This window comes from Sediminibacterium sp. (assembly GCF_051861365.1).
In the GTDB taxonomy this organism is placed as follows: domain Bacteria; phylum Bacteroidota; class Bacteroidia; order Chitinophagales; family Chitinophagaceae; genus Sediminibacterium.
In genome coordinates this window covers 57,672-115,342 of sequence record NZ_JBHYCW010000007.1, presented here as the reverse complement: position 1 = coordinate 115,342, position 57,671 = coordinate 57,672, and the positions used below count along the sequence as shown (strand labels likewise).

Sequence of the window (57,671 nt, the reverse complement as noted above, 5' to 3'; positions counted from 1 at the left end):
AAGAAGAAGTGGAATACATGGACGTAGCACCGAATCAGATCGTAGGTCTGAGTGCTTCTTTGATTCCATTCCTGGAACATGATGATGCCAACCGTGCGTTGATGGGATCCAACATGCAACGTCAGGCAGTACCATTGATCCGTCCGGAAGTACCTGTTGTAGGTACCGGTTTGGAAGGTAAGGCTGCACGTGATGCACGTATTCAGATACACGCAGATGGTAATGGTGTGGTTGAATTCGTAGATGCGAATGAGATCCATGTTCGTTACGACAGAAATGATATTGACAGATTGATCAGCTTTAATGATGATCTGCAAGTATATAAACTCACTAAGTTCATCAAAACCAACCAAGCCACTTGTATCAACCTGCGTCCGGCTGTGAAGAAAGGACAGAAAGTGAAGAAGGGCGACTTCTTAACTGAAGGTTATGCAACCAAAGATGGTGAATTGGCATTGGGTCGTAACCTGCAAGTGGCATTCATGCCATGGAAGGGTTACAACTTCGAGGATGCGATCGTAATTAGTGAGAAAGTAGTTCGCGAAGACCTGTTCACTTCTATTCACATTGATGAATATGAACTGGAAGTTCGTGACACCAAATTGGGTGAAGAAGAATTGACTCCGGATATCCCGAACGTATCAGAAGATGCAACAAAGGATCTGGATGAGAATGGTATTATCCGTATCGGCGCCACCATCAAAGAAGGTGATATCCTGATCGGTAAGATCACTCCAAAAGGTGAATCTGATCCTACTCCTGAAGAGAAACTATTGCGTGCCATCTTCGGTGATAAAGCCGGTGATGCAAAAGATGCTTCTCTGAAAGCTCCGAACGGAACTGAAGGTGTGGTGATCGATAAAAAACTATTCCAGCGTGCGAAGAAAGATAAGAATGGTAAGATCCGTGAAAAAGCATTGTTGGAGAAAGTAGAAAAAGTACACCAGCAAAATACAGAGTCGATCAAAGAATTGTTGTTGGATAAGTTGCAGACCTTGTTGAAAGACAAAGCTTCTGCAGGTGTTAGCAACAACTTTGGTGAAATGCTGATCGGTAAAGGCGCTAAGTTCAATCAAAAGAATCTAAGCACCATCGATTATCAGAATGTGAATCCGCTGGGTTGGACCGGTGATGCAAAAACAGATGACTTGATCAATACATTGTTGCACAACTACAGCATCCGTTATAATGAAGAACTGGGACGTTACAAGCGTGAGAAGTTCAACATTTCAATCGGTGATGAGTTACCGGCAGGTGTATTGAAACTGGCTAAAGTATATCTCGCTGTAAAACGTAAGTTGAAAGTGGGAGATAAGATGGCGGGTCGTCACGGTAACAAAGGGATCGTTGCGAAAATTGTTCGTGCTGAAGACATGCCATTCATGGAAGATGGTACTCCGGTTGATATCGTACTGAATCCATTGGGGGTACCTTCAAGGATGAACCTGGGTCAGATCTATGAAACCATTCTGGGCTGGACCGGTAAGCGTCTGGGTGTGAAATTTGCTACTCCGATCTTTGATGGTGCAAGCACTGATGAGATCGAGCAATATTGTAAGGATGCGGGTATTCCTAGAAACGGACATACTTATCTGTATGATGGTGAAACGGGAGAACGTTTCCACCAGAAGGCTACTGTGGGTGTGATCTACATGATCAAACTACACCACATGGTTGATGATAAGATGCACGCACGTTCAATCGGACCTTACAGCTTGATCACACAGCAGCCGTTGGGTGGTAAGGCACAGTTTGGTGGACAGCGTTTCGGTGAGATGGAAGTATGGGCACTAGAAGCATATGGTGCAGCTAACATTCTCCAGGAATTGTTGACCCTGAAGTCTGATGATATCATCGGAAGAGCCAAGACTTATGAAGCCATCGTGAAGGGAGATAATATCCCACGTGCCGGCGTACCTGAATCGTTCAATGTATTGGTACATGAACTGAGAGGGTTAGGTTTGGATCTGAAGTTTGAATAATAAGCTGCAAGCCGCAGGCTCCAAGCTACAAGCATGAAGTGTGCGGCTTGCTTGATTTTCTTTGATATAACTAATTTAAAAATAAAGATTGCATCCGCCGCGGCGGACTGCAGCTTGAAGCTTAAAAATATGGCCATAAAAAGAGACAATCGCCCAAGATCAACATTCTCCGAGATCACCATCAGTCTGGCATCTCCGGACAGTATCCTCGAAAGAAGTTTTGGCGAAGTACTGAAGCCTGAAACCATTAACTACCGTACCTACAAGCCAGAACGTGATGGATTGTTCTGTGAAAGAATTTTCGGTCCGGTAAAAGATTATGAATGCGCCTGCGGTAAGTATAAGCGTATCCGTTATAAGGGTATCGTTTGTGACCGTTGTGGTGTTGAAGTAACTGAAAAGAAAGTTCGTCGCGAACGCATGGGACACATCAAATTGGTGGTTCCTGTTGTACATATCTGGTATTTCAAAAGCTTACCTAATAAAATTGGTTACTTGTTGGGTATGAGCTCTAAGAAATTAGAGACCATCATCTACTACGAGCGTTTTGTAGTGATTCAAGGTGGTGTGAAAGAGAACCTCAACATGGGTGACCTGTTGACGGAAGAGGAGTACTTAGATATTCTCGACAACTTGCCAAAAGATAACCAGTACCTGCCTGATGATGATCCACAAAAGTTCATCGCTAAAATGGGTGCTGAAGCTGTTCATGCTTTATTGGAAAGAATCGATCTGGATGGATTGAGTTTCTCTCTGCGTAATGCAGCAGCCACTGAAACATCTCAGCAGCGTAAGGCAGATGCTTTAAAGCGTCTGAGCGTTGTAGAATCGTTCCGTGATGCAAGTACAAGAATCACTAACCGTCCTGAGTGGATGGTGATGCAATACATTCCTGTAATTCCACCGGAATTACGTCCATTAGTGCCTTTGGATGGTGGACGTTTTGCGAGTTCAGATTTGAATGATCTGTATCGTCGTGTGATCATCCGTAACAACCGTTTGAAGCGTTTGTTAGAGATCAAAGCTCCTGAAGTGATCCTGCGTAATGAAAAACGTATGTTGCAGGAAGCAATCGATTCGCTGTTTGATAATAGCCGTAAATCCAATGCGGTGAAAGCAGAAGGTGGTCGCGCACTGAAATCATTATCTGATGTTCTGAAAGGTAAACAAGGTCGTTTCCGTCAGAACCTATTGGGTAAGCGTGTTGACTACTCAGGTCGTTCGGTGATCGTGGTTGGACCGGAACTCAAAATGCATGAGTGTGGTTTACCAAAAGACATGGCGGCTGAATTGTTCAAACCATTTGTGATTCGTAAGTTGATTGAAAGAGGTATTGTGAAAACAGTGAAGTCTGCTAAGAAATTGGTAGATCGTAAAGAAGCTGTGATTTGGGATATCCTTGAAAATATTCTGAAAGGACACCCTGTTTTGTTAAACCGTGCCCCAACATTGCACCGTTTGTCTATTCAGGCCTTCCAGCCAAAATTAGTAGAAGGTAAAGCGATCCAACTGCACCCACTCGTAACATCAGCGTTCAACGCGGATTTCGATGGTGACCAGATGGCGGTACACGTTCCATTGAGCAATGCTGCTGTTTTGGAAGCTCAATTACTGATGCTTTCTTCACACAATATCTTGAACCCTCAAAATGGTACGCCTATTACCCTTCCTTCTCAGGACATGGTACTTGGTCTGTACTACATCACAAAGGGTAAAAGAACCACTGAAACTGAAGTGGTGAAAGGTGAGGGTAAAGCCTTCTATAGCATGGATGAAGTGATCATTGCTTACAATGAGCAGCGTGTAGATCTTCATGCCAACATTAAGGTGAAAGTAAACGTACGTGAAGCTGGTAAATTGGTGAAGAAACTCATCGATACTACTGTAGGTCGTGTTTTATTTAACCAGCATGTTCCTGTTGAAGTTGGATACATCAATGCACTGTTGACCAAGAAGAGCTTGAGAGAGATCATTGGTGATATCATCAAGATCACAGACGTTCCTAAGACAGCTAAGTTCCTCGATGATATCAAGACACTCGGTTTCCGTATGGCCTTCCGTGGTGGTCTGTCATTCAACGTGAATGATCTGATCGTTCCTGATATGAGAAATGAACTGTTGGAGAATGCTAAAGCAGAAGTAGAAGAAGTGTGGGAGAACTATAACATGGGTCTCATCACCAACAATGAAAGATATAACCAGGTAATTGATATCTGGAGCCGTGTGGATACACGTATCACCGAAACACTGATCCGCGAAATGCAAAATGATAAGCAGGGCTTCAACTCTGTTTACATGATGCTGGATTCCGGAGCCCGTGGTAGTAAAACACAGGTTAAGCAGCTGGTAGGTATTCGTGGTCTGATGGCGAAACCACGTAAGAGTGGTAGTACCGGTAGCGAGGTAATTGAAAATCCGATCCTTTCCAACTTTAAGAGTGGTCTGAACGTATTGGATTACTTCATCTCTACACACGGTGCGCGTAAAGGTCTTGCGGATACGGCCCTGAAAACAGCGGATGCCGGTTACTTGACTCGTCGTCTGGTTGACGTATCACAAGATGTGGTGATCAGTGAAGAAGATTGTGGTACACTTCGTGGTATTGCAACAACCGCACTGAAAGATAATGAAGATGTAATCGAGCCACTGGCAGATAGAATTGAAGGTCGTACCTCATTACACAATGTATACCATCCTGTAACAGATGAGTTGATCATCACTGCAGGTGAAGAGATTTCTTCTGATGATGCGAAAGCAATCGAAGAAGCGGGTATCGAAACGGTAGAAATTCGTTCTGTATTGACTTGTGAAAGCAAGCGTGGTGTATGTGTGAAATGTTATGGTAAGAACCTGGCAACAGGATACCTCGCACAAAGAGGTGATGCTGTAGGTATCATCGCTGCACAGTCAATCGGTGAACCGGGTACTCAGTTAACACTTCGTACTTTCCACGTGGGTGGTGTTGCGGGCTCTGCTTCTGTAGAATCAACCTTGCAAGCGAAATTTGATGGAACCATTCAGTTCGATGGTCTGCGTACCGTAGAAACATTGAACAATGAAGGCAATAAAGTGAAGATTGTTATCGGTCGTACAGGTGAAGTGAGAATCATGGATGTGAAGAATGATCGTTTAATGATCACGAATAACGTTCCTTATGGTTCTACCTTGAATGTGAAAGACGGACAGCAAGTGAAGAAAGGTGATGTGATCTGTACATGGGATCCATTCAATAACGTAATCGTTGCAGAACAGAATGGTAAGATCCGTTTTGAAAATGTAATCGATGGTATCACTTATCGTGATGAAGCGGATGAACAAACCGGTCACCGCGAGAAAGTGGTTATTGAAACCAAGGATAAGACCAAGATCCCAACCATTATTGTTGACGGTAAAGAAATCAAGCAATACAACTTGCCTGTTGGCTCACACATTTCTGTAGAAGAAGGAGATGAAGTGAAAGCCGGACAAGTAATGGTGAAAATTCCACGTGTACTTGGTAAGTTGAGAGATATCACCGGAGGTCTTCCTCGTGTAACTGAATTGTTTGAAGCTCGTAATCCGGGTAACCCTGCGATCGTTTGTGAGATCGATGGTGTGGTAGCGTTCGGTAATGTGAAGCGTGGTAACCGTGAGATCATCGTTGAGTCTAAAGACGGAATGGTGAAGAAATACTTGGTGCCATTGACTCGTCAGATCCTGGTTCAGGATGGTGACTTCGTGAAAGCAGGTACACCAATGTCTGACGGACAAATTGCTCCAGCAGATATCCTGGCAATTAAAGGTCCATTCGCAGTACAAGAGTACGTGGTTAATGAGATCCAGGAAGTATATCGTTTACAAGGTGTAAAAATCAACGATAAGCACATTGAAGTAATCGTTCGTCAGATGATGAAGAAAGTGGAGATTGTTGATGCGGGTGATACTAAATTCTTGGAGGAGGATCTGGAAGATCGCTTCGACTTTATCGAAGAGAACGACAGAATCTATGATAAGAAAGTAGTAACTGATGCAGGTGAAAGTGCTAAGCTGAAAGCCGGACAAATCATCACACTACGTGAGTTGAGAGAAGAAAACTCGATTCTCCGTAGAGCTGATAAGAAACTGGTAGAAGTACGTGATGCGAAACCAGCTACTGCAACACCGGTGTTGTTGGGTATCACTAAGGCGTCTCTGGGTGTACAAAGCTGGATCTCAGCTGCGTCATTCCAGGAAACGACTAAAGTACTGAGTCAGGCGGCCATTCAAGGTAAGACCGACGCTATGTTAGGTCTGAAAGAGAATGTGATCACCGGACACCTGATTCCTGCCGGTTCCGGACAAAAAGAGTTCGAGAACCTGATCGTAGGAAGTAAGGAAGAGTACGAGGTACTGGCTACCACCCGCGAAGCGATGAGCTTTGATGATGAGGAATAAGATCATATGATCTTTTGAATACATGTTAAAGTAGGAAGTGAAAACTTCCTACTTTTTTTCAGGTATACATCATGTTCTTTATACACTGTTTTTGTAATCTGATATTTATTGTTAATCTTGTTGCCCCGAAAACATAAAGGGAACAAAAGCCTTTAATTTTATTATCTAAACATTAGTACATGAAAAATTTTACCATCGGGTTGAATGTAGTGTTGGTGATAGCGGTAGCTGTTTTATTTTACCTACAATTTTCTTCTGGATCAAAAGATGGGAAAGTAAGTGCTTCAGGAAGCAAAGCTGTTTCTGAAGGAGATTTCAAGATCGCTTACTTTGAGATTGATTCTATTGAAGCACATTTCGATTATTATAAAGAAGTAAGTAATTCAATTCAGTCAAAAGCGCAAGAAAATAGCAAGCAGTTGAATCAACTGAAACAAACTTTTGCAGATAAATACCAGGAGCTTCAGCGTACCGCTCAAACCATGACACAGGCCGAGCTGAATAGCAAGCAGCAGGAGCTGATGCAAATGGAAAAGACATACAACAGCAAAGAGCAAATGATGAACAATGAAATGCAGGATGAGAGCATGAAAAAAATGCTGGATGTAAGACAAAAAATCAGTGACTACCTAAAAGAATACAATGTATCCAAAGGATATGCATTCATCGTAGGAAATAATGATGCCTCTATTGCTTTTTATTACAAAGATGCAGCTTATGATATTACTGCTGATGTGATTAAGGGATTGAATGAGAGATATAAGAAGAAGAACTAGTCTTTTAAAGCGGCAAGCGGCAAGCTTCAAGTGAGCAATACTTTCAGAAAGGCAGGTGAATTTTATGTTCGCCTGCTTTTTTTATTAACAGGGATACCTGTAACGATCTTGTAGCCTGTATCTTGTAACTTGAAGCTTGCCGCTTGCGGCTTGTGGCTTTTTTCCCTATCTTCCCTCACGAACAAAACGCTATATGAATAATAACAACCCTTCTTTCAAACCCACCCTTGGATTGTTGGATGCTACGATGATTGTAGCCGGTAGTATGATCGGTTCCGGAATTTTTATTGTGAGTGCTGATATTACCCGTAATGTAGGCAGTGCCGGTTGGCTCATTGCTGTTTGGTTGATTACGGGATTTATGACCTTGACAGCAGCATTGAGTTATGGGGAACTGAGTGCTATGTTTCCCAAAGCAGGTGGACAATATGTATATCTCAAAGAATCCTATAATAAGCTGACAGGATTTCTGTATGGCTGGAGTTTTTTCTCTGTTATTCAAACCGGAACTATTGCCGCGGTAGGAGTGGCTTTCAGTAAATTCGCCGGATATTTCTTTCCCTCATTAGAAATGACGGATGAGAATATGCTTGCGCAGATTGGCTTTGTAAAATTATATCCCGCACAATTTGTATCTATCGCGATCATTATTTTTCTGACCTATATCAATACCAAAGGGGTACAGGGTGGTAAATTGATTCAGACCACATTTACAGTAACAAAGTTGTTATCACTATTTGGATTGATCGTGTTTGGGTTTTTATTGGCAGCCAAATCAGAAGTATGGAATGCAAACTGGACGGATGCATGGTCTATGAAAAATATTTCAGGTGACAATAGTATCACCGCCGTATTGGGTGTTGCTGCATTTGGAGCGATCGCTGCATCAATGGTAGGTTCTATTTTTAGTAGTGATGCCTGGAACAATGTTACATTCATCGCAGGAGAAATTAAAAATCCGCAGCGTAATATTGGTTTGAGTCTTTTTCTGGGAACATTGATCGTTACCGTGATCTATGTTGCAGCTAACTTAATGTATTTAAGTGTGCTTCCGCTCAATGATATCGCACATGCACCACAAGATCGTGTGGCAGTATCGGCATCCAACCTCATTTTTGGAAATATCGGTACTTATGTGATCGCCGTTATGATCATGATCTCCACTTTCGGATGTAACAATGGATTGATACTTGCGGGTGCAAGGGTATATTATACCATGGCACAGGATGGATTGTTCTTCAAAAAAGCAGGTGAACTGAATAAAAATGCAGTACCGGAATGGGCACTATGGGCACAGTGTGTAGTAGCTTCTTTATTATGTTTGAGCGGTAAGTATGGAGATCTGTTGGACATGGTTTCTTTTATCGTGGTGATCTTCTATGTACTGACTATTGCTGGTATTTTCATTCTTCGTAAAAAGAGACCTGAGATCGATCGTCCATATAAAGCATTTGGCTATCCTATTTTGCCAGCTATCTATATGTTGATGGGAATTACTTTCTGCGTTTTGCTGATCGTTTATAAACCTAATTTTACATGGCCGGGGCTCATCATTACACTGATTGGAATTCCTTTGTATTATCTTGCAGTACGAAATAAGAAACAAGAAGCCTGATGAATTTTGAACAACTATTTACGGGATTCCAATCGATCCGTGTAGCCATTCTTGGGGATGTAATGTTGGATACTTACTGGTGGGGTTCAGTTGATCGTATCTCTCCCGAAGCTCCGGTTCCTGTGGTGGCTTTGAAGAATAAAGAGCTCAGGGTTGGCGGAGCAGCGAATGTGGCATTGAATACAGCTTCATTAGGAGCAAAAACAACCATGATCTCTATTGTGGGTGCTGATACTGATGGGGAACAGTTGTTACAGTTATTGAAGGATAAGCATATTGATACTTCATATATCCGTTCAGTGAGTAATAGGGTAACCACTAACAAGACCCGTATCATGAGTCGTAACCAGCAAATGATGCGATTGGATGCAGAGATTACCATAGATATTGATGAGGCAACAGAGAACATGTTGATTGAACAGGTTAAACATTGTCTGGAAGAGCAACAGCCTCAGGTGCTCATATTTGAGGATTATAACAAGGGCGTTATTACAGAACGAATCATTCAAACAGTAACTGCTTTGTGTAAAGAAAGAAATGTGATCATTGCTGTAGACCCCAAGAAAAAGAATTTCCTCTCTTATAAAGACGTCACCATTTTTAAACCGAACCTGAAGGAAGTGAAAGAAGGGTTGAATTTATCAGTGGATCATATAGATTTATCTTCTTTACAACAAATACATCAACGTTTACAGGAACATCTTCATCATCAAATATCATTGATCACACTCTCAGAAAAAGGTGTTTTTTATCAGGATGAAACCTCTCATAAAATCATACCCACACATATCCGCAATATCGCAGATGTAAGTGGGGCAGGAGATACAGTAATTGCTGTAACCTCACTTTGTTATGCGGCAACCCGTGATATGCATCTCGCAGCAGAAATGGCCAATATAGCCGGTGGACTGGTATGCGAACAAGTTGGAACCGCCGCCATTGACCGCGATAAGCTGTTGCAGGAATGTGAGATATTGTTGGGGGAATGATTGAGTACAAGTGAAAATTCAAAAGTAAAAAGTAAAAAGTGAGTTAGTTGCTGATGCTGAACAACTAGCAACTAGCACCTAGTACCTAGCACCCAGTACCCCACACCCATTCAATAATCCCCGCATTTCATTAAATCCTATCTAACATTCCTCTCAAACAATTCGATTTTGTGAGTTGGGTAAATAACTAATTTCGGGTGCTTGTAAATGAAATAGTTATGGCGGATAATTTTACCATTGTAGTACATGGAGGTGCAGGAACCATTCTAAAAGAAGATATGACCCCTGAGTTGGAGAAAGCGTATCAGGAGGGACTTCAACAGGCTTTAGATGCCAGTTATGCAGTGCTTGAAAAAGGCGGTACGGCTGTAAATGCTGTGAAAGCAGCAATTGTAGTACTGGAAGATAATGTGTTGTTCAATGCCGGGCGGGGATCTGTGTTTACTAAAAAAGGATTACAAGAAATGGATGCTGCTATCATGGATGGTAGTGATTTGTCGGCCGGTGCTGTTGCTGCTGTTCGCAATATTAGAAATCCGATAGAGTTGGCGACCGAAGTGATGCGCAATAGCAATCATGTTTTTTTAAGTGGAAAAGGGGCAAATGATTTTGCTATCAAACAAGGAATCAAATTGGAGCCTGATGAATACTTTTTCTCTCAGTTCCGTTATGATCAATGGAAAGCCATTCGTGATTCTGATAACTATTCATTAGATCATACCAATCATCAACTGGAAGAATTAATGCGGGATAAAAAATTCGGTACGGTGGGTGCTGTTGCTTGTGATGTTCATGGCAATATAGCCGGTGCTACTTCCACAGGGGGAATGACCAATAAAAAATATGGTCGTATTGGAGATAGTCCTTTGATTGGTAGTGGTACTTATGCGAATAATAAAACCTGCGCTATCAGTTGTACCGGACATGGGGAAATGTTCATCAGAACCGTAGCTTCTTATGATGTCAGCTGTCTGATGGAGTACAAGGGATATAGCTTACAGGAAGCTATGGAAATTGTGGTACATGATAAACTCATGAAACTGCAAGGTGAAGGGGGAATGATTGGTGTAGATGCCAAGGGCAATGCGGCCATGGTTTTTAATAGTGCGGGCATGTATCGTGGGGTAAAAAATAGTGGCGGTAGAAATGAGGTTTTGATCTACAAATAATTATATTTGGTAAGACTGATGCACATGAGAAATAGAGGGGCTACATTTGTGGCTCCTTTTTTTTAACTGAAATGCCATGCAAAAAATTGCAGTGATTGTAGCCGGTGGTACGGGACAAAGAATGGGTGCTTCTGTTCCCAAGCAATTTCTATTATTGAATGGACAACCCATTCTATGGCATACACTGAATCGTTTTCTTTCGACTTGGCATGATCTTCGAATCATTTTAGTATTACCTGCAGAACACAAAGACCAGGGACAAGCAATTATTCAATCTTTACATGCTACTGATAGGATCAAGATTACAGAGGGAGGAGATACCAGATTTCAATCTGTTAAAAATGGTTTATCGCTTATCCATGAGCCATCGGTCGTATTTGTTCATGATGGTGTTCGTTGTTTGTTAAGCAGTGAGCTGATCAAAAGATGTTATGAGCAGACATTAGAAAAAGGTAGTGCCATACCCGCCGTAGCAGCTACGGATAGTATCCGAATTGTAGAAGGGGAGGGGCATTATGTGGCTGATAGAAACCTGGTACGCATCATTCAAACACCCCAAACTTTTCTTAGCGATCTATTATTACCGGCTTTTCAGCAATCTTATCAGGCGTCATTTACAGATGAAGCAACAGTAGTAGAAGCGGCAGATAAAAAGGTCTTTTTGATTGAAGGAGAATACACCAATATCAAAATTACCCGACCTGAAGACTTACAATTAGCAGAACAGATATTGCAGCGGTCTTAGTGATCAGTGCCAGATATTTCTTCTGTAATGGAAATAGGGTTGAACATGCCCTCCGAATTTTTTATAAAAGGTTTTTACACCCGGCAGATCCGATCCTTCAAAATCAAATAGTAGATTTCGGTTGCTATATTCTCTGAATATCTGGTCTAATAACCATGGGTTGCTATGTGTTTCTCGTCCTTCGGGAAAAGTAGTATTCAGTAAATGATACATTCTTCGCTGGTCTTTTAATAATAATGTATCCGATAAAATAGTACCATCAGGCTTCATTGCTGAGCGAATGATACAATCGCCTCTGCTTGCATAAAAGCGACACAAATCATGTAATCTCTCAAAATGCTCTATTGATAAGTGAGGCATTCTAGATGCGTATTGCTGTTGATAGTTACGAATGGTGCCAGAGATTGACTGTTGTTTGGAGTACTGAAAACCTCCTTCCTGAATCTTGAGTAAGACTTGTTTTAAATCCGGATGATAGTCTTTATAGATGTCTAAATAATCCTTATTTAAATCAATAATGAAATTCGTCCTGTTTTTGCAATGAAGCTCTGAAGCGAGTAAATGATTGGAAAAATTAAAATGGAGATCTCCATACCAAGCATAACTCCTTATCTTTTGTACCAACTCTTCGTGTAAAAAATTTAATAAAGAGGTATCGCCAATAAATCCCAATTGTTGAATAAAGGGGGGGATATAATAATACCGAAATCCATATTTTCTTCTCCAGGGTAAAGGAATAATGGCTTCATAGTCGCCAATCACCAATCCGCTCCAATGATCGCATATTCGATCCAGATAATCATATTGAGCATAGATCAATCCGTTGGAGTGCTTGGAAACGCAGGCATCCCATGCTTGTTGATTGATCACATGCGCTGAAAATATATGGATGGAATATTTCACTTTACGGATTCATACGTGTCCAGACCTCTGTCCTGCCCAACATCGAAATGCCGATATAACCACGCACGTTCAATGTTTTTGGATCCTTTAGTTTCATGTAACATTTGTAGTCTTTGCCATTCTGTGGATCGTAAATTCTACCTCCGGACCATTCACCATCATCATGTACAAAGTCGCGCAATATCACCAGTCCAATCAGAGGTTTGGTTTTTGCATTTTTATCAGGATTGTTGACATCTAATTTTGGTTTACCCTGTTCATCATTCGGCTCCTTCAGCCAAACCAATTTGCCATAATATTTATTGCCCTGCTTATACACTTGTATTTGCCCTTTACCTGAGGAGTTTAACCATATGCCTATAACAGCATCAGGATTATCGTTATTGTTTGTAAATCCCGTGATGGTCCATGTCATAATGACCAATATCAGACTCAACTGTTTGATGTATTTCATAGTAATACGATTTATTTATTCAGATGAATACTTCCATCTTTCATGACGAATGAGATATTTCTTACTGCTGATATATTCTCTATGGGATTTCCATCCACTGCAATAATATCAGCCAATAATCCGGTTTTTAATCGTCCAATCTGTTGTTTATATCCAAATACATCTGCGTTCACAGAAGTGGCGCTTTTTAATACCTCTACAGGTTTCATGCCATATTCTACCATCAGCTCCATTTCACGGGCATTATCTCCATGAGGGAATACGCCTACGTCGCCACCAAAACAAATAGTAACACCTTTTTCTAACGCTAGTTTGAAACTTTTCTTCTTTTGAATAACCCTGTCGGTAGGAGGCATCGTCTTTTTATTCCATCCATTGTAACTGGCGCTGGCTTCCGGGGCACTTAAAGTTGCGCAGAGAGCTACCTTGTTGCGGATCATGATATCATACACTTCTGAAGAACCATAATCGCCATGTTCAATAGTAGACACGCCCGCATCGGCCGCTCTTCTCATGCCTTCTTCTGTACTGGCATGAGCCACTACTTGTCTACCACTGCTGTTGACAACCGATACCAAGGTTTTTAACTCTTCTAATGTGAAGGTAGGTTGCGGGCTATCATCCAATCCCCATCTGTAGTCTGCATACACTTTGATCAGGTCTGCACCATTTCCAATCTGAGTCCTTGCTTCCCTTGTCAATCCCTCAACGCCATCCGCTTCTGCAGCGCCTTTAATCGTGTGATGGGAATTGTTTTCAAGTTTGGGCCCATAGCTGCCGGTGGCAACGATGGCTTTGGTGGCAATGATCATTCTTGGACCCGGGATGATATTTTTTGCAATGGCATTTTTTAGTCCAACATCCGCATAACCAGCACCCTCTGTTCCCAAGTCTCTAACGGTGGTAAAACCTGCCATTAAGGTTGCTTTGGCATGTGTAACCGCCCTTACAATCCTTTCTGCTTCTGACTCATACAAGACCTGATTATTCCAGTTGGTCTCATTATAAGCATGAAGCAGCAGGTGAGAATGGCCTTCGATGAGCCCGGGTAGCAGGGTTTTTCCTTTTAGATCAATCCTTTTTAAAGGGGTTTTGGATGATAATGTGGAAGCCTCGCCCACGGCTACAATCTTGTTTTGGTACACCAGAATACCCCATCCGGTATGCATTTCTTCGCCGTCAAAAAGACGATCAGCTTGAATGAGTAGGAAACTATCCTTGGGATTCGCTAAAATACCGGCTGGAAAGACGAATAGCAGGATTAATATTTTAAATATGGCTTGTTTGTTCATCCGATTGGGCTTTACATGGAAAGTAACCCAGACAAAGGGTAAAAAAAAATTTGTTTGTCTAAGTTGTCCGCCCCATTTTTGCATCAGAATGAAAAGAACAATCAATATTCAGTGGTGGTGGCATACAAACTCCAATCGGGGAATGTAGTGGCGTTGCCAATACTGTATGAATCATATTCAGAAACCCCGACAGTAATTGTCGGGGTTTTTTGTTGGATAGCTCCGGAGTAACCGGAATAAAAAGGAAAAGATGAAAAAGATAATCGTTCAGACGCAGGCTAAGAGAATGCTGGCAGATGTATTTACACCGGTAGGTATCTACCTGCGCATCAGGGATCGTTTTAGGGATACTATTTTGTTGGAGAGCACAGATCACCATGCAGCGGAGAACAGCTATTCATTTATTTGTATCAATGCGATTGCCGGTGCTGAAATCAAAACCGGTGAAACCATGGAATGTAAACTTCCGGCCCAGCAACCGGAAAAAATGAGTATCCAAGACAAAGCATCGGTTCCCACTAAACTTTGGGATTTCATGCAGCGATTTGATATTCAAAAACCGGCTGAAAAGGAAGCGCAATTTGCACAAGGGTTATTCGGCTATACTTGCTTTGATGCTGTACAGTTTTTCGATACGATCTCTTTACCCAAAACCCTGAAAGCAGAACAAATGATTCCATTGATGCGGTATCGTTTGTATCAATATGTTATCGTATTCAATCATTATAAAGATGAATTATTGATTTGTGAAAATAAAATAGCAGGTATTGAATCTGAGATACAAGTAGTAGAATCTTTGATCAGAAGTAAAGATGTGCCTGTATATCCATTCCGTTCAAAAGGAGCAGAAGTATCCAATCTTACCGATAAGGCATACAAGGAAATGGTGCAGCAAGGAATACAAAGTTGTATGCGTGGGGATGTATTTCAGATTGTACTTAGCAGAAGATTTCAACAATCATTTACCGGTGATGAGTTTAATGTGTATAGAGCGCTAAGGAGTGTGAATCCGTCTCCATATCTCTTCTTTTTCGACTATGGTGAATATAAATTGATAGGGTCTTCTCCTGAAGCACAATTGGTTATTCAAAACGGGAAAGCCATTGTACATCCTATTGCAGGTACATTCAAAAGAACAGGTGATGATGAAACAGATCAACGCATGGCAGAGCAACTATTAAAAGATGCCAAAGAAAATGCAGAGCATGTGATGTTGGTAGATCTGGCAAGAAATGATCTTAGCAGAGCTTGCACCGATGTGGAAGTGAGTCATTACAGGCAAGTACAATACTATAGTCATGTGATCCATTTGGTGAGTGAAGTGGTTGGTAAAGTGCCTTCAGGGTATAATCCCTTTCAATTAATGGCACAAACATTTCCTGCTGGCACCTTAAGCGGTGCTCCCAAGTTTAAGGCAATGGAATTGATCGATGACTATGAACCAACAGCAAGATCTTATTATGGAGGTGCAATTGGATTTATGGGATTTGATGGTAGTTGTAATCATGCCATCATGATCCGTACTTTTTTAAGTAAGAATAATACACTGTACTATCAGGCAGGAGCAGGAGTGGTGGCAGCATCCAAACCGGAAAGTGAGTTGCAGGAAGTGAACAATAAGCTCGGTGCTTTGAAAAAAGCGATTGAGATAGCGGAGGAGGTAGGGGGATGAAATTTAAAATTCAAAAGTCAAAAGTCAAAAGTGAAAGGTGTGCACAGGACTCCTTTGGAGAAAAGTGAGACAATAAATCATAAAATCAAGAAATCAAGAAATCAAAGATCAAAAGTGAAACTACTGGTATTCGATAATTACGATTCATTTACTTATAACCTGGTACATCTTGTTGAAAAGATTTTAGGGGATAAAGTTACTGTGTGTAGAAACGATCAGATTGATTTGGATGCGGTTGATGCATTTGATAAGATCATTTTATCGCCCGGTCCGGGTATTCCATCGGAAGCAGGCTTGTTGTTGCCTTTGATCAAAGCATATGCACCTAAGAAATCTATATTGGGTGTCTGTTTAGGACATCAGGCCATTGGGGAAGCTTTTGGGGGTAAGTTGATCAATCTAACTACGGTTTATCACGGATTAGCAACGCCGATTCAATTACAAAGAGCCGGTAATCAACAACGTGATAATGATGTCTTTCAAGGATTTGATGATGAATTGATCGTTGGACGTTACCATAGTTGGGTGGTTAGTGATGAAGTATTTCCGGATGAGCTTGAAGTGACGGCTAAAGATGACAATGATTATATCATGGCGTTAAGACATAAAACATATGATGTACAGGGAGTACAGTTTCATCCTGAAAGTGTACTTACTCCTGATGGAGAAAAGATATTGCGTAACTGGTTAAAAAAATGATGGGTAAAGTATACCAATGAAAACAATATGAAAAAGATATTACAATACTTATTTGAACATAAAACCTTTAGTCGTGAAAAGGCTAAAGAGATCTTACTGCAAATGTCTTCCGGACAATTCAATGATGCGGAGATTGCTTCTTTTATTACCGTATTTCTCATGAGAAGTATTACGATTGAAGAATTACAGGGTTTTAGAGATGCATTACTGGAATTATGTGTTCCGGTAGATATGAAAGGTCGAGCTGTTATGGATATTGTTGGAACCGGTGGAGATGGAAAAAATACGTTTAATATTTCTACTTTGTCTTGTTTCATTGTAGCAGGTGCCGGACAACAGGTTGCCAAGCATGGTAATTATGGAGCTTCTTCTGTAAGTGGGGCATCGAATGTGATGGAACAGTTGGGTTATCGTTTTAAAAATAATGTAGATGAATTGAATAAAGAATTGGATCAAACCAATATCTGTTTTCTGCATGCTCCATTTTTTCATCCGGCATTAAAAGTAGTAGCACCTATTCGTAAGCAACTGGGTGTACGAACGTTTTTCAATATGCTGGGACCTATGGTGAATCCGGCGGCACCTGCTTATCAATTGGTAGGAGTGTATAACTTGGAAATGGCTCGTATTTATAATTATCTCTTACAGGAAACAGGGAAAGCTTTTACGGTGATTCATAGTTTGGATGGCTATGATGAGATATCCTTGACCAATGACACCAAAGTGATCACCAATGAAGGAGAAAAAATTCTGACACCGGAGCAGTTGGGTAAAAGAATGGTAATGCCCGAAGATATTTATGGGGGAAATACAGCAGAAGAAGCAGCGCGTTTATTTGTAAAGATCATCAAGGGGGAAGGAAGTTGGGCACAGAATGCAGTGGTGTTAGCCAATGCTGCGATGGCATTGTTCGGAACTGGTAAATATACTAGTTATGATGATGCTTATGCTGCTGCTGTAGAGAGTTTGGAAAGTAAAAAAGCCTATCAAACATTAGAACAACTGATCAACCTGCAATAACATGAACATATTAGACACCATTGTTGCAAAGAAAAAAATAGAAGTAGCAGCTGCAAAAGAGCGCATATCTGTTGAAGCATTGACAGAACAAGCTTTATTTTCCAGAAGCACCTATTCGCTTTGTGACTTTTTGCAAGATGAAAAGCGTACAGGCATTATTGCAGAGTTTAAAAGGAAATCGCCTTCAAAAGGTATTATTAATGCTACTGCTGAGGTAGAAGAGGTAACCACTGCTTATGCAGCTACCGCATCGGGTATTTCTGTATTAACGGATACTGATTTTTTTGGGGGTAGTCAGGACGATCTTAAAAAAGCGCGTATTCAACAAGTGCCCATACTGCGTAAAGATTTTATGATTGATGCATATCAAGTGTATGAAGCCAAAGCTATGGGTGCAGATGTGATTCTTCTGATTGCAGCCTGTCTTACGCCGGATGAAGTCAATCAATTGGGAGCCTGTGCAAAAGGATTGGGGATGGAAGTGTTATTGGAAATACATGATGAAACAGAATTGATGCATATCAGTGATATGGTGGATATGGTAGGTGTGAACAATAGGAATCTAAAGACTTTTGAGGTAGATATCAATACCTCTTTGCGATTGATTGAACAGATTCCTGCCGGTAAGCCTGCAATTGCAGAAAGTGGCATCAGTAATGTGGATACAATCGTAACTTTACGCAAAGCCGGATTCACCGGTTTTTTGATTGGGGAAAATTTTATGAAAGAACCCCAACCTTCGGTTGCTTTTGCTGATTTTATCGATCAACTAAAAGCAAAGCAAAATGCGTATTAAAGTCTGTGGCATGACACAAGTTGAGCAGATCAAACACCTGGATAACATCGGTGTGGAGTTTGCCGGATTTATTTTTTATCATAAATCGCCCCGGTATGTATTCAAACACATGCCCAGACCTGAAATCAAAAAAATCAGAGGGCAACATATTAATAAAGTAGGGGTGTTTGTGAACGCTCCGGTGGAAGAATTGTTAGAGATCGTAGATGAGTGTGGTTTACAAATGGTTCAGTTACATGGAGATGAAACACCCAAGTATTGTGAGAAAGTAGCTGATTATGTCGATGTGATCAAAGCATTTCGTTTGAGAGAAGATGATCAGGTACTCTGGAAGATCAAGGATTATCAAGATATCGCGGATATGTTTTTGTTTGATACAGAAGGTGCAGGATATGGAGGAACCGGTAAGAAGTTCGATTGGTCAGTATTAAAAGGATTACAAATTAATAAACCATTTTTTCTCAGTGGAGGGATTGGTCCGGATGATGTAGAAAATATCAAAACCTTTATTCAGGATCCGGTAGCAAAAGATCTGTTTAGCTTGGATGTGAATAGCAAATTTGAAACCATTCCCGGATTAAAAGATATGCAGGCTGTTGAAAAATTTGTAAATGAGATCAAAACGATTAAATGATGACAACTAGTTTTCAGAACCCGAATGTGCAAGGTTATTACGGACAGTTTGGTGGAGCTTATATCCCTGAAATGTTACATCGTAATGTGGAAGAACTGCGTGAACAGTATTTATCGATTATGAATGATCCTGTTTTTAAAGCAGAGTTCGATGAATTGTTGCAGGATTATGTTGGCAGACCTACGCCTTTATTCTTGGCTGAAAGATTGAGTCAGGAATTCAATACCACCATTTATCTGAAGCGTGAAGACCTCTGTCATACAGGTGCACATAAAATCAACAATACCATTGGACAAATTTTATTGGCACGTCGCTTGGGTAAAACCAGGATCATTGCAGAGACAGGTGCCGGTCAGCATGGTGTTGCTACGGCTACTGTTTGTGCATTGAAGGGAATGGAATGTATTGTGTACATGGGTGAAAAAGATATTGAAAGACAAGCTCCGAATGTTGCGCGCATGAAAATGCTGGGCGCTACGGTGGTACCTGCTACCAGTGGTAGTAAAACTTTGAAAGATGCTACCAATGAAGCCATACGAGATTGGATCAATCATCCCAATGACACACATTATATTATCGGTAGTGTGGTAGGACCACATCCTTATCCGGATATGGTAGCTAGGTTTCAAAGTGTGATCAGCGCTGAAACAAGAAAACAACTGAAAGAAAAAAGAGGGAATGAATTACCTACACATGTCATTGCTTGTGTAGGAGGAGGAAGTAATGCTGCCGGAGCTTTTTATCATTTTCTAGATGAAACTGCTGTGCAGTTGGTGGCTGTAGAAGCGGCCGGACATGGGATTCAATCGGGTATGAGTGCTGCTACTACACAATTGGGTAAGCCGGGCATCTTACATGGAAGTAAGAGTTTGTTGATGCAAACAGAAGATGGGCAAGTAGTAGAACCCCATAGTATTTCGGCTGGATTAGATTATCCGGGTATTGGTCCATTGCATGCCAATTTATTTACCAGTGGGCGAGGTGTGTTTTTGTCTGCAACCGATGAAGAAGCACTTCAAGCTGCTTTTCATGTGAGTAAAACAGAAGGAATTATTCCGGCATTGGAAACAGCGCATGCTTTCGCGATATTGGGCAAATTGAATTTGAAGCCTACTGATGTAGTGGTCATTTGTTTGAGTGGAAGAGGTGATAAGGATCTTTCAACCTACATGCAACAACTATAATTATTGATGCGTATCATATTATGAGCAGAATAGAGACATTGTTTAGTCGAAAAAAAGAAAGGGTATTGAATGTGTACTGCACAGCCGGCTATCCGGAACTTAACAGTACCCTTGAAGTAATACTCACATTAGAAGCTTCCGGTGCCGATTTGATTGAGTTAGGCATGCCATACAGTGATCCATTGGCTGATGGGCCTGTGATACAAGCAAGCAGTACCAAGGCTTTACAAAATGGGATGAGTATAGCAGTATTATTTGAGCAGTTGAAAGGTCTGCGCGCTAAAACGCAGATTCCACTCATCTTAATGGGTTATATGAATCCTGTGATTCAGTATGGGTTCCAGCAATTTTGTAAAGAGGCAGCCGAGGTGGGTGTTGATGGATTAATATTGCCGGATTTACCCGAATATGAATATGAGACGATGTATGGTGAGATCATTAAAAAAGCTGGATTGGATTTTATCTTTCTGATTACCCCGGAAACATCAACAGAAAGGATCAAAAAATTAGACCGTTTAAGTAGTGGATTTTTGTACGCGGTAAGTTCATCTGCCACAACGGGTAACGAGAAAGACTTTGATCAAGTGGCTAAGTATTTACAGCGGTTAAAAGATATGCAGCTACAGAATCCGGTATTGGTTGGTTTTGGTATCAAGGACAAAACAACTTTTGATACTGCATGTCGATATGCCAATGGTGCCATCATTGGATCGGCCTATATCAAAGCATTGGAGCAGCCGGGAGATATTCAATCATTAACCCAGCAATTTTTGAATCAAGTATTATGAAGGTAGTGATCGTTAAATACAATGCGGGAAATATTCAGTCTGTTCAATATGCACTGGAACGAATCGGAGCTTCTGCACTTGTCACGGATGATCATGAATTGATCCGCTCGGCTGATAAGGTGATTTTTCCGGGTGTTGGGGAAGCTAGTACAGCGATGCATTATCTCGAGTCAAAATCGTTGGATGTGCTGATTAAAGAACTGCAACAACCTGTATTGGGAATTTGTTTGGGTATGCAACTCATGTGTAAACATTCTGAAGAAAACGATACAGATTGTATGGGCATTTTTGATGAGCAGGTCAAATTGTTTCAACCGGTGAAATCAGCAGGATTGAAAGTGCCGCAAATTGGTTGGAATACGATCAGTGATTTGTCAACCCATCTTTTCAAAGATGTACCCGAAAACAGTTTCTGTTATTTTGTTCATGGCTATTATGCTTCAAAAGGTGAGCATACCATAGCAACAACAGATTATGTTCAACCCTATAGTGCGGCTTTACATCGAGATAATTTTTATGGAGTACAGTTTCATCCGGAAAAGAGTGCAGCTGTGGGAGAACAAATCCTAAAGAATTTTTTAACCTTATAAATGCATGCATGCAAATTATACCGGCTATTGATATTATTGATGGTAAATGCGTAAGACTCACACAAGGCGATTATGCACAGAAGACCATCTACAATGAACATCCATTAGAAGTGGCGTTGCAATTTCAGGATGCAGGATTACACAGACTACACTTAGTAGATCTCGATGGTGCAAAAGCAGGGGCAGTGAAAAACTGGAAAGTATTGGAGCAACTAACCGCTAAAACCACTATGATCATTGATTTTGGCGGTGGCATCAAAAAAGAAGAAGATCTTCGTATTGTTTTTGATTCCGGCGCAGCTTACGCAACAATCGGTAGTTTGGCAGTGAAAGAGGAAGCCAAGTTTGTAGCATGGTTACAGGCTTATGGCGCATCAAAATTTTTATTGGGGGCCGATGTAAAAGATGAAAAGATAACAGTTGGCGGATGGCTGGAGACAACTGATATCAATATCTTAGATTTTATCGAACAATATAAAGCGGCTGGAATTTCACAACTGTTCTGTACAGATGTGAGCAAAGATGGTAAATTGGAAGGCCCATCCATTGCATTGTATCAAAAGATCATCAGTCAATTCCCTGATCTTCATTTTATTGCCAGTGGTGGTGTTAGTAATCTTACAGATTTAGTGCAATTAAAAGAAATAGGATGTAAAGGAGCGATTGTAGGGAAAGCTATCTATGAAAATAGAATCAGTCTGGAAGAGCTCAGTCTTATGAATCAATAATCATAACAAAAGCTTGTATGCTGACAAAAAGAATCATACCCTGTTTAGATATCAAAGATGGCAGAACCGTTAAGGGAGTCAATTTTGAAAATATAAGAGATGCGGGCGATCCTGTTGAATTAGGAGCGCTGTATGCTGCCTCGGGTGCTGATGAATTGGTGTTTCTGGATATTACAGCCACCAATGAAAAAAGAAAAACACTAAGTGAATTGGTCAATAAAATATCCCACAAAATCAATATTCCCTTTACGGTGGGTGGTGGTATTAGTAGTGTAGAAGATGTAAGAGCGTTACTTCAAAATGGAGCAGATAAAATATCTGTAAACACGGCTGCTTTTAAAAGACCGGAATTGATTGCAGAGCTGTCTAAAGAATTCGGTTCACAGTGCGTGGTTTTGGCCATTGATACCCGTCGGGAAGAAGATGGTAATTGGTATGTGTACCTGAATGGTGGACGAGTAAAAACAGAAACGCTTTGTTTGGATTGGGCAAAACAGGGAGTGGCATTGGGTGCGGGAGAAATTTTACTGACCTCCATGAATCATGATGGAACCAAGCAAGGTTTTGCGCTGGATATTACGGCTCAATTAGCAGAAGCATTACCTGTACCGGTGATTGCTTCCGGTGGCGGTGGTACAATGGAACATTTTACTACTGTTTTCAAAGAAGGGAAAGCAGATGCAGCACTTGCTGCCAGTATCTTTCACTTTAAAGAAATAGGGATACCGGAATTGAAGCAGTATCTTGCAGAAAATGGAGTGGTGGTTAGAAAATGATGAATATCGAATATTGAATGTTGTAGTATAGGATTATGGAGCAGCATAAATAATTGAATTATGAAAGTTGATTTTTCAAAATATGCGGATGGGTTGGTGCCTGCTATCGTACAGGATATTGAAACCCATAAAGTACTGATGCTGGGTTTTATGAACCAAGAGGCACTTACCAAGACTGAAGAAACCGGAAAAGTTACTTTTTTCAGTCGCAGTAAGAATAGATTATGGACAAAGGGTGAGGAAAGTGGCAATTTTTTGGAATTAAAAAGTATGGCAGTGGATTGTGATCAGGATACTTTGCTGATTCAGGTTCATCCCGTAGGACCTGTTTGTCATACCGGAGCAGATACTTGCTGGAGTGAAAGAAATCATAGCGAAGACTTTCTCTTATACCTGGAAGATATCATTCGCTTACGTAAACAAGCTTCACCTGAAGAGTCTTATGTTGCCAAACTCTTTTCTAAAGGCATCAATAAAGTAGCGCAAAAAGTAGGTGAGGAGGCAGTAGAGCTGGTAATTGAAGCTAAAGATAACAATGAGGAACTGTTTCTAAATGAAGCTGCCGACCTCTTATTCCATTATTTACTTTTGCTTAACGCGAAAGGTTATAAATTACAGTCTGTCATTGATATATTGAAACAAAGACATTCCAGATAATATGAAAAAACTACTCTTTTTATTATGCTTGCCACTGAGCATGCTGGCGCAGGTAGGTGTTGATAGTTACGAGATCAAGGGAATATTGAAAGGATTATCAGATAATACCACAGTGTTTCTCACCAATGGCGTTACCGGGCAAACCATTGCCACGGCAACTGCAAAAGATGGTCAATTTACACTCAAAGGCAAGCTTACCCAACCGGAATTGGTACAGATCGCATTCAATGGGAAGAATGAGAAATTAGACATGTTCATTGGAAATGATGCTGTAAATCTGGATGGAGAAATTTCTAATTTGGAAGCTGCTGTCATCAGTGGGTCTGCTGTTCAGAAAGATTATGAACGTTTCAGGGTAAAATTCAATCCGCTAAAAGATAAGTTGAATACATTGGCGAATACCATCAATCAACAGTCATCCTCTAATGCAAAGCGTGATTCTTTAATCAATGTTTTCAATCAAAACAAAGCCATATTACTGGCTACAGCAGCCGAATTTATCAAGAATAATGCAGCATCTCCGGTAAGTCCGTTTGTGTTATTTGCGGTAGGTCCATTGTACGATGACCTTGATGAGTTAGAAGCGCGTTACAATGATTTACAGCCCATTGTGCAAAAAGGGTTTTATGCAGAGATCATTGCCCAAACGATCAATAAATCTAAAATAGGTAGAATAGGCTCACAGGCATTGGATTTCACGCAAAATGATGTGAATGGCAAGTCTGTTTCGTTATCTTCTTTCAAAGGAAAATATGTGTTGGTAGATTTTTGGGCGAGTTGGTGCAGACCCTGTCGTGAAGAAAATCCCAATGTAGTACTTGCATATAATACGTTCAAAGATAAAAACTTTACAGTCTTGGGTGTTTCTTTGGATCAGGATAAAAACAATTGGTTACAAGCTATCAAAGTAGACAAATTGGATTGGACACACGTCAGTGATCTGAAATTTTGGGACAATGAAGTGGCCAAGATGTACAATATTCAAGGCATCCCTGCAAACATGTTAATCGACCCCAACGGGAAAATCATCGCCCGAGATCTCAGGGCACAAGCATTGCAGGATAAGCTGAAGGAGTTGTTGAAATAGTCCATGGTACATAGTCCATCGTCCATAGTATTTGGGGAAAACCATCGACCATGGACTATGGACTATCGACCACTACCAAAAATCTCCTCATATTTCCTCGCATCAAAACCAACAGCCACTACTTTTCCTTTCTTTACTATGATGGGTCTTTTGATGATGCTGGTATGTTGTTGCATCACGGGGATGGCTTTTGCAGCTGTTGTTATAGACTGTTGTAAACTGCTAGGGAGTTCTTTATAAGTAGTCGATCTTTTATTGAAGATGATGTCCCAATTAACCTGTTCGCACCATGATTGTAATGTAGCGGTATCAATACCGGCAACTTTATAATCATGAAATTGGTAATCGATCTTGTTTTCTTTCAGCCAAGTGATGGCTTTTTTCACGGTGTCGCAATTGGGAATACCAAAAATTGTGTACATAGTTTACAGTCTTAAAGTCCACTCAAATACCTTATCTGCCGATTTTTGGGGAGATAGGGCCAATTGTATAGAATTTCGCCAATAATAACCTATTAATCTTTAATTTGTTCTCTAGCAATCGACAGATCTTGAGAATTTATCTACTTTGGATAGGGATACTACTATCATCAACACTTATTGCTCAGAACACATCTGAGAAATCTCGCGCACAGCTGGGACTTATTATCGGTAATATACTGGAAGCTAAAACCGGCAAACCTTTGGCATTTGCTTCCCTTCAATTAAAAGATCTGGGTGATACTACACGTCGGTTATCAACTGTTGCAGATAAAAATGGAGCATTTGAATTTAATAAGCTTTCGCTTGGTTATTACAGATTAACTGTGGTAATGGTAGGGTTTGCTCAGATGAATATTGATAGTATTTATCTGCGCCCGGAGCGGTATGATTTTAATTTGGGAGATATCAAATTGAATGATGCTGCAAGCACCCTGAACGAGGTAATTGTATACGCCGAAAAACCATTGATTGAAAACAAGGATGATAAGATCACTTATAATGTTGGCGAAAGTGCTTTGAGCGGGGGAGCCAGTACCGCGGAATTACTGAAAAACATGCCCTTGGTCAATAATGATCCCACAGGTAAGATATTACTAAAAGGAAAAGAGCCCCGAATCCTTATCGACGATAAGCCCACAGAATTGAACGCACAACAGTTACAAGATCTTCTGGAAAGCTTACCCGGAAGCAGTATTGAAAAGATTGAGATCATGACCAATCCACCACCGCAATATGCAACAGAGACAGGTGGTGTCATTAATATCGTTACCAAAAAAGGAAAGATTGGCTGGGTGGGTAGAACATCGTTGAGTATGGGGACAAGAGGAGAAGGTAATTTGGCAGTCAATGCCAGTTATCGAACACAGCCTTTTTCTATCAATATTACTGCCGGATTGGGTGGAAGCATTTTAACAGGTAACAGCTATTCTAAAAGAGAAAATATTTATCGAGACTCTACCAATTACTTTAATACAACAGGTTCATTCGAAAACAAAAACCTGCGTCCCAATCTCCGTGTGCAGACTGATTTTGAATTGAATAAGAGGAATCAACTGAATTTCACTTATCAAGGAAATTTGAATTATTATGGTAATGAAAGTGTAAACACTTTTGTGAATATCAACCGAAATAAAGAAGTGTATAGAAATAGTACCAGAACCAATGGAAGTAAAGGAGAGGGGTATGGACATAACGCTAGTCTATCGTATACGCATAAAGCAAAAAATCCGGCAGAGTTTATTCGAGTTATCCTAAATGTGAATGCGAATAAGAACAATAATGATCGAGCATTTTTTCAGGAGTTTTTGAATCCAGACTTTTCTGCAACAGGTGTTGATTCTACACAATCTCAATTCTTTGATAATCTCAATCGTTCTGCTTCGATACGTGCGGATTATAATAAGCCACTGAAAAAGAAAGGCTCCAATTTTTCTACCGGTATGTTTTACAATCGATCATTCTTTCACAATACACTGAATACGAGTTTTCTTAGAAAATCAGATGGAGTCTTTATTCCGAATGATATCCTGAGTAATGATTTTGAGTTCTTACAAAATATATTTACTGCCAGAGCAGGATACGGATTGTCTTTTGGAAAAGGTTGGCGATTGAATTTTGGTCTGCAGGCAGAACATACTGAAATGGGATTCACCTTTTTGAAAGGCAATGGTTCGGATGTGAATAATGGATACTGGAATGTATTACCTAATATATCTCTACGGAAAGAGTTTAATAAATCACTGAACTCTACCCTTATTTATCGTGCTACGATACGTAGACCGGGTATTGGTGAATTGAATCCAAATGTAGATTACAGTGATCCGTATAATCTTCGTTTTGGTAATCCCTATTTGAGACCAACACTGTCTGATAATTTTGATTGGAATTTGAGTTGGATCAAAGGAAAATACTATATCAACACATCCATAGGGTATAATCGATTGAAAGATGTATTCAACTCTATCCGTAATCTGGTAGGAGATGGAAAAACAGAACTGAGTTGGCTCAATATTGCTGACAGACGTGAATATGAAGCCAGTATATGGGGTGGATACACTTTCAGCAAACAATTTCGGGTAAATACCAGTATGGGTTATACAATGAATAAATACAGTGAAACGGAAAAGAAACTGTATCGCTATCGTGATGGCAATAGTTTTTACAGCAGTTTGAATTATACGTTTACGCCCAGTAATGTATTAACCTTCGAGGGAAATATTCGATTCAGCAATTTTGCCAATCCGCAGGGAAGAAGCAGGAGTAATGTAAACATGAATTTAGGTGTGCAGCATCGCTTCTTTGATCGTAGACTGATCTTGAGTTTTAACGCGATAGATCCATTCACGCCTCAAAGATTTACCAACTATACCTATGGCGCGAATTTTAACCTGGAGAGTTTTAATTCCAGTAATACACGCAACTTCAGAATTGCTGTTAGTTATCAGTTGAATAAAGTGGTACAGAAATCGAAGCTGAGTGAGAAAGATAAAAAAGCAGCTTTGCAAAAAATCAAAGCTGCCGATTAAATCTCATCTCATAAGCTGATGCTTAATCTAAATGCCAGTTGAGAAGTATCACTACTAAATCTCTCATACCGTAAGCTAAAGTTCAGGTTTTTGCTATTGGTACCTATCCCCGGAGAAAGAATAAAACTTTCACCACCCTCTGTAAAAATGCCAATACCTGTTTCGCCTGATACATATAAACGATCGGTAACCGGAAACATAACGCCAGACTTCAAAACAACAAACCCGCCATTTCTTTTATTGAAATAAGTAAATCCGGGTGTTACTGTCCAACTTATTTTTTGTGTACTTACCGGAATAAAACGAATATCAACACCTGAACTAAATCCACCCAGATTATCCAGAGAGCTGCCAAGACTGACTCCAAGATCTGATATGTGCTTTTTGGGTTGTTTAGCTGTTGTTTGAGTGAAAGCGGTAATGGATGATAAAAGAAGTATGAGTAGTAAGTTTTTCTTCATAATGGTTTATTTGAGAAAACTTCTGCAATAACTATACGAAATTATAAATAGTTGTTATATTAGAGGTACAAAGCCGTGACATGAAATATTTAGTAAGTATGCTAATTGCCGCTTTTATTTTTGCGCTAATGGTTTTTGCTATTGTTTATTGGCTTCTTGAGTGGGGTTTTACAGATTCAATGATACTTGGAGCCATTACTTTTTTCGTTGGCTTATTAGGCGAAGTAGCCCGTTTTTTTCTATTGAAAAAGAGAAGCAACAGCAATAATCGGTAATGCTTGGAGGAATCCGTTCAACTTACTTTGAGTCTGTTTGCCAGCCAGCTTTTATGAACAGGAATCAACCAGTTCTCCAGTAATTCTTTCTTGTTGGCTACCAGATTATTAAAGTATAATGTATCGGGTACAATAAATTGATTTTCCAAAGCATAATTCAATTGCGACAGTGGTAATAACTGTACTTTATCTTTCACAATAAAAGCCAGTTGTTGTCTGTCGAACATATTCACTTTGAAACGAGCTTCAATTTCTTTGATCATTTTTACAGAACTATCTGTACTGCACCCACTCACACCCGTAGCGGTTTCATCGGCCATAATTACAATGAATTGTCCAAAGAACAGATTCGCATACCCTTTTACAGGGGTGCCATGACTCAACCAATTAGTCGTAAATTCATTGAAAATGGTTTCCAACTCAAAAGCCTCACTCATGGAAAATAATCGTGAAGATTGGTATATCCACACCCGAGAGCTGTCGTGGAAATCTGCCGGTACAAAAGACTGATAGTTGAGATCCATACTGCAAAGATAGAGAGGAATTTCGGATGTCAGACGGCAGATGTCAGATGACAGATTTTTTTATTTTGGATGAAAGAAAATTAAAAAGTCAAAAGTAAAAAATCAAAAAATCATAGATCTGTCATCACTCCATGCTCTGCGCCACCAACTCAGCTACATCCAACACTGCTACTTCATTTTCTTTTTCACGATTTTTCACACCGTCTGTCATCATGGTGTTGCAGAATGGACAAGCTGCGGCGATAAATCCGGCACCGGTGGCAAGGGCTTCATCGGCTCTTTCAATATTGATGCGTTGGTTTCCGGGTTCGTCTTCTTTGAACATTTGAGCCCCCCCGGCTCCACAGCAGAGGCCTTTACTTCTGCATCTTTTCATTTCAACGAGTTCGGCATCTAATGCTTCCAGTACTTTTCTGGGGGCTTCATAAATATTATTGGCGCGTCCGAGGTAACAGCTATCATGGAAAGAGATTTTTTTTCCTTTAAAAGCACCTCCTTCTTTTAGTTGAATACGTCCTTCATCGATGAGTTGTTGTAAGAGCGTAGTATGATGAATGACTTCATAATTTCCACCCAACTCAGGGTATTCATTTTTGAGCGTATTGAAACAATGTGGACAGGTCGTTACAATTTTTTTGATGCCATATCCATTCAGGACCTGAATATTCTGATACGCCATCATTTGAAAGAGAAATTCATTACCCGCTCTGCGTGCAGGATCGCCGGTACAGGCTTCTTCTTTGCCCAGAATAGCATAACGCATCCCTACTTTATCTAGAATAGAAGCAAAGGCTTTGGTGATCTTCTGCGCTCTTTGATCAAAGCTTCCGGCACAACCTACCCAAAATAAAATTTCAGGACTTTCACCAGTCATTGCCATTTCTGCCATGGTCATCACTTTCATATGCGTTCAGTTATTGCTGTTTGCCAGCGGTTAGATGTATGAATCCTTACGCCGTAAATTTATGGCTAACATTTTATACCACAATAGGATGTTTGAAGGGATCTTTTTTTCCATTGATACAAATCTTATTGAGTTTGCTTGATTGCTGATGTATATTGTAACCATTACATTTGAACTTTTAGCGTCGGACTATGGTGTATATCTTCTTTGTGGCTTGCTTGATTAGCTTTCTGGGACAATTACCCCTGGGAAATATGAGTTTTACCGCAACCCAAATCTGTATCCAGGAAGGGGCCAAAAAAGCATGGATGTATGCCATTGGGGTAGCCATTGTTGAGATGTTGTACCTGAGATTTGCACTGACGGGTATGGATTGGGTGGTTCAACACCGTACTTGGTTTGTGGCGTTGGGTTGGATCACCGTATTGCTTTTTTTGGTGTTAGGAATGCTGGCATTTATCTTGGCACGTAAACAAAAAAAAGAAGAGCGTTCGGTGATCCTAGACAATCAACTGCATCGTTTCCTGCTCGGACTCACCATGAGTGCTTTGAATCCTGTACAAATACCTTTTTGGTTCTTATGGACTTCTACCATGATTCAAACCCAGGTATTACCCATAACAGCCACAGCCTTTCATGTATTCACTGCAGGCGCGGGTGTGGGAACCATTGCCGGATTGGCATTGTATATTCATGGCGGAAATTGGCTGGTGAAAAGAAACAATACCAGCAATAAAACCCTCAATCAGATCATGGGTGTGATATTCATCATCACAGCATTGATCCAGTTATACAGGATGTTGTATAAACCTTGGATCTAGTCAACAATAAATAGGACACAACCATTTTTGGAATAAGAGCGATGTGCATCTGCATTATCTCCAACGGTATATACTTGTCCCTTTTGTAATAAATGCTTTTCTCCATTGTGCAGTTCCGTCTCCATTTCGCCTTCAGCGCAGAAAATGATATGCCCTTTATTGCACCAATGATCAGCGAGATAATCGGGAGAATAAGTAACCAAACGGATACGGATATTATCCCTATGCAGTATCCTCCATTCTGCAAAACCGGTGATGCCCTGATGGATCTCAGGTTCAATGGTATTGAAGTCTGTAATAGAGAAAGGAAATGGAGATAGTGTCATAGGTATTGGATAAAATTAGAAATCAGAAACAAGAAACAAAAAACAAGAAACAAGAAACAAGAAACAGGAAACAGGAAATGAAAATGTATCGTTCATGAAATATTTCCTTGTCTCTTGTTTCCTCTTTCTTGTTCCTTATTTGTATTATTGAATCGCCCACTGGTCTCTTTCTTCCGGAGAAAATTTCCAGGGAGCAAAATTATTTTCGGTATTGCTAAACATGCCATTCCATTCTTGTGGGGCATTACTTTCTTCCATGATCAGTGATCTGCGTAATTCTGTAATGATCTCTAATGGGGAAATACTCACCGGACATTCTTCCACACAAGCATTACAGGTGGTACAGGCTCTTAATTCTTCTACTGAGATATAATCATGTAACAATGATTTGCCATCATCCTGAAATGATTGGTTAGCATCAATATTACGTCCTACTTCTTCCAGACGATCGCGGGTGGCCATCATGATCTTTCTAGGGCTTAACAGTTTGCCGGTAGTATTGGCCGGACAAGCAGCTGAGCATCTGCCGCATTCAGTACAGCTATACGCATCCAGTAAGTTTTTCCAACTCAAATCAAATACATCTTTCGCGCCAAAACGTGCCGGTGGTGCTGCATCTGTTGGGGCAAGCTCGGGTTGCATGGCATACAACACTTCATTTTGAACACTAGGCATATTTTTCATTTTGCCGGGAGATTCCAGTCTGGCATAATATGCGTTGGGGAATGCCAGCATGATATGTAAGTGCTTTGAATAAGGTAGATAATTCAGGAAGGCAAAAATGCCCGCAATATGTAGCCACCAGCAAGTGCGCTCGATGGCAATTAAAGTACCGTCTGAAAATCCGGAGAAGATAGGACTCAATAATCCTGAAAAATAAAATGAACCGGTAGCAGGATAGTGGCTGTCTCCTCTTTCTTGTAATACCAGATCAGTGGCATTCATGGTCAGAAAAAGACTCATCAGCACAATCTCAGTGATCAGAATATAATTGGCATCAGATCTTGGCCATCCGTTCAAGTCTTTGCTGATAAAACGTTTGAGTTTAATAATATTTCTACGCGATAAAAAAACAATACAAACCAATATTACACCCACTGCTAAAAACTCAAATGCATTGATCAGCCAATTGTACAATTCACCCAATGGCTCAGCAAACAATCGATGTTTCCCTAAAATACCATCTAATACAATCTCCAATACTTCCAGATTGATGATGATAAATCCTGCATAGATCACGAAGTGCATGACCGCTACCAATGGATTGGAAAACATTTTCTTTTGTCCCAATGCCAGCAATAACAAGTTCCTCCAGCGTAAGGCAGGCTGATCATTAAGCGCTTCTTCTTTTCCCAAAAGGATATTCCTGCGTATTTGTCCGGCTTTACGTGCGAATAACCAAACAGATACGGCTGCTAAAGCCACAAAAAGAATTTGTTGGAGATATTGCATATGGTTGGTCTTAGGGTGCTAAGATAGCAGTTTTGATTGGTTGGAAATGGGATTGTTGATTGGTTTTAATGTTCCTACATTTGAACATAAATCGCAGATATGGGTAACCGCAATTATATCTTAACCAAGGACGCAGCAGCTCGAAAGTTGCATCGTATGGCATTGGAACTGGCTGAACAATTGAATGGGGATGAAGCGCCTGTCATCATTTTAGGGATCCGCAATAGTGGGATGGTGATTGCAGATAAAATCGCCGAGCATTTGAAAAAATACATTTCCAACAACATACAAACTGCATCCATCTCATTGGATAAAGTGTCTCCTAAAGAGGTGACTGTTAGTGAGGTGATTGATTTCACCGGATTACATGTGGTGATTGCAGATGATGTTACCAATAGTGGCAGAACATTGTTATTTGGGCTGAAACCCTTGCTCAATTTTCACCCCAAAACCATTCAAACCCTTGTACTGGTTGAACGCATGCATAAAATGTTTCCCGTTAAACCGGATTATGTAGGATTGTCTGTTTCCACCACGCTTCAAGATCATATTCAGGTTGAAGTGAAAGATGGGGAAGTGGAAGGGGCTTATATTTCCTAATCATGAAGACTGATATTTACCCATGAAAATTGGGAAAATATTGATAAACTTGTTCAACAATCATTTCAAAATCTGCTTTTATGGATGCTAGAATACAAGAGAAACTCAATACATGGCTATCAGGTAACTATGATGAGATTACAAAAGATGCCATTCGAAAAATGCCGGAGGATGAACAGGCAGATGCATTTTATCGTAACCTGGAGTTTGGTACCGGTGGATTGAGAGGTATCATGGGTGTAGGTACCAATCGCGTTAATAAATATACCATTGGGATGGCTACACAAGGCTTTGCCAATTATTTGAAAAAGACCTACTCCAATCAAGAGATCAAAGTTTCTATCGGACATGATAGTCGTAATAACAGTCGGTTTTTCGCGGAAACCACTGCAAATGTATTTGCTGCGAATGGTATCAAGGTATTTCTGTTTGAAGCATTAAGACCTACTCCTGAACTCAGTTTCTCAATCAGACATTTGGGTTGTCATGCAGGGGTGGTATGTACAGCCTCACATAATCCTAAAGAATACAATGGTTACAAAGCATATTGGAATGATGGCGGACAATTGGTACCACCACATGATAAAAATGTGATCAAAGAAGTGGAAGCGATTACGAGTGTGGATGAAGTGTTATGGGAAGGAGGCGCGAACAATATCACCCTCATGGGAGCGGAGATGGATCAGGCATACCTGCAGATGGTGAAAGGGTTGAGTGTATACCCGGATGTAATCGCAGCGCAACACGATTTGAAGATTGTGTATACGCCTATACATGGAACGGGCATTACATTGGTGCCTGATGTATTAAAAGCGTTTGGATTTACCAATGTTACCGTGGTAGAAGAACAAGCCGTACCCGATGGTAATTTCCCAACCGTTGTCTATCCGAATCCGGAAGAAAGCGAGACCATGAGTATTGGTCTGCAAAAAGCAAAAGCAATGGATGCGGATATCTTACTTGGTACCGATCCGGATGCAGACAGGGTGGGTATTGGTGTGAAAAATCACAAAGGTGAGTGGGTGTTGATGAATGGAAATCAAACGGCTGTGCTGGCATTTGCTTATATGATCGAAGCACGTAAAACAAAAGGCATTGCCCAGTCCAATGATATGGTCATTTCCACGATCGTAACTACCAATATGATCAATGAAGTAGCCAAACAAAATCAGGTAGCCTGTTATAATGTACTGACGGGTTTCAAATGGATCGCGGAGCTGATCAAAGAAAAAGAAGGGAAAGAGAATTATGTGATTGGGGGAGAGGAAAGTTTTGGATTGATGATCGGAGATAAGATCAGAGATAAAGATGCCGTGAGTGCAGTGGCTTTGATGTGTGAAATGGCAGCTTATGAAAAAGCAAAAGGCAGAACTTTATTTGATAAGATGATAGAGTTATACATGCAGTATGGCTTCTATTATGAAAACCTGATCAGTATCACCAAGAAGGGAATGAATGGGCAAAAAGAAATTGCTGACATGATGGAAAATTATCGGAATCAGCCTCCTTCTTCTATTGATGGCTCTCCAGTGGTTACCTTATTGGATTATGAACTTCAAAAAGGTAAAAATCTGATTACCGGTGAAGAGTGGAAGATTGATCTTCCTAAAAGTAATGTGCTCCAGTTTATTACAGAAGATGGTAGTAAAATATCAGCACGTCCTTCCGGTACGGAACCTAAAATCAAATTTTACTTTAGCGTGAACACTGTATTGAAAAGTAAAGAAGATTTTGATAGTACCTATGCCTCACTTCAACAGAAGATTGAGCGGATCATTGCTGATATGAAATTGAAGTGAGTCAAGAGAAGAGTGCCGGGATTCAATTTATGGCTTATAGTCAATAGTCCATGGTCCATGGGAGATAGTAAAAGAAAGAGGCTATATCAGACTTTTGATACAGCCTCTTTTTTTATTTGTTGTGATGGGACGCAGATTTATTATGATGTATTATGATTAATCATAAATAATCATAATAAATCTGCGTCCCATACAACTACTTATTTTCTCTTAATTCTTAAATTCTTGAATTCACCATTTTGAATTGGATGCTCGCCGATCTTAGCGCCATATTTATCGAATGTGAAATAGGTGAATTGGAAAGTTCCATTGATATAATCCGCGCCGATCTTATTCAATATTAAAGTTCCGCTCTGAGAAAAATGATATACTATGCGTGTTGAGTTTACCTTATCATTCACCTCCATAAAGTAGGCGGGTCTATTAGTGGTAAGGTTGATGGTTTTACTTTCTGTGTTATTATCTTTTGTAAAATCTTCAATAATAAAAAATACAATGATAGAGCTGTCTGCATTAATCTTTTTTTCAGCAGATATTCTCAGCATATAAGGACCACCTTGTACCAATTGCTCTGAACTAACGATAACTGTATCGGGCAAGAACGCTTGGTTGCCTACTAGGGTAGCTTTAAACGACGGAGCCGGAGGCGTATATGGCGCCGGCTTATTGGCTTCTTTTTCGCAAGCTATTAGGAAAACTACTAGACTTAAAAATGTTATAATCTTTTTCATATTACTTTTTTGCAATTCTACATATAGCTTGTAGCTGCAAAAGAGAACTTTGTATTTGCGGTTCTATTGATCTTTTAAAGGTTTTTCGTATCACATGAATATGTGGGAAAATTGTCATTTCGATTTTTCTTTTCACAGTCGAAGAAAACAATACCGACACCCATAGGGAAACAGTATATTCGTAAAGCTTATGAAACCGAAATTTGAAGATACTTACCAGCATAAAGGACTGAGGCGTCAGTTGATCCAATTACTTCGAGAGAAAGGAATTACCGATGAAGCGGTACTCGAGGCGATGAATAATATACCACGTCATTTCTTTTTGGATTCTGCTTTTGATAAAATTGCTTATGAAGACAGGGCATTCCCGATAGGAGAAGGACAAACCATTTCTCAACCTTACACGGTTGCTTATCAGACACAGTTGCTAAAAGTCAAAAAATTGGAGAAGGTACTAGAAATTGGAACGGGAAGTATGTATCAGTCTACGGTACTGGCAGAAATGGGAGCCAAAGTGTACACGATCGAGCGTCAAAAAAAATTATACGATCAACACAGTGCCTATGTTTTTAAAATGAAGTATCCCAATCTAAAGTTTTTCTTTGGAGATGGATTCGAAGGTTTACCTGCATTTCAACCTTATGATAAAATATTGATCACTGCAGCAGCACCCTTCATTCCACCAAAATTAGTACAGCAGTTGAAGGTAGGAGGCATCATGGTGTTGCCGGTGGATGAAGGAGAAAACCAACGCATGCTCCGACTCACTAAACAAGAAGATGGTTCTTTACATGAAGAAGCTTTTGAAGAATTTTCTTTTGTACCGATGCTGACAGGGAAGAATAGGTAGAGAATAAGAAACAGAGGAACAGAGGAATAAGAAATGAGGAATGAGAAAATGTATTTTAATTACTTTCTTATTCCTCATTTCTTATTTTTTATTCTTTATTTCCTACTGTTGCATCATATCCATTCCACCACCTTGATCGGCTTTGGTGTTTTTGCGTTTGAATAGAGCGGCATCAAACTTACCAAAACGGTAGTTGAAGTTCAGACGTAAAACCTGCGGATCTCTTCTGCGCTGACTGGTCTGCTGGAAGAAATCACTTTCACTATAGGATTCAAATAATTGTGTACGGAAAATATCATTCATGCTTAAAGTAAGAGAACCACTTTGTCCATTTTTCCAAGTCCACTCTTTACGGATAGCCAAATCAAAGCCGTAACGTGGGAGGTTAAATCCTTGAGCAGTACCTTGCATACCACCACCCCACATCATACCACCGCCGCCACCGCCGCCGCGACCACCACCACCGGTTCCCGGAGGTAATACGGTTTTAGCTTGGTAATCGCCACTGAACTGGATCGATAATCCTTTGGATACTTTGAATGCACTGTTCATTTTTGCAAACCAGCTTACTCTTGCATCATTGCTGATGTTTTGTCCGGGAATGGTTGCATTGATTTTAGCGCTAAATAAGTTGGCGCTTAAAGTCAAATCCCACCACTTGGTAACAGGCATTTTGTTACTCAATTCCAAACCATAAATGATGCTGTTATCGGCATTGATGAATGAATTGTAGAATACCAAGTTGGTATCAGCAGGATTCAGTTCATTTTTACCGGTATAAGAGTATCTGGTGATGAGGTTGGTACTGTACTTGAAGAAACCTGTTACCAAGAAATTTGCGCCACGCTTGTAAGCATTGTTGTATGATACTTCAAATGAGTTGGTGAATTCGGGTTTCAAAGCAGCATTACCTACGCTGATGTTCTGAGGGTCAGAAAAATCAGGGAAAGGCATCAACTGGAAGAAATTAGGTCTGTTCACACGACGTGAATAGTTCAATTGAAGATCTTGTTTATCATTTACTTTATAAGTGATAAATGCACTTGGGAATAAGCTCAAAGGGAAATCAACTTTGAACTGTGCAGAATCAGCACCTGTTGTTTTCAAAAGTGTACCTGTATAACTTGAACTCTCAGCACGTAAGCCTAATTGATAACTGAATTTTTTCACTTTGAAACTGTAAGATACATAGGCTGCATATACCTGATCGTTGAATCTGTATCGATTACTGATAGCAGGAATCAGCGTATACTTGTTGGTACTGTAATCATATCTATACTGGTCACTGGTATTACCGAAGTCGCGTATTGCAGCACGTCCACCCAATTCCAATTTGGTGCTTTCTGTTAATGGGTTTTCATAATCAGTCTGGAAAGTATAAAACTTATTCGTTCCATCGCCGATTGTTTGCTGCAACAAAGCAGGGAACTTGATACTGTTATCAGTTCTGAATGTACTGGTATTTACAAATGAATTATTATCGTTCTTGCTTGAGTTAAAATTGACATCTGCTGAGATGTTTTCACCGCTGCGTGCAAAGTTGTGTTTGTAACTTAGTTGTGTTCCAAAGTTTTGAAAATTACTACGACTGTTGTTCAGGATATCATTGTAAGAAGTGTATACACCACTCACTGTAGAATCTGCTCTTTGTGTATTAGAGTTGTCAAACTGACCTCTATTATAATTGGCAGCGATTGAAATTGTATTTCTGTTATCTACCAGGAAATCAAGTCCACCTCTGAAGAAACCAAAGAAACCGGTGCTCACACCTTTACCTACAATATACAAGCTGCTAGGTGTAGAGAAAAGGTTATCGCGGTCATTCATGGTATTGGTGATCGATTTACGCTGATTGTATGAGCCACTTAAAAAAGCATTGATCTTATTCTGACGAATATTGATATCACCACCCAAATTAATTCTTCCACGAGAATCAACACCCGATCTCAAACCACCATTGTAACCTACTTTCTTGTTTTTCTTCAAAACAATATTCAAGATACCCGCATTACCACCCGATGCATCAAATTTTGCTGAAGGGTTGGTGATCAGTTCCACTTTGTCGATGATATCGGCAGGTAATTGATCCAAAGTAATGGTGGTTGGACGACCATCAATAAAAATAGTAGGTGCTGCATTACGCAGGGTAACATTTCCGTCTACATCCACATTCAAAGCAGGAATGTTTTTCATGATCTCAGTAGCGGTTTGTCCGGCACTCACCAGATTTTTATCTACATTGAAGATCTTACGATCGATCCCCATTTCAAATTGCGGCTTGGCAGAAGAAGTTACGGTAACATTACCCAGATCAGTCGCATCCTGTTCCATTTTGATATTGCCCAGGTCTTTATCAGTCATACCTGCCATCTGCTGAAAGTTGGGACTTTCACCGCGAGCAGGCATTTTGATACCAAAAGAAACCGTTTTTTCCAGGTTCGCATAACCTAATGCACTGAATTTCAGCTTAAAATTGCCAAAAATAGGAAGGTTTTCAAAGCTGAAATCTCCATTGGCACGTGTAATTTGAGTATTCAGAACCGCTTCCACCATTTTCTTGGCTACGGTATCAAATCGGTTACCTGTAATTTGTACAGTTACGCCCTCAATGCCTTTATTGGTCTTACTATCAACGATTTTGCCATAAAAATGCCCCATATTCATATTTGGAGGCGCGCCGGCACCACCCATTCTGGCACCCGGAAACTGGGCAGCAGCGGAAAAAGTCAAGAGGATGAAGGCGAAAAATGTAAATAATTTGTTCATGATGATCTATTGAAATATGCTGATGCAAAGTTGCATCGATGATTCGGGAACTTCTGTTTGTTTATACAGACGGTAGTAAGACAATTTTAAAGGGGTAAAGTTTGAAGCCAGCGTACCGGCAATAGGGGTATTCTCGGTGATACCATAGTTTTATTCGGTGACTATGTCAAAAGCGTCAATAAAACCTGTAATAAACCGATGATAAAACCTAAAACGGCACCAATCAGCTCCACAAAACGGAATTCTTTGGATAAAATAGACTGAAGGATCTCTTCTAATTTATCGCTGGAGAAAGCAGCTACTTTTTGGGTGACAATTTTTTCCAGATCTAATTCCTGTTGTAAATGACCCATATAGCGCTGCATGATCACAGGGAACAGGCTTTCCAGTTCTTTCATGAAAATACCTTTCAACTGCTGAATTGTATTTTCACCGATAAACATGCTGATCACAGGCATTTCTTCTGCCAGTTTCTTGCGTAAGAACTGATCAATATGTTCTTCTACTACCGGCATTAACTTCTGTATATTATCGGGATGCACCAGTTTTTGTTGGATATCAGCAAAAGACAATAACTCCTGACTTACCAGTTTACCCAGTTTTTCAGCGAATTGTTGTTGTCTTTTCGGAAATATGCCCTGTATGGTAATCCCCAATATCTTTTTAGGCTCTTTGGGGTGGAACAGCATTTTAATGGCGATCCAGTTGGTAAACCAACCAATGAATGCAGAGATAACCGGAATCAGAAAAAGGATATAACTCATGTATAGAAATTTAAAAACCTATACGCCTTAGGAGTATAGGTTTTCGAGGGAGAACGATGGGTCTCGAACCCACGGCCTTCAGTGCCACAAACTGACGCTCTAACCAACTGAGCTACGCTCTCCGTTTTATGGGAGTGCAAAAATAGGGTAAAACAGCATTTTATACATCATTCAAGGCTGTTTTTTTTAAGCCAACCGTTCATCAAAACCTTTGTTAATTGGTTCTACAGAGAGCGGAACAAGTGATGTTTTCAGTTATTTTTGGATAGAATCATGCAAAAATTCAAGGAATTTATGAAGAGTAGAAAAGGTTTAGTATTGCTCACCGTTGTATTATTCGGTGCGCTTTTTTTCGCATTCCGTTATACATCCTCAGGTTATACGGATGTAGTGGTTTCGCAAAGACAAAGATTATTGTCTGCAGTAGGGTCTTTATTAGAGTCGCAGCACTACAGTCCAAAAAATATCAATAACGATTTCTCCAAAAAACTATTCCAGAAATATTTAGATGATCTGGATGGAGATAAATCATTTTTTCTGCAGTCGGACATCAACGCGCTGAAAAAACATGAATTGACGCTGGATGATGAGATCAAAGGTGCAGAAATCAAATTTGCACCGGAAGCCGGATTGATCTATGAAAAGCGTTTGAATGCTGTTGGTGTTTTATACAAAGAAATTTTATCCAAGCCCTTTGATTTTTCAGTGGATGAAACAGCGATGCTGGATTCCGACAAACTCGGATATGCAGCCAATGAAGCTGAACAAAAAGATCGTTGGAGAAAATTACTGAAGTATTATACACTGGAACGTTTTGTAGAGTTACAAGAACAGCGTGAACAGAACAAAGGCAAAAAAGATTTTGAAGTAAAGACCGATGAGGAGCTGGAAAAAGAAGCACGTGAAAAAGTACTCAAGGCAATGACCAAGAGATTTGATCGCATCAAAAACACGATCAAAGAAGAACAGCGTTTCAATACCTATATCAATTCTGTCACCAGTTTGATGGACCCGCATACCGACTATTTTGCTCCGGTTGAAAAAAGATCTTTTGATGAGCAGATGAGCGGTCGTTTTTATGGAATCGGTGCACAATTAACAGAAGATGATTATGGTGTAAAAATTGCCTCGATACAACCGGGTGGTGCTGCATTTAAATCAGGAGAATTATCCGTGAATGATGTGATCCTGAAAGTAGCACAAGGAGCGGCAGAACCTGTTGATGTGGCAGGCTATGCTACGGAAGATGTGGTAAAATTGATTCGTGGTAACAAAGGAACAGAAGTTCGCTTGACCGTAAAAAAATCAGACGGACTGATCAAAACCATCATTTTACAAAGAGATGAAATTGTATTGGATGAAACATTTGCCAGAAGTGCTGTAGTGAATGAAGGCAAAGAAAAGATTGGCTATATCTGGTTGCCTGAGTTTTATGCAGACTATGAAAGAGAAAACGGCAATCGTTGTTCTGAAGATGTTGCGAAAGAGATCATTAAACTCAAAAAAGAAAATATCAACGGACTGGTCATTGATCTGCGTAACAATGGCGGTGGCTCCTTGTATGAAGTGATACAAATGGTGGGTTTGTTCATCAACCAAGGTCCTGTGGTTCAGGTACGTGATAGAGATGGTAAAGCGAATGTATATGGTGATCAGCGTCCGGGTACCTTGTATGATGGTCCGCTGGCTGTATTGGTGAATGAATTGAGTGCTTCGGCGAGTGAGATCTTCGCAGGGGCTATTCAGGATTATAGGAGAGGGGTAGTGATTGGTAGCACTTCTACCTATGGAAAAGGTACAGTACAAAAAACAGTGCCTTTTGGTAAGGTTGTAGATTTCAATAGCGGAAGAACAGATATGGGTGCGGTAAAACTCACTTTCCAAATGTTTTATCGTATCAATGGAGGGTCTACTCAATTAAAAGGTATTGAACCGGATATTGTACTGCCGGATAGTTATGAGTACTTGAAGATTCGCGAGAAAGATGTACCCCATGCATTGCCTTGGGATCAGATAGAGAAAGCCACGTATCTAACCTGGCACAAAGACTATGGACATGATCAGGTAATACAAGCTGAAAACGAAAGAGTGAAAGAGAATTCTTCACTCAATCTGTTGAAAGATAATTTGATTTGGCTGTCTAAGTTGAACGAAGAACCGGCAAGTCTGAATCTTGATAAATACAAGTCCTTACAAAAGCGCATTCGTTCAACGGTTTCACAGAATAATACTTTGTTGAGACTAAAAGAAGAAATGAATATAGTTCCTGCTGTGAGCGATCAGGATAAATTTTTCAATAATCCGGATAAAAACAAAGGGGAGCGCTATCAGGCTTGGTTAAGAGCTTTGAAAACGGATATGCATATCGGAGAAACTGTGAAAGTGCTGACCGGACTCTCATCAGAGTTTACAAAAGCCACTGCTGCGGTAAAATAGACATGATTTTTACTATGTTTGCAGGCATTACAGTTGTAATGCCTGTTTCTTTTTAAGACCTAAGTGAGCACATGGAACCTGAGAAAAAATGGTACGCTTTATACACCAAACCCAGATGGGAGAAAAAAATTGACAGCTTATTGGTGCGCAAGGGAATTGAGAGTTGGTGTCCCTTACAGAAAGTGGAACGCCAATGGAGCGACCGCAAAAAAATCATCGAAGACCCGCTGTTTAAATCCTACGTCTTTGTACATATTGACGACTCTGAACGCACCAAAGTGTTAATGACAGATGGGGTATTGAATTTCGTCTATTATCTCGGCAAGCCGGCAGTGATTAAAGATGAAGAAGTGATGACCATCAAAAAATACCTCGCCGAAAAAGATGCCAGTCTGGCTATTTTAAGTGAAGAGGGTTATCAAGCTGAAATGAAGATCATGGTCAATCACGGCGTATTCATGGGGAATGAAGGCACTGTGATCAGAGGGGGTAAGAAAAAAGTATATGTGAAACTCGAAAGTTTGGGGCAGGTGATGGTGGTGGAGTTTCCGACGGAATATTTATCTCCGTTATAGTGAATAGTCAGTAGTGAGTAGTGAGTAGGAATATGAAACTTTTGGAAAGTCCAAAGGACTCCCTAGGTGTTTCGGAACTTTCCAAAAGTTAACTCGCATTTTCAGTTGTCCCAGATTTTGGGACAACTCCTCATAACCTTCTTCTAATATCTTGGTTTTAAGTGCGTTCCAATATTTTCGAGGTCTTGGACTTTCTGTCAAAACCTCAATTACATCAATGATAGAAAAATACCATTGATGTTCCTGGTCATTCCACTCGGAACGTACCTTTTTATTTTCAAAAAGTTTGATGTTCCCCATGTGGTAAATCTACTCAAATAATCATTCAATAAAACGATAGTGGTAAGTGTATTTCGATGAACTCTCACACGTAAAAAATTGACCATTGCGTTCGTAATGAACCATTTCTCCAACACTTCCGCTGAACTGTAAAAGATTATTTTGATGGACCATAATATCAGTTTGAATAAAATATATTAAATTTATTTAAAGTATCAGTACTGCTGCGCTTTTCCTCCGTTATAAGTGCGTTACAAGTCCGTTATAGGTCCGTTATTCATTCGATGTTCATTTGACTATCGTCCACTACTCTTTCGAGAGCTCTTCTACACTACGGAGGGGTATCTGTACATCAATTAAAGGGTAACGATAGTCTATACCTTGTCAAAGGGGAACAAGACTCAAAGAAAATACATAGATGTATTGAAGATACTATTGCTTATATACGGAAAGAGCTTGAGTCGCCATTGGTTATTGTGCGACAACTTTTGGAGGGTTTACTAAGTACTTGAGCGAACATTGTTGTATTCTTTTCCAAAGGGACTAGTTTTTTTAACGTTCTGCAAAACTGTTTTTTATTGAGAAGACTGCGAACGCACACACCAAACCTATTGGTCGGAAAAACAAATGGCATGATTAACTCCATGCGAAACTTTTGGAAAGTCCAAAGGACTCCCTAGGTGTTTCGGAACTTTCCAAAAGTTAACTCTCAATGTTAGTGGCACGCCCTTCTTTGTCTTCCAAATGTGCCTGTAAATGCGTTGGCTTATTTCTTTTTCAACTTCTTTGTTTCTTTCAGAAGTTTCTTGTCTTCCGATTTCACTTTCCTTTCAATTTTTTTGAGGTCTTCTTCTGCCGGTAAATTTTCCGGCTTAATACCGCTTTTCAGCAACAGCCCTCTTACGTCCTGATTATTTTTGACATGTTCATTTGTAATTGCAGATTCAGATTTTAAGTCAGCCTTACGAATATTTACATTCGTCAATTCGTTAGCAAAGTCTTTGGCCTTAATGGTTATTGTCGGTAAGAAGTCAGCAAGTGGTCTGTTGTCAGGAATGCCCAATCTCGCTTTCATGTCTAATGTTGTCTTGCCGCCGAATAGTGCTTGGTCGCCCTTGCTTCTTATTCTGGCGAAACCTACATTGTCAATTCCTTTTTGAAAAATAAGTCCAGATAATTCTTTCTCTGAAATAGTTAGCTTTTCTCTTGCTTCTAATCGTTCCCATTCCTTAAGACGTTGTTCAAGTAGTTCCTGTTTTCTTGTCTGAACAGCGAAATAGCTCATTGCAAATGCAATCTCATCTTTACGGGGGTCGCCATTTTGAGCAATGAGATAACAGGCATACCTTGTAAGCATGATGTCCTCAATCTCTCTCTTAGCTCCAGAGCCTAATTCAACCATTTTCCTGACGTCAAGAAAATGGTCTGATACTTCCTGCTTTGCGTTGGTGCTGGCTATTTTTGCTTTATCAATAACCTTTATGAAATTCTCCCATTTTGAATAGCCTAAGAGTTCCTGCAAATCTCTTGCAAACCAATATTCAACACCATCAGTTTCATTAACTGCTAATTCAAAACTGCTGTGAAGTTGTGATATAATTTCCCGTTTCATTCCTTGATTGTTATTCTCAAAATTATCAATTATTCAGTCAGCTAATAGAATAAGCTTCTGTAGCGTATTGGTTGAGCCATTTTAGAAGTTTTCTACACACTTGGTCGTTTTTGTAAAACCATTCTGTGCCTTTTATTCGAAATTGTTGTCGTAAAAATCTCTGCCTAAAAATTTGATTATTGCTTCCTTGAGCTTTTCATTCATTGTTCTTTTCAAAGTTGTGCCATAGTCATAATGACATTTAAGGATAAGCTGGTCTACTTTTTCAACACATTCATGGTACTCAACAATTGTGTCAGCTTGTTTTGTAAATACATTCGGGATTGATTGGGTGTTAATATGTGTCCAAATATTATGAATCTGTCTCGAAAGAGAACCAAAATATTTCTTCTCATTTTCTGAAAGAGCTTTGAAGGTTTCATAGTAGTCTTTATTTGGCAACAATGCCATTTGATTATTTGTCATTTCAAGAAAGACCAACTTCTCTAAATTAATATTCAAGTTTGAAGATTTTATTTGAATTATGGATTTGTTTCTAATTCTTTGATTTTTTTCTTTAGTCCAATGTTTGGAAAATACTCGATTGCTTTTTTATACCAAAGCAAAGCCTTTGCCGTAATATTTCTTTCCTCATACAGTTCTCCGATAGGACGAAGAAAGGCTTTTGCAATTGTCAAAGGTGAAATGTCTGATTGGAGATTAATCAGTATGTCAAAATATTTTTCTGCTTTTTCTGTTAGGCCGATTTTAAAATTTGATAATCCTAAATGATAATAACCATTTAGTTCGGCATATCTTCCTTTTAATGTTTCATTATCGGAAAGGATTCCCATCAATTCATTTTCATCATCTTCAATGTTTGTTTCACCGCTTTCGATTTTTTCTAAAATTGTTTCAATGATGATATCTACTTTTTGATATGCGTTAGGTTCAAGGCTAAATGGTTCTAACTTTTCTTTTATTTCCAAATTTCTGAAAACCTTACCTGTTTTTTCGTCCTCAATTTTGCTGTCAAGAACGAGAACCCTGTCAAAATGAAGTGGTACGATAACGCCTCTATCTAAGTATTCGCTTTCCACATTTTCAATGTCATATTTTAGATTGGATGAATTCAGGGAAAGTGACTTAATAATGGAGGGAGCAATATGTTTTTGGTAAATCTCAATATGCGGTTTAGATGTTTCAAATTCTTCTCTTACCGCTGAAATTAGTTGAATTAATGAGAAACTTTTTGTCTTGCAGGTAGCGGCTTGTTTTTCAGAAACCCAATTAAATTCGTTTAGAATATCTTTATAAGGAATACCTTTTTCATTCAGCTTTTCTTGAATCTGTTTGATTTCGTCTTTTGTATAAATTTTAGGTTTGAGATACTGATGAAGCTCCATTGGCGTGATTATTGAGTCCATGTGTGACCAATCAGCGTCTGGATTAACACCTACGCAAGAAAACTTGTCTTTATTAAATAGCCCAAACATTTTACTGTGCAAATTTTTAGGATGTTATTAGTAATCGTGAAGTGTCATAAGGTGACACACAGCTCATAAATATACGCAAGCCGCCACACATATACAATAAAATCGTTACATTGAAAATCAACACCTTAACCAGAAAACAGGAAATAATTAAGGCAAAAACAGCAATGCTCATTTTGTCTTTTTAGTTCTTCAAATCTCCATGTTACAATGCCAAGGGGAGGGCATCAATAAGTGTAGAATAAGCACAAATTTTTAAAAAGCAAAGAGGCCATCAGTTACTACTAAACACGCCAATCTACTATTTGATTCGCCCATTCTTTTCTATACGGCGTTGAAATGCGAATATAGTTATCAGTATACCCCTCCATCATCCCATTCTTTTCAAAAGCCTCAAATAAAACCTTACGGGTTTGTCCGTGGTGCTGTTCTGTGAAGTATTGCATTTTCATGTAAGAAAGATTACGCAGTGTTTTGTTACGTTCATTTCTTACCGGAATGGGGATTACGGGTTTTATTTCCAATGCTTTGGTATGGTCTCTTTCTGAGTAGGTGAATACGTGTAAATAGGAAACATCCAATGCATGTAGAAAATCAAAAGTTTCCTGAAAATGGGCATCGGTTTCACCCGGGAAGCCAACGATCACATCTACACCAATGGCACAATGTGGCATCAGCTTTTTGATCAGTGCCACACGTTCAGCATAGAGTTCGCGTTTGTATCTTCTGCGCATCAGTCCTAGAATCTCATTACTGCCGCTTTGTAAAGGGATATGAAAATGGGGCATGAATTTATCACTGTTGGCTACAAAAGTGATGATATCATTGGTCAGTAAATTCGGTTCAATAGAGGATATGCGATAGCGTTCAATGCCTTGCACTTTGTCCAAATCTTGTATCAGCGCATAAAAGTCTTCTTCATGTCTGCCACCATCCGGACCTTTACCAAAGTCGCCAAGGTTCACACCGGTTAATACAATTTCTTTCACGCCATTACCTGCCAATAGTTCCGCTTGCTTAACCACGTTTTCAATGCTGTCACTTCTGCTCTTGCCTCTCGCCATGGGAATGGTACAAAAAGAACAGTTGTAATCGCAGCCATCTTGCACTTTCAAAAAAGTACGTGTTCGGTCGTTTTGAGAAAAAGAAGCGTTGAATCCACTGACTTCTTCAATATCGCAGCTGCAGATACGGGTAGGGTCACCTTTGGCCAATTCACTGATGTGCGAAGCAATATTGAATTTCTCTGCAGCACCCAATACCAAGTCTACACCCGGTATCTCAGCAATTTCTTTGGGTTTTAATTGTGCATAACAACCGGTAATCACCACAAAACTTTCCGGATTGCGACGCTGTATGCGTCTTACCAATTGGCGACATTCTTTATCCGCGTTATCGGTTACAGAGCAGGTATTGATCACGTACACGTCTGCCAGATCATCAAACTCTTTTTTCTCAAAACCTTCCTGTTCCAACATACGGGAAAGGGTAGAAGTTTCTGAAAAATTCAGTTTACAACCTAAGGTGTGAAATGCAACGCTACGCTTCTGACTCATGGGCCGCAAAGGTAGGAAGGAAAGATGATTCTGCATAGCCTGAAAGAACCCGTTTGCCCCACTCAGAAAAGCCTGACTACAAGTCCGAAACTCCAATAACCCCAGTCACCTTCCATCAATTCATGGTCCTGAAAAACATGATCAAAACTGATTCTCAGGTGTATTTTTTCCTTTTTAGAAAAAGCCAATAAGGCAGACTGTCTAAACCCATGATGACTCTCGCCATCCAATGAATAATGTCCCCAATGCGATGCCAGACTCAATGGGAAAATAATGGGATATTGCAATCCCAAATACCTATGTGTAATTCCATATTTAGGATTAAGCGGTTTCCCATTGATCACAACCATTTCTTTGGTACCTCCGAATAGGGCTTTACTTACTTCTGCATCCAAAAGTAGTTTCGGGGCAAGTCTATAACTGAATTTTGCCCCAATCCCCAGTCCAAATGCATTTTGGCTCTTACTAATATCATATTGGGTTTGATGGAGCGACCCCACTATTGAGAACGCTGTTTTCTTTTGTGCCTGAAGGGGCATACTGCTGATAAAAAACAAACAAAATGATAATAGTCGGGTCATGAATTATAGAGAAAAATGTTCGCTTTTTCGCTGCTTGTAATATGGGATTCTATCTGCCGTTTATCGTGTTGTGCTATTTATATAATCAGAGTCGGATTAGGTATTTGAACCTCTCAATATCGTCACTAAAGGCTTTCCCTCCGTTTGCTTTTTTTTAAAAGGCCGGTAAATTGAAACAATAGTGATAAATGTTCGTATTTATTCTACTTAATTCTAAATCAGAAAATAAAGAGACATAAAAAAACTGCAAAACATAAGGATGTTAAAATAAATAATTTTTAATCAGTCCCTGTGGACGGGCCTCATTGGGGTCGGTGTCAAGCGCAGCGAAGACAGATCATCCGCCGCGGCGGATGATCTGAGGCCAATGTCCGCCTGAGGCGGAGGAAAAGGGACGGGGCCATTCGGCCCAGGAGTAATATAGAGTTTTGACAATTAGAGTGATTTTAAATAGTACAACACGTTACTGATTATTCACTTTAAAATGATTATTTACAGACTTGGTTACTAACATTTTCTTAAAAAAACTGATTCTCAGGCTCCCATTTTCAATTTTAGCATTAATAAGGTATGTTTGCCAGTCTTTAAAAACCAAAACCAATATGCAGTTTACCCGTATTAATAATCTGGTCGGTTGGGTCGTATGTTTCATTGCCTGTACCGTGTATATTTTAACCGCAGAAGCCGGTGGCAGTCTTTGGGATTGCGGCGAGTTTGTGAGCAGTTGTTTCCGTCTGCAAATTCCGCACCCACCCGGTGCACCTCTGTTTGTGATATTGGGTCGCATATTCATCATTCTTTTTGGCGATAATCCCATGGCCGCTGCAAAAGCAGTGAATGTCATGAGTGCACTAGCCAGTGGATTTACCATTTTATTCCTGTTCTGGACCATCACCCATTTTGCCCGCAGAATCGTGAGTGTTAAAACCACAGATACCATTAGCGGTGCACAATTGTGGAGTATTATGGGCGCAGGTGTTGTAGGGGCTTTGGCATATACCTTCAGTGATTCTTTCTGGTACAGCGCTGTTGAAGGGGAAGTATATGCATTGTCTTCTTTCTTTACGGCCATCGTTTTCTGGGCCATTTTGAAATGGGAAAACCATGCCGATGAACCCGGAGCTGATCGTTGGATCGTCTTCATCTTCTTTATGATGGGTCTCTCCATCGGCGTTCACTTATTGAACCTTTTGACCATTCCGGCCATCGTAATGGTGTATTATTTCCGTAAGCGCGATAATTTCAAATATGACCTATTACGTAAATGGTTTTTGCGCTTGGTAGCGATTGGTGGGGTACTGGCTTTTATTGGTGCACTGGTTGCAGCGAAAGGAGAAGTATCAGATAGAAATCCTTCGATGGACAGTACACTGGCCGGATTAATGATTCTTGGTACTGCAGCAGCCATCGGTCTTCTGTTTTTGGTGGAAGGATTGAATAAACAGAAAAAAGCCATTTATGGCGGTATCTATATCTTCTTTGTATTGGCCTGTGTAATCACAGGGGTAGTACAGGTAGGAGTCATTCAATACACTGTAAAGTTTGCCGGTACGTTTGACCGTTGGTTTGTCAACGGTTTCGGATTGCCATTCTTCTCAGGTTTCGCATTTTTCTTCTTGTTACTCTCCGGATTGATCTGGTATGGTTTAAAATATGCAGCTCGTAAGAACTGGGCTTATTTACGTTTGGGTTTATGGTGTATCACTTTCATGCTGATCGGATACAGTACTTATGTAACTACCATGATTCGCAGTAATGCCAATCCATCGGTAGATATGTACAATGTAGATAATCCGATCAGCTTGGTCGGGTATCTGGGTCGTGAGCAGTATGGCGATTTTCCATTGCTGTATGGACAAAAATTCACTTCTCGTCCGATTGATCTGAAGACAACGGGTACGCGTTATCAAAAAGCAAGAGATCAATACATCAGTTTAGGCGAAGACAGAAGATATGTATTTGCGGCAGAAGATAAAATGGTATTTCCTCGTGTATGGGATATCAATAATGATCAAAACCATCAGGACTACTATGCTTTTTATTTAGGCATTAATAGAATGAATGATGGAAGTTGGGAGCGCGAACCCAATCAGGCTGATAATATTAAATTCTTCTTTGGTTATCAAATTAACTGGATGTATTTCCGCTATTTCATGTGGAACTTCTCCGGTAAGCAAAACGATAACCAAGGTCTCTTTACAGGCAATGTACGTGATGGTAACTGGATCACCGGTATTCCGGTGGTAGATAAAGTGATTTATGGAGATCAAAGTCTGATGCCTGATTCTTTAAAGAACAACAAAGCCAATAACAAACTCTTTGCGCTGCCATTGATTTTGGGATTATTGGGATTGTTCTACCACTACAAGAAACGTGGGGATGATTTTGGTGTAAACTTCCTTATGTTCTTCTTCACCGGTTTCGCCATTGTACTCTACCTCAATCAACCCGGTTACCAGCCTCGTGAGCGTGATTATGCCTACGTAGGTAGCTTCTATGCATTTGCGGTATGGATTGGATTGGGTGTATTGAAAGTAGGTGACTGGTTGAACAAAGCCGTGAAGCAAGCGAGTATGAGTGCAATGCTGGCTACAATTATTTGCTTACTTGCAGTTCCGGTATTGATGGCTCAGCAAGAATGGGATGATCATGACAGAAGCAAGAAAACAGTAGCGCCCGATATAGCTCGTGATTACCTAGAAAGTTGTGCGCCAAATGCCATCTTATTTACTTTTGGTGATAACGATACTTACCCACTTTGGTATGCTCAGGAAGTAGAAGGTATTAGACGAGATGTAAGAGTGATCAACTATAGTTTATTGGGTATCGATTGGTATATCAATCAACTGCGTTATAAAGTGAATGAAAGTGCTCCGATAGATGTGATCTGGACTGCTGAGCAAATTGAAGGTGGTAAGCGTGATTATATTGAATACAGACCTGATCCGAATATTCCGGAGAATCGTTATTACGATCTGTATGATCTTATGAAAAACTATGTAGGAGCAGATAATCCAGAGAACAGCTATAGTTATCCGGTGAAAAAAGTGTCTCTTCCTGTTGATCGTGAGAGTGTTATTAAGAATGGAACGGCTAACGCTACTGATAGTATCGTGAATGAGCTTCGTTTTGAAATCGGTAGAAATACCTTGATGAAGAATGATCTGGCAGTATTGAACATCATTGCAGCGAATAAGTGGCAGCGTCCAATTTATTTCACATCTCCATCACTGGAAAATATGGGCTTTGAGCAGTTCTTGCGTAGAGATGGTTTGACATACAGACTGGTTCCTGTTGAGAATGATCGTGTGAATACTGATTTCATGCTTGATAAAGTAACCAACAAATTCAAGTTTGGTAGTGCGAATGTACCGGGTGTATATTTCGATGAAGAGAACCGTCGCCAGTTGAATACGCTGCGTACGGCTTATGCAGATCTGGCATTGGATCTGGCGAGTAAGAATCGTAAGGAAGATGCTAAAAAAGTATTGAACCAGATCGATAAAATGATGCTGGATGAAAACATGCCTTATGGTATGGCGAGTCGAGGTAACTCACATAATCGGAATTCATTGTTATTCTTAGAAGCTTGTTATCTGGCAGGAGATACGGCTTTAGCGAACAAAGTATCCAATTCGGTGAAAAAAGACTTGGAACAACAGATCAGGTTCTACAATTCATTAACAGGCCGCAAAGCCGAACTGATGGAAGCTGAGAAGCGTGGGTCTGAGAATTATTTGCAGGCGATCTCACAAATGCAAACGATTTACAATCCAAAATTGCAAATACCCGGTAAAATGATGGCGGCTGATTCGGCTGCTCAAAAATAATCGCTTACCGGAATGATATCATAAGGCCCCGATTGGTTATATCGCCAATCGGGGCTTTCTTTTATCCATATTATAAACTCCTGCCTTTGCTGATCGCCTGACCAGCAATTTCTTTTACGTATATCGCAAACCATCCTGTTCGTTTGCTTGTTAAATTGCATACACATGCTAGGACATCGATTTATACATTTTGATCCGAATGAGAATGGTCAAACCAAGTTTGAACAGTTGTTGAATCTGTTCATGCAACTACTCACTTATACCAATGGCGATGCTTCAGAAGCTTTACAATGGCTCAACGAACTCGATAAACAATACAAGCTTACCGATAACGATTATGGAATGGGGGATTTTATTGAAGACCTCAAGCAAAATGGTTATTTATCTGAAGACCCGGCCAGTGGAAGTTTCTCCATCACCGCCAAATCAGAACAAACCATTCGGAAGAAAAGTCTGGAAGAGATTTTTGGGAAATTGAAGAAAAGCAGACAGGGCAATCATCAAACTTTTAAACCCGGACAGGGTGATGAGATCAATCCGGATACCCGACCTTTTCAGTTTGGCGATATGTTGGAGCAAATTGATTTTACAGAGAGTATAAGGAATGCACAGATCAATAGAGGAGTAGAGAGTTTCTCGATGCAGGAAGAAGATCTTCAAATCAGAGAAAGCGATTTCAAAACGCAGACATCAACCGTGCTCATGATCGATATTTCTCACTCCATGATTTTGTATGGGGAAGATCGCATCACGCCGGCAAAAAAAGTGGCAATGGCATTGAGTGAGTTGATCACGACCAAATACCCGAAAGACACATTGGATATTGTAGTGTTTGGAAATGATGCATGGAGTATTGAGATCAAAGACCTGCCTTATTTGCAAGTAGGTCCCTATCATACCAATACGGTTGCCGGATTGGAGTTGGCAATGGATCTTTTACGCAGACGAAAAAATCCAAACAAACAAATTTTCATGATCACAGATGGTAAACCCACTTGTTTGAAGATTGGGGGAAAATATTACAAGAACAGTTTTGGGTTAGACAGAAAAGTAGTGAACAGGTGTATCAATCTGGCAGCACAATGTAAAAAATTGAAGATACCCATCACCACTTTTATGATTGCTTCGGATCCTTATCTGCAAAGCTTTGTACAAGAATTTACCGAAATGAACAATGGCAAAGCATTTTTTGCCAGCTTAGATAAATTGGGAGCATTTATCTTCAAAGATTTCGAAAGTGGAAAAAGGAGAACTGTCTATTAATGAGCGACTCTGCGCAATCTCTTTTCTTCTTTCTCTTTGTTTAAAAAAGATTCAAAATTATTGACTTCAAAAAAGCATTTCACAAATAAGAAAAAGACATAATGAAGATACAGCACATCAACACATTAGGTGAATTAAAGAAAAGTGGTTATCAATCACGTTCCGTAAAAGATGAGGTCAGAGAAAATCTGATTCGCTCTATTCAAGAAAAGGAAAATCCTTTTGCAGGCATCATTGGGTATGAGGACACCGTGATTCCTGATACTGAGCGGGCCATATTGAGCAGACACAATATGCTTTTTCTCGGATTGCGAGGACAAGCAAAAACAAGAATGGCCAGACAAATGGTGGATTTGCTGGACGAATATATTCCCATTGTTGCCGGCTCAGAAGTAAATGACGATCCGCTGCAACCCATGAGTAAATTTGCCAAAGACCTGATTGCAGAACATGGAGATAATACCCCGATCCAATGGATGCACCGAAGCGAAAGATATGGAGAAAAATTAGCCACACCTGATGTGAGTGTGGCCGATTTGATCGGTGATATTGATCCCATTAAAGCAGCAAATTTAAAATTGAGTTTTGCCGATGAGAAAGTGATTCACTATGGAATCATTCCGAGAAGCAACAGAGGAATTTTTGTGATCAATGAATTACCGGATCTACAGGCAAGAATTCAGGTAGCGCTGTTTAATATCTTACAAGAAGGCGATATTCAGATCAGAGGTTTCAAACTTCGTATGCCGCTGGATATTTTATTCATCTTCACCGCTAATCCGGAAGATTATACCAACAGAGGCAGTATTGTAACACCTTTGAAAGACCGTATACAAAGTCAGATACTTACCCATTATCCCAAAACCATTGAAAATTCACTGGCGATTACCGAGCAGGAAGCGAGAATACCTGCAGATCAGGCTTCAAAAGTAGAAGTAAGTGATTTGGTGAAACGATTGATTGAGCAGGTTGCTTTTGAAGCACGTAACAATGAGTATGTAGATAAAAAAAGTGGGGTGAGTGCCCGCTTAACCATTGCAGCTTTTGAGAATGCGGTGAGCAGTGCAGAAAGAAGGGCTTTGATTCATCAAGAAAAACAAACCCAAATATGGATCAGTGACCTGAGTGGTATTATCCCGGCCATCACGGGAAAGATAGAACTGGTGTATGAAGGAGAGCAGGAGGGACCTTATCAGGTAGCGTTGAATCTGGTAGACAAAGCCATCCGTTCACAGTTTGTACAATACTTCCCGAATCCGGATCAGATCAAGAAAAAAAGGAGTGCTGGGAAAAAATCAGTGGAAGAAAAAGAGCCGGAGAATCCTTATACCTCCATTATCCGCTGGTTTGATGGTGGAAACCATGTGGATCTGTTAATGGATATGAAAGATGAAGCCCGAATCAATGCTTTATATCAAGTAGATGGGTTGTACGCTTTTGTAAAAAAGTATTTTCCTCAAGCCAGTAAGGATCAAAATGCCTTATTGATGGAATTTGTGTTGCATGGATTGGCTGCTTATTCACTCATCAGTAAGAAAACGATTGAGGGTAGGATAGAGTTCAAAGACTTGATTGGAAGTATGATGAATCTTGGAGAGATGAATTTTGATGTGGCGGATGAGGAGGAAGATTATAGCTGATGGCTCATAGCTAATAGTCCATGGTCCATGGTAGATAGTACAAGAAAGAGGGGCTGTATCAGATTTTTGGTACAGCCTCTTTTTATTAGAATTTGAATCCGAAAGAGATGCCTCCATAAAAAGGGAAGACTCCTGCGCCTGTGATGAGGGGAGAGACAAATACTCTGCCCGTGAATCCATTTTTCTCTGGCTGATAACGATATCCAAAATTGAAGTAGCCAAAAACGGTGGAAGAACTGTTTTCGAAGAAATCTTCCCCATCGGTAACAGTGAGTGCACTGGCTCCGGCTCCCAGTTCAAAATAATGACCATTGCTTCCCGATAAATAGTTGAGTCCAACAGGGATTGCAAATACTCCTGAAGTTAAAAATCCAATTCCACCGGCTCCTACGCGAAAACCTAAACCTTTCTGGCCTTTGAAACGTTGGTCATAGTTGATAGAAAGAATACCGGGTCCACCAATTTCTCCGTAGATGTTTTTGGCCGGAGGCAGCGGTAAATCACTATTGTCTCTTTGAGCGGTAACAGTCGTATGAATGCTTGCAGTAAGTACAAATAGGAGTAGAAGTCTTTTCATGAATGATTTTATTTAATCCTTGACAGACAAAACTAAACTATGGCTGCATCTGTGTGTAACCGTTCATCCACATCACATGTTTATGTGAATTCCGCTTAAATCATTTCTTTGAGTTGCTCTACCACACGATCAATCTCTTCTTTGGTATTGTGCTTTGAGAAAGAGAATCGAACAGTTACCTGATTCGGATTATTATTGATCGCCCTGATGACATGTGAACCTTGATCAGCCCCACTGGTACAGGCACTACCGCCACTGGCGCAGATATTGTTGATGTCGAGGTTAAATAGAATCATCTCACTTTTTTCCGTTTTAGGGAAACTTGCACTCAGCACTGTATATAAAGAGCGACCCAAAGTATCGCCATTAAAAGCAACGCCTTTGATGTTTTTCTTCAACTGCTCCATCATGTATATTTTCAGCCCTTTGATGTAAGTGCTATCTTGTTCATAGTTGGCCGTTGCGAGTTCCAATGCTTTGGCAAAACCTACAATACCATACAGATTTTCTGTACCCGCACGCATATTTCTCTCTTGACTACCGCCATGTACAAAAGGCTTGATTTTTACATTTTCATTGATATACAGCAATCCAACCCCTTTCGGACCATGAAATTTATGACTGGCACCGGTAATAAAATGCACAGGGGTATTACGCAGATCAAAAGGAAAATGTCCAACTGTTTGAACGGTATCACTGTGGAAAATAGCACCGTATAATTTGCACAGTTCACCAACTGCATGGATGTCCATGATATTGCCTATTTCATTATTGGCATGCATCAACGTAACCAAACATTTCTCTTCACTCTCTGCCAATAAACGTTCCAAGTCTTCCAGATCGATATGTCCATTAGGAAGCAACTTTACATAACTCAATGCTGCTTCACCGGTATGGTATAAAAATTCAACAGTATGTGTGGTAGCATGGTGTTCGATCACGGAAGAGATGATATGTTTACATCCCAAATCGCGAACTGCTGCTGTAATAGCCGTATTGCTACTCTCTGTACCACCACTGGTAAAGAAGATTTCCGCAGGATGTGCATTCAATATTTTCGCAACGGTTTTACGCGCATTCTCAATGGCCAATCTACTTTCTCTTCCATAACTGTAAATAGAAGAAGGATTGCCAAACTGACTGGTCAAATAAGGCATCATAGCCTCTAATACCAATGGGTCTAATGCGGTAGTAGCTGCATTATCGAGATATATTCTTTCCATGGGGCAAAGGTAGGGAAGTATGGTCAAGATGAGTTGACAGTTGTTAGTTGACAGTTGACAGAGTTGAAATATATACCCACTCATTTCCTTCTATCAACTGTCAACTATCAACTGTCAACTAAAAATCACATCACTTCCTGAATATCCTTAATCAGTTTATTGGCAATATTCGCAGCAATGGTTTCGGAGTTGCTTTCTGCATAAATACGGATGATGGGTTCTGTATTGCTGGTGCGTAAGTGTACCCAATCATTCTCGAACTCTATTTTCAAGCCGTCTTCGGTATTGATGGGATGTTGTTTGTATTTCTTTTTGATGTGTTCGAATATTTTCTTGAGATCGAATCCGGCAGTGAGCTCAATTTTATTCTTGCTCATG

Annotated in this window: 50 protein-coding genes and 1 tRNA gene (2 of these 51 cut by a window edge); 30 read left to right on the top strand and 21 right to left on the bottom strand. The window is 40.1% G+C overall.

Annotated features, from left to right (window positions below):
- The 7 genes from rpoB to ACTIEV_RS05055 all read left to right on the top strand — a co-directional run.
- Window positions 1–1,982 carry the 3' portion of a DNA-directed RNA polymerase subunit beta gene (gene rpoB / locus ACTIEV_RS05085; protein ID WP_322196867.1) on the top strand. 1,822 nt of this gene lie to the left of the window's left edge, so the window shows 1,982 of its 3,804 coding nt (coding positions 1,823–3,804); its start codon lies beyond the left edge, outside the window; its stop codon occupies window positions 1,980–1,982.
- A 129-nt stretch (window positions 1,983–2,111) separates the two neighbouring features.
- Window positions 2,112–6,395: a DNA-directed RNA polymerase subunit beta' gene (gene rpoC, locus ACTIEV_RS05080; protein ID WP_322196868.1), complete on the top strand. Its 4,284-nt coding sequence runs from the start codon at window positions 2,112–2,114 to the stop codon at window positions 6,393–6,395.
- A gap of 179 nt (window positions 6,396–6,574) precedes the next feature.
- Window positions 6,575–7,171, top strand: a complete 597-nt coding sequence (locus tag ACTIEV_RS05075) for an OmpH family outer membrane protein (RefSeq protein ID WP_322196869.1) — start codon at window positions 6,575–6,577, stop codon at window positions 7,169–7,171.
- Between the two features lie 193 nt (window positions 7,172–7,364).
- Complete coding sequence (locus ACTIEV_RS05070; protein ID WP_322196870.1) at window positions 7,365–8,786, top strand: APC family permease; 1,422 nt, start codon at window positions 7,365–7,367, stop codon at window positions 8,784–8,786.
- Window positions 8,786–9,775 (top strand): bifunctional heptose 7-phosphate kinase/heptose 1-phosphate adenyltransferase, encoded by a 990-nt coding sequence (locus ACTIEV_RS05065; RefSeq protein ID WP_322196871.1) that lies wholly within the window; start codon window positions 8,786–8,788, stop codon window positions 9,773–9,775. Before ACTIEV_RS05070 ends, ACTIEV_RS05065 begins: the two co-directional genes overlap by 1 nt.
- Before the next feature lie 218 nt (window positions 9,776–9,993).
- Window positions 9,994–10,944 (top strand): isoaspartyl peptidase/L-asparaginase family protein, encoded by a 951-nt coding sequence (locus tag ACTIEV_RS05060; protein ID WP_322196872.1) that lies wholly within the window; start codon window positions 9,994–9,996, stop codon window positions 10,942–10,944.
- Between the two features lie 76 nt (window positions 10,945–11,020).
- Window positions 11,021–11,689, top strand: a complete 669-nt coding sequence (locus ACTIEV_RS05055; protein ID WP_322196873.1) for a 2-C-methyl-D-erythritol 4-phosphate cytidylyltransferase — start codon at window positions 11,021–11,023, stop codon at window positions 11,687–11,689.
- A gap of 3 nt (window positions 11,690–11,692) precedes the next feature.
- Here the strand turns inward: ACTIEV_RS05055 and ACTIEV_RS05050 are convergent, their stop codons facing one another.
- Genes ACTIEV_RS05050 through ACTIEV_RS05040 form a run of 3 tightly spaced genes read right to left on the bottom strand, consistent with a single transcriptional unit; the run spans window position 11,693 to window position 14,338 of the window.
- A complete protein-coding gene (locus tag ACTIEV_RS05050; RefSeq protein ID WP_322196874.1) occupies window positions 11,693–12,592 on the bottom strand; it encodes a hypothetical protein in 900 nt (299 codons plus the stop codon).
- Window position 12,593: 1 nt separating this feature from the next.
- Complete coding sequence (locus ACTIEV_RS05045; protein WP_322196875.1) at window positions 12,594–13,046, bottom strand: DUF2147 domain-containing protein; 453 nt, start codon at window positions 13,044–13,046, stop codon at window positions 12,594–12,596.
- 11 nt (window positions 13,047–13,057) lie between these two features.
- Complete coding sequence (locus ACTIEV_RS05040) at window positions 13,058–14,338, bottom strand: metal-dependent hydrolase family protein (protein WP_322196876.1); 1,281 nt, start codon at window positions 14,336–14,338, stop codon at window positions 13,058–13,060.
- A gap of 250 nt (window positions 14,339–14,588) precedes the next feature.
- Between ACTIEV_RS05040 and ACTIEV_RS05035 the strand changes: the two genes are divergently transcribed.
- The 12 genes from ACTIEV_RS05035 (at window position 14,589) to ACTIEV_RS04980 (ending at window position 24,969) form a co-directional block, all read left to right on the top strand.
- Window positions 14,589–16,010, top strand: coding sequence for an anthranilate synthase component I family protein (locus ACTIEV_RS05035; protein ID WP_322196877.1), 1,422 nt, complete (start codon window positions 14,589–14,591; stop codon window positions 16,008–16,010).
- Between the two features lie 114 nt (window positions 16,011–16,124).
- Window positions 16,125–16,709, top strand: coding sequence for an anthranilate synthase component II (locus ACTIEV_RS05030; protein ID WP_322196878.1), 585 nt, complete (start codon window positions 16,125–16,127; stop codon window positions 16,707–16,709).
- 27 nt (window positions 16,710–16,736) lie between these two features.
- Window positions 16,737–17,729: an anthranilate phosphoribosyltransferase gene (trpD, locus tag ACTIEV_RS05025; protein ID WP_322196879.1), complete on the top strand. Its 993-nt coding sequence runs from the start codon at window positions 16,737–16,739 to the stop codon at window positions 17,727–17,729.
- Window position 17,730: 1 nt separating this feature from the next.
- Window positions 17,731–18,525, top strand: a complete 795-nt coding sequence (trpC, locus tag ACTIEV_RS05020; RefSeq protein ID WP_322196880.1) for an indole-3-glycerol phosphate synthase TrpC — start codon at window positions 17,731–17,733, stop codon at window positions 18,523–18,525.
- Window positions 18,515–19,159 carry a phosphoribosylanthranilate isomerase gene (locus tag ACTIEV_RS05015; protein ID WP_322196881.1) on the top strand — a complete coding sequence of 215 codons (645 nt, stop codon included), beginning with the start codon at window positions 18,515–18,517 and terminating at the stop codon, window positions 19,157–19,159. Before trpC ends, ACTIEV_RS05015 begins: the two co-directional genes overlap by 11 nt.
- On the top strand, window positions 19,159–20,343 hold the full coding sequence (trpB, locus tag ACTIEV_RS05010) for a tryptophan synthase subunit beta (protein ID WP_322196882.1): 1,185 nt from the start codon (window positions 19,159–19,161) through the stop codon (window positions 20,341–20,343). Before ACTIEV_RS05015 ends, trpB begins: the two co-directional genes overlap by 1 nt.
- Before the next feature lie 20 nt (window positions 20,344–20,363).
- Window positions 20,364–21,131 carry a tryptophan synthase subunit alpha gene (trpA, locus tag ACTIEV_RS05005; protein WP_322196883.1) on the top strand — a complete coding sequence of 256 codons (768 nt, stop codon included), beginning with the start codon at window positions 20,364–20,366 and terminating at the stop codon, window positions 21,129–21,131.
- The gene (hisH, locus tag ACTIEV_RS05000; RefSeq protein ID WP_322196884.1) at window positions 21,128–21,721 is read left to right on the top strand and encodes an imidazole glycerol phosphate synthase subunit HisH; all 594 of its coding nucleotides are present in this window, start codon (window positions 21,128–21,130) and stop codon (window positions 21,719–21,721) included. Before trpA ends, hisH begins: the two co-directional genes overlap by 4 nt.
- A gap of 8 nt (window positions 21,722–21,729) precedes the next feature.
- On the top strand, window positions 21,730–22,449 hold the full coding sequence (gene hisA, locus ACTIEV_RS04995; protein ID WP_322196885.1) for a 1-(5-phosphoribosyl)-5-[(5-phosphoribosylamino)methylideneamino]imidazole-4-carboxamide isomerase: 720 nt from the start codon (window positions 21,730–21,732) through the stop codon (window positions 22,447–22,449).
- Window positions 22,450–22,466: 17 nt separating this feature from the next.
- On the top strand, window positions 22,467–23,225 hold the full coding sequence (hisF, locus tag ACTIEV_RS04990) for an imidazole glycerol phosphate synthase subunit HisF (RefSeq protein ID WP_322196886.1): 759 nt from the start codon (window positions 22,467–22,469) through the stop codon (window positions 23,223–23,225).
- 60 nt (window positions 23,226–23,285) lie between these two features.
- A complete protein-coding gene (gene hisIE, locus ACTIEV_RS04985; protein ID WP_322196887.1) occupies window positions 23,286–23,882 on the top strand; it encodes a bifunctional phosphoribosyl-AMP cyclohydrolase/phosphoribosyl-ATP diphosphatase HisIE in 597 nt (198 codons plus the stop codon).
- Window position 23,883: 1 nt separating this feature from the next.
- Window positions 23,884–24,969 (top strand): TlpA disulfide reductase family protein, encoded by a 1,086-nt coding sequence (locus tag ACTIEV_RS04980; RefSeq protein ID WP_322196888.1) that lies wholly within the window; start codon window positions 23,884–23,886, stop codon window positions 24,967–24,969.
- Window positions 24,970–25,031: 62 nt separating this feature from the next.
- Here ACTIEV_RS04980 and ACTIEV_RS04975 read toward each other — a convergent pair whose 3' ends face one another.
- Window positions 25,032–25,391 carry a Spx/MgsR family RNA polymerase-binding regulatory protein gene (locus tag ACTIEV_RS04975; RefSeq protein WP_322196889.1) on the bottom strand — a complete coding sequence of 120 codons (360 nt, stop codon included), beginning with the start codon at window positions 25,389–25,391 and terminating at the stop codon, window positions 25,032–25,034.
- Window positions 25,392–25,519: 128 nt separating this feature from the next.
- Between ACTIEV_RS04975 and ACTIEV_RS04970 the strand changes: the two genes are divergently transcribed.
- Window positions 25,520–27,976, top strand: a complete 2,457-nt coding sequence (locus ACTIEV_RS04970) for an outer membrane beta-barrel protein (RefSeq protein WP_322196890.1) — start codon at window positions 25,520–25,522, stop codon at window positions 27,974–27,976.
- 8 nt (window positions 27,977–27,984) lie between these two features.
- Here ACTIEV_RS04970 and ACTIEV_RS04965 read toward each other — a convergent pair whose 3' ends face one another.
- Window positions 27,985–28,437, bottom strand: a complete 453-nt coding sequence (locus tag ACTIEV_RS04965) for a hypothetical protein (protein ID WP_322196891.1) — start codon at window positions 28,435–28,437, stop codon at window positions 27,985–27,987.
- Between the two features lie 80 nt (window positions 28,438–28,517).
- On the opposite strand from ACTIEV_RS04965, the gene ACTIEV_RS04960 reads away from it, so the two are divergent.
- On the top strand, window positions 28,518–28,712 hold the full coding sequence (locus tag ACTIEV_RS04960; protein WP_322196892.1) for a hypothetical protein: 195 nt from the start codon (window positions 28,518–28,520) through the stop codon (window positions 28,710–28,712).
- A 17-nt stretch (window positions 28,713–28,729) separates the two neighbouring features.
- Here the strand turns inward: ACTIEV_RS04960 and ACTIEV_RS04955 are convergent, their stop codons facing one another.
- Both ACTIEV_RS04955 and ACTIEV_RS04950 read right to left on the bottom strand, forming a co-directional pair.
- Window positions 28,730–29,236 carry a hypothetical protein gene (locus ACTIEV_RS04955; protein ID WP_322196893.1) on the bottom strand — a complete coding sequence of 169 codons (507 nt, stop codon included), beginning with the start codon at window positions 29,234–29,236 and terminating at the stop codon, window positions 28,730–28,732.
- 124 nt (window positions 29,237–29,360) lie between these two features.
- Window positions 29,361–30,140, bottom strand: a complete 780-nt coding sequence (locus ACTIEV_RS04950) for a (Fe-S)-binding protein (protein ID WP_322196894.1) — start codon at window positions 30,138–30,140, stop codon at window positions 29,361–29,363.
- 191 nt (window positions 30,141–30,331) lie between these two features.
- Between ACTIEV_RS04950 and ACTIEV_RS04945 the strand changes: the two genes are divergently transcribed.
- The gene (locus tag ACTIEV_RS04945; RefSeq protein WP_322196895.1) at window positions 30,332–30,961 is read left to right on the top strand and encodes a LysE family translocator; all 630 of its coding nucleotides are present in this window, start codon (window positions 30,332–30,334) and stop codon (window positions 30,959–30,961) included.
- Here ACTIEV_RS04945 and ACTIEV_RS04940 read toward each other — a convergent pair.
- Together ACTIEV_RS04940 and ACTIEV_RS04935 are read right to left on the bottom strand one after the other, a co-directional pair.
- Window positions 30,958–31,287, bottom strand: coding sequence for a DHCW motif cupin fold protein (locus ACTIEV_RS04940; RefSeq protein WP_322196896.1), 330 nt, complete (start codon window positions 31,285–31,287; stop codon window positions 30,958–30,960). The two genes, ACTIEV_RS04945 and ACTIEV_RS04940, sit on opposite strands and share 4 nt — an antisense overlap.
- 144 nt (window positions 31,288–31,431) lie before the next feature.
- Window positions 31,432–32,739, bottom strand: coding sequence for a (Fe-S)-binding protein (locus ACTIEV_RS04935; RefSeq protein ID WP_322196897.1), 1,308 nt, complete (start codon window positions 32,737–32,739; stop codon window positions 31,432–31,434).
- Between the two features lie 99 nt (window positions 32,740–32,838).
- On the opposite strand from ACTIEV_RS04935, the gene ACTIEV_RS04930 reads away from it, so the two are divergent.
- Window positions 32,839–33,339 (top strand): phosphoribosyltransferase family protein, encoded by a 501-nt coding sequence (locus ACTIEV_RS04930; RefSeq protein ID WP_322196898.1) that lies wholly within the window; start codon window positions 32,839–32,841, stop codon window positions 33,337–33,339.
- A gap of 80 nt (window positions 33,340–33,419) precedes the next feature.
- Window positions 33,420–35,138 (top strand): phospho-sugar mutase, encoded by a 1,719-nt coding sequence (locus ACTIEV_RS04925; protein ID WP_322196899.1) that lies wholly within the window; start codon window positions 33,420–33,422, stop codon window positions 35,136–35,138.
- A 200-nt stretch (window positions 35,139–35,338) separates the two neighbouring features.
- On the opposite strand, the gene ACTIEV_RS04920 is transcribed toward ACTIEV_RS04925, so the two are convergent.
- Entirely contained in the window at window positions 35,339–35,869 is a 531-nt protein-coding gene (locus tag ACTIEV_RS04920) for a hypothetical protein (protein WP_322196900.1), read from the bottom strand.
- 190 nt (window positions 35,870–36,059) lie between these two features.
- Between ACTIEV_RS04920 and ACTIEV_RS04915 the strand changes: the two genes are divergently transcribed.
- Entirely contained in the window at window positions 36,060–36,719 is a 660-nt protein-coding gene (locus ACTIEV_RS04915; protein ID WP_250685219.1) for a protein-L-isoaspartate(D-aspartate) O-methyltransferase, read from the top strand.
- A gap of 102 nt (window positions 36,720–36,821) precedes the next feature.
- Here the strand turns inward: ACTIEV_RS04915 and ACTIEV_RS04910 are convergent, their stop codons facing one another.
- The 3 genes from ACTIEV_RS04910 to ACTIEV_RS04900 all read right to left on the bottom strand — a co-directional run bounded on the left by ACTIEV_RS04910 (window position 36,822) and on the right by ACTIEV_RS04900 (window position 40,371).
- On the bottom strand, window positions 36,822–39,485 hold the full coding sequence (locus ACTIEV_RS04910; protein WP_322196901.1) for a TonB-dependent receptor domain-containing protein: 2,664 nt from the start codon (window positions 39,483–39,485) through the stop codon (window positions 36,822–36,824).
- 161 nt (window positions 39,486–39,646) lie between these two features.
- Window positions 39,647–40,249 (bottom strand): DUF445 domain-containing protein, encoded by a 603-nt coding sequence (locus ACTIEV_RS04905; protein ID WP_178889087.1) that lies wholly within the window; start codon window positions 40,247–40,249, stop codon window positions 39,647–39,649.
- 48 nt (window positions 40,250–40,297) lie between these two features.
- Window positions 40,298–40,371 (bottom strand) — tRNA-His (locus ACTIEV_RS04900).
- 172 nt (window positions 40,372–40,543) lie between these two features.
- Between ACTIEV_RS04900 and ACTIEV_RS04895 the strand changes: the two genes are divergently transcribed.
- Window positions 40,544–42,685 (top strand): carboxy terminal-processing peptidase, encoded by a 2,142-nt coding sequence (locus ACTIEV_RS04895; RefSeq protein ID WP_322196902.1) that lies wholly within the window; start codon window positions 40,544–40,546, stop codon window positions 42,683–42,685.
- A 71-nt stretch (window positions 42,686–42,756) separates the two neighbouring features.
- Window positions 42,757–43,260, top strand: a complete 504-nt coding sequence (locus tag ACTIEV_RS04890) for a UpxY family transcription antiterminator (RefSeq protein ID WP_322196903.1) — start codon at window positions 42,757–42,759, stop codon at window positions 43,258–43,260.
- A gap of 1,045 nt (window positions 43,261–44,305) precedes the next feature.
- Here ACTIEV_RS04890 and dinD read toward each other — a convergent pair.
- The 5 genes from dinD to ACTIEV_RS04865 all read right to left on the bottom strand — a co-directional run bounded on the left by dinD (window position 44,306) and on the right by ACTIEV_RS04865 (window position 48,760).
- Window positions 44,306–45,151, bottom strand: a complete 846-nt coding sequence (gene dinD / locus ACTIEV_RS04885; protein ID WP_322196904.1) for a DNA damage-inducible protein D — start codon at window positions 45,149–45,151, stop codon at window positions 44,306–44,308.
- A 132-nt stretch (window positions 45,152–45,283) separates the two neighbouring features.
- Window positions 45,284–45,652 (bottom strand): hypothetical protein, encoded by a 369-nt coding sequence (locus ACTIEV_RS04880; RefSeq protein ID WP_322196905.1) that lies wholly within the window; start codon window positions 45,650–45,652, stop codon window positions 45,284–45,286.
- 20 nt (window positions 45,653–45,672) lie between these two features.
- The gene (locus tag ACTIEV_RS04875) at window positions 45,673–46,626 is read right to left on the bottom strand and encodes a tetratricopeptide repeat protein (RefSeq protein WP_322196906.1); all 954 of its coding nucleotides are present in this window, start codon (window positions 46,624–46,626) and stop codon (window positions 45,673–45,675) included.
- Window positions 46,627–46,907: 281 nt separating this feature from the next.
- Window positions 46,908–48,179, bottom strand: a complete 1,272-nt coding sequence (mtaB, locus tag ACTIEV_RS04870; protein ID WP_322196907.1) for a tRNA (N(6)-L-threonylcarbamoyladenosine(37)-C(2))-methylthiotransferase MtaB — start codon at window positions 48,177–48,179, stop codon at window positions 46,908–46,910.
- Window positions 48,180–48,241: 62 nt separating this feature from the next.
- Window positions 48,242–48,760 carry a hypothetical protein gene (locus tag ACTIEV_RS04865; RefSeq protein ID WP_322196908.1) on the bottom strand — a complete coding sequence of 173 codons (519 nt, stop codon included), beginning with the start codon at window positions 48,758–48,760 and terminating at the stop codon, window positions 48,242–48,244.
- A 602-nt stretch (window positions 48,761–49,362) separates the two neighbouring features.
- Here ACTIEV_RS04865 and ACTIEV_RS04860 point away from each other — a divergent pair.
- The 3 genes from ACTIEV_RS04860 to ACTIEV_RS04850 all read left to right on the top strand — a co-directional run bounded on the left by ACTIEV_RS04860 (window position 49,363) and on the right by ACTIEV_RS04850 (window position 55,493).
- Window positions 49,363–52,590 carry a glycosyltransferase family 117 protein gene (locus ACTIEV_RS04860; protein WP_322196909.1) on the top strand — a complete coding sequence of 1,076 codons (3,228 nt, stop codon included), beginning with the start codon at window positions 49,363–49,365 and terminating at the stop codon, window positions 52,588–52,590.
- 165 nt (window positions 52,591–52,755) lie between these two features.
- The gene (locus ACTIEV_RS04855) at window positions 52,756–53,853 is read left to right on the top strand and encodes a vWA domain-containing protein (RefSeq protein WP_250685230.1); all 1,098 of its coding nucleotides are present in this window, start codon (window positions 52,756–52,758) and stop codon (window positions 53,851–53,853) included.
- A gap of 101 nt (window positions 53,854–53,954) precedes the next feature.
- A complete protein-coding gene (locus ACTIEV_RS04850; protein ID WP_322196910.1) occupies window positions 53,955–55,493 on the top strand; it encodes a sigma 54-interacting transcriptional regulator in 1,539 nt (512 codons plus the stop codon).
- Between the two features lie 85 nt (window positions 55,494–55,578).
- Here ACTIEV_RS04850 and ACTIEV_RS04845 read toward each other — a convergent pair whose 3' ends face one another.
- The 3 genes from ACTIEV_RS04845 to glmM all read right to left on the bottom strand — a co-directional run.
- Entirely contained in the window at window positions 55,579–56,070 is a 492-nt protein-coding gene (locus tag ACTIEV_RS04845; protein ID WP_322196911.1) for a hypothetical protein, read from the bottom strand.
- Between the two features lie 95 nt (window positions 56,071–56,165).
- Complete coding sequence (locus tag ACTIEV_RS04840; protein ID WP_250685233.1) at window positions 56,166–57,293, bottom strand: cysteine desulfurase family protein; 1,128 nt, start codon at window positions 57,291–57,293, stop codon at window positions 56,166–56,168.
- A 125-nt stretch (window positions 57,294–57,418) separates the two neighbouring features.
- Window positions 57,419–57,671 carry the final stretch of a phosphoglucosamine mutase gene (gene glmM / locus ACTIEV_RS04835; RefSeq protein ID WP_322196912.1) on the bottom strand. 1,130 nt of this gene lie beyond the right edge of the window, so 253 of the gene's 1,383 nt are visible here — the last part of the coding sequence; the start codon falls outside the window, past its right edge; the stop codon is at window positions 57,419–57,421.

Coding starts and splice junctions, on each gene's coding strand:
- rpoC (WP_322196868.1), top strand. CDS start 2,112: ATGGCCATAAAAAGAGACAATCGCCCAAGATCAACATTCTCCGAGATC.
- ACTIEV_RS05075 (WP_322196869.1), top strand. CDS start 6,575: ATGAAAAATTTTACCATCGGGTTGAATGTAGTGTTGGTGATAGCGGTA.
- ACTIEV_RS05070 (WP_322196870.1), top strand. CDS start 7,365: ATGAATAATAACAACCCTTCTTTCAAACCCACCCTTGGATTGTTGGAT.
- ACTIEV_RS05065 (WP_322196871.1), top strand. CDS start 8,786: ATGAATTTTGAACAACTATTTACGGGATTCCAATCGATCCGTGTAGCC.
- ACTIEV_RS05060 (WP_322196872.1), top strand. CDS start 9,994: ATGGCGGATAATTTTACCATTGTAGTACATGGAGGTGCAGGAACCATT.
- ACTIEV_RS05055 (WP_322196873.1), top strand. CDS start 11,021: ATGCAAAAAATTGCAGTGATTGTAGCCGGTGGTACGGGACAAAGAATG.
- ACTIEV_RS05045 (WP_322196875.1), bottom strand. CDS start 13,046: ATGAAATACATCAAACAGTTGAGTCTGATATTGGTCATTATGACATGG.
- ACTIEV_RS05040 (WP_322196876.1), bottom strand. CDS start 14,338: ATGAACAAACAAGCCATATTTAAAATATTAATCCTGCTATTCGTCTTT.
- ACTIEV_RS05035 (WP_322196877.1), top strand. CDS start 14,589: ATGAAAAAGATAATCGTTCAGACGCAGGCTAAGAGAATGCTGGCAGAT.
- trpD (WP_322196879.1), top strand. CDS start 16,737: ATGAAAAAGATATTACAATACTTATTTGAACATAAAACCTTTAGTCGT.
- trpC (WP_322196880.1), top strand. CDS start 17,731: ATGAACATATTAGACACCATTGTTGCAAAGAAAAAAATAGAAGTAGCA.
- ACTIEV_RS05015 (WP_322196881.1), top strand. CDS start 18,515: ATGCGTATTAAAGTCTGTGGCATGACACAAGTTGAGCAGATCAAACAC.
- trpB (WP_322196882.1), top strand. CDS start 19,159: ATGACAACTAGTTTTCAGAACCCGAATGTGCAAGGTTATTACGGACAG.
- trpA (WP_322196883.1), top strand. CDS start 20,364: ATGAGCAGAATAGAGACATTGTTTAGTCGAAAAAAAGAAAGGGTATTG.
- hisH (WP_322196884.1), top strand. CDS start 21,128: ATGAAGGTAGTGATCGTTAAATACAATGCGGGAAATATTCAGTCTGTT.
- hisA (WP_322196885.1), top strand. CDS start 21,730: ATGCAAATTATACCGGCTATTGATATTATTGATGGTAAATGCGTAAGA.
- hisF (WP_322196886.1), top strand. CDS start 22,467: ATGCTGACAAAAAGAATCATACCCTGTTTAGATATCAAAGATGGCAGA.
- hisIE (WP_322196887.1), top strand. CDS start 23,286: ATGAAAGTTGATTTTTCAAAATATGCGGATGGGTTGGTGCCTGCTATC.
- ACTIEV_RS04980 (WP_322196888.1), top strand. CDS start 23,884: ATGAAAAAACTACTCTTTTTATTATGCTTGCCACTGAGCATGCTGGCG.
- ACTIEV_RS04975 (WP_322196889.1), bottom strand. CDS start 25,391: ATGTACACAATTTTTGGTATTCCCAATTGCGACACCGTGAAAAAAGCC.
- ACTIEV_RS04965 (WP_322196891.1), bottom strand. CDS start 28,437: ATGAAGAAAAACTTACTACTCATACTTCTTTTATCATCCATTACCGCT.
- ACTIEV_RS04960 (WP_322196892.1), top strand. CDS start 28,518: ATGAAATATTTAGTAAGTATGCTAATTGCCGCTTTTATTTTTGCGCTA.
- ACTIEV_RS04955 (WP_322196893.1), bottom strand. CDS start 29,236: ATGGATCTCAACTATCAGTCTTTTGTACCGGCAGATTTCCACGACAGC.
- ACTIEV_RS04950 (WP_322196894.1), bottom strand. CDS start 30,140: ATGAAAGTGATGACCATGGCAGAAATGGCAATGACTGGTGAAAGTCCT.
- ACTIEV_RS04945 (WP_322196895.1), top strand. CDS start 30,332: ATGGTGTATATCTTCTTTGTGGCTTGCTTGATTAGCTTTCTGGGACAA.
- ACTIEV_RS04940 (WP_322196896.1), bottom strand. CDS start 31,287: ATGACACTATCTCCATTTCCTTTCTCTATTACAGACTTCAATACCATT.
- ACTIEV_RS04935 (WP_322196897.1), bottom strand. CDS start 32,739: ATGCAATATCTCCAACAAATTCTTTTTGTGGCTTTAGCAGCCGTATCT.
- ACTIEV_RS04930 (WP_322196898.1), top strand. CDS start 32,839: ATGGGTAACCGCAATTATATCTTAACCAAGGACGCAGCAGCTCGAAAG.
- ACTIEV_RS04925 (WP_322196899.1), top strand. CDS start 33,420: ATGGATGCTAGAATACAAGAGAAACTCAATACATGGCTATCAGGTAAC.
- ACTIEV_RS04920 (WP_322196900.1), bottom strand. CDS start 35,869: ATGAAAAAGATTATAACATTTTTAAGTCTAGTAGTTTTCCTAATAGCT.
- ACTIEV_RS04915 (WP_250685219.1), top strand. CDS start 36,060: ATGAAACCGAAATTTGAAGATACTTACCAGCATAAAGGACTGAGGCGT.
- ACTIEV_RS04910 (WP_322196901.1), bottom strand. CDS start 39,485: ATGAACAAATTATTTACATTTTTCGCCTTCATCCTCTTGACTTTTTCC.
- ACTIEV_RS04905 (WP_178889087.1), bottom strand. CDS start 40,249: ATGAGTTATATCCTTTTTCTGATTCCGGTTATCTCTGCATTCATTGGT.
- ACTIEV_RS04895 (WP_322196902.1), top strand. CDS start 40,544: ATGAAGAGTAGAAAAGGTTTAGTATTGCTCACCGTTGTATTATTCGGT.
- ACTIEV_RS04890 (WP_322196903.1), top strand. CDS start 42,757: ATGGAACCTGAGAAAAAATGGTACGCTTTATACACCAAACCCAGATGG.
- dinD (WP_322196904.1), bottom strand. CDS start 45,151: ATGAAACGGGAAATTATATCACAACTTCACAGCAGTTTTGAATTAGCA.
- ACTIEV_RS04875 (WP_322196906.1), bottom strand. CDS start 46,626: ATGTTTGGGCTATTTAATAAAGACAAGTTTTCTTGCGTAGGTGTTAAT.
- mtaB (WP_322196907.1), bottom strand. CDS start 48,179: ATGAGTCAGAAGCGTAGCGTTGCATTTCACACCTTAGGTTGTAAACTG.
- ACTIEV_RS04865 (WP_322196908.1), bottom strand. CDS start 48,760: ATGACCCGACTATTATCATTTTGTTTGTTTTTTATCAGCAGTATGCCC.
- ACTIEV_RS04860 (WP_322196909.1), top strand. CDS start 49,363: ATGCAGTTTACCCGTATTAATAATCTGGTCGGTTGGGTCGTATGTTTC.
- ACTIEV_RS04855 (WP_250685230.1), top strand. CDS start 52,756: ATGCTAGGACATCGATTTATACATTTTGATCCGAATGAGAATGGTCAA.
- ACTIEV_RS04850 (WP_322196910.1), top strand. CDS start 53,955: ATGAAGATACAGCACATCAACACATTAGGTGAATTAAAGAAAAGTGGT.
- ACTIEV_RS04845 (WP_322196911.1), bottom strand. CDS start 56,070: ATGAAAAGACTTCTACTCCTATTTGTACTTACTGCAAGCATTCATACG.
- ACTIEV_RS04840 (WP_250685233.1), bottom strand. CDS start 57,293: ATGGAAAGAATATATCTCGATAATGCAGCTACTACCGCATTAGACCCA.